The following is a 57,671-nucleotide window of genomic DNA, read 5'->3' on the forward strand; positions in this document are numbered from 1 at the left end:
GGGTCTCCACCGCCACCGAGGCCGCCCGTTCGGCCACCTCGGAGGCCACGTACTTCGCCATGGCGGTCAGCCGCATCAGCTCGACCGGGTCCGTGCCCCGGCCGTACAGGTCGACCGCCTGGTACAACAGCGCGCGGGCCGCCGCCAGATGGCTCGCCACATCGGCCAGCGGGAAGCGGACGCCCTGGTATTCGGCGATCCGGCTGCCGAACTGCTCGCGGGACCGGCTGTAGCCGACCGCCACGTCCAGGGCGCCCTGCGCGAGCCCGATCATCTGTGCGGCGATGCCGAGCCGGCCGAGGTCCAGCCCGGCCATCGCCACCGTCTGGCCGCCGCCGGGCGGGCCGATGCGCTGGGCGGCACGGACCGGGGTGCGGTCGAAGATCACGTCCGAGGTGGCCGCCGCTCGCACCCCCATCTGCTCGACCCGGTGGTCCAGGGAGACTCCGGGTGCGTCGGCGGGTACCACGAACGCCGTGGGTCCGCCGTCGTCGACCAGGGCGAAGACCAGCAGCAGATCGGCGTTGCGGGCGTTGCTGGTCCACCGCTTGCGGCCGCTCAGCACGTATCCCGCGTCCTCCTTGCGGGCGACGGTGGTCAGCGCGAACGCGTCGCTGCCCGCCTGTTCCTCGGACAGGGCGAAGGCGCCGACCCTCCCGGTGGCCAGCTGGGGAAGGTACTGCCTGCGCTGGTCGCCCGACGCCTGGCGCAGCAGCGTGCCCGCGACGAGGACGTTGTGCACATGAACCCCGACGGCGACGCCGGGATCCACCCGCGCCACCTCCTCGATGGTGAGGATCACCTGGCAGAGGGTGCCGCCCGTGCCGCCGTAGCCGCGCGGGATCTCCACCGCCATCAGGCCTTCCGCGAACAGGCGCTCGCGCAGGGTCGCGTCCAGTCCGGCCGTCCTGTCCATCTTCGCGGAGAGCGGGGCGATCTCCTCCTCGGCGAAGCGCCGGATCCGCTCCCGCCACCGCTGGTTCTCCGGGCTGTCGGGGTGATCCGTTGCGGGCCGTTCGGGCGTCGCGTTCACCGTGCTTCACCCGCCAGGGCCGGACGGGCGGCTTCCACCGCACGCGCCAACTCGGCGACCGTACGGGTGGCCGGCAGCTCGCTCACCGCCAGATCGACCGCGTACTCACTGCGCAGCCGAGCCGCCAGCCGCATCGCGCCGAGCGAGTGCAGGCCCAGATCGCCCAGCGCGTCGCCCACGCCCACGGCCGGGACCTGGAGGAGCTCGGACAGCAGACCGGCGAGCAGCCGCTCGGCCTCGGTCCTCGGGGCGATGAACCGAGCGGCCGTCACGGCTTCCGGTACGGGCAGGGCGGAGACGTCCACCTTGCCGCCCGGGGTGGTGGGGATCCGGTCGATCCAGTACACCGCGACCGGCACCATGTGTTCGGGCAGGCGGGTGCGCAGCAGCTCCCGTAGGGGTTCGGTGAGCCCGGGACCCGCGGCGGGCGACGCGGCCGGTTCCTCCGGTACCGCGTAGCCGACCAGCCGTTGCGCCCCGCCCGTGCCGTGGACCGCCACCGTCGCCGACCGTACGCCCGGCAGCGCGCGCAACGCCGCCTCGATCTCGCCCGGTTCGACGCGGAAGCCGCGCACCTTGAGCTGTGCGTCGGCACGGCCCAGGAAGTGGAACTCCCCCTCGGCGGTGCCGGTCGCGAGGTCGCCCGTGCGGTACATCGGGAGCGCGGCCTCGGAGGACGGGCCCGTCTGCGGGGCGGCCGCGAAGCGCTCCGCCGTGAGCCGGTCCCGGTCGTGGTAGCCCGAGGCGACCGCGGGCCCGGCCACGCACAACTGGCCGGTGGCGCCCACCGGTACCGGGCGGTCGTCCTCGCCGAGCAGGAGCACCCGCTGGTTGGGCAGCGCGCGGCCGATCGGGATCGGCCGGTCGGTGCGTACGTCCTCCTCGCGCACCAGGTGGTACGTGGAGACCACGGTGGCCTCGGTGACCCCGTAGAGGTTGTACAGCTCGACGTCCCGGCCGCCGAACCGGGCGAACCAGGGCCGCAGGATCGCGGGGTCCAGCCGGTCGCCGCCGAGGAACACCCTGCGCAGCGCCGTGTCATCGGCGAGTTCGGGCGCCAGGTGCTCGAAGAGCGAGGGGGTCTCGCTGAGCACCGTCACCCGCTCCTGGGCGATCAGCCGGGCCAGGGCGCGCGGATCGCGTCCGGTCTCCCGGTCCACCACGACCAGCGAGCCGCCGTTGCCCAGCGCGCCCCAGATCTCCCACACCGAGTAGTCGAAGGCGAAGGAGTGCGCGAAGGTCCACACGTCGTCGGCCGTGAAGCCGAAGACCTCGCGGCCGGCGGCCAGCAGGCTCTGTACGTTGCGATGGGTGATCGGGACGCCCTTCGGGCGGCCGGTCGAGCCCGAGGTGTGGAGGAGGTAGGCCGGTGTGTCGGGGGCGCTCGTGGGGGCGGGGTCGGATGGGCTGCTGTCGGCCGTCTGTGGGGTTCCTCGGCGGTCCGCCTGTCCGTCGCTCCGCGAGCCCGTCCGGCGGTCCGTCCGGTGGGCCACTTCCGCGAGCGTGACCGTCCTCGCCCCGTCCGCCTCGATCAGGCCGTCCGGTACGCCGTCGACGAGCACCAGCTCCGCGGCCGAGTCGGCCAGCACCTCGGCCAGCCGGTCCGCCGGATACTCCGGGTCCAGCGGGACATAGGCCGCGCCGGCCTTGAACACGCCGATCATGGCGGCCACCAGGTCGATGGACCGGGGCAGGCACAGGCCCACGCGCGTCACGCCCGGACACCGCTCGCGCAGAGTGGCGGCGATCCGGTCGGAGTACGCGTCCAGCTCCCCGTAGGTGAGCGTGCGGCTCCCGCAGCGTACGGCGACCGCCTCCGGGCGCAGCCGCGCGTGCCGCCGGAAGGTCTCGTGCAGGGTCTCGGCGACCGGCTCGGTGAGGGGTGCGGTCGCGGGTTCCGGGGTGCTGAGGAAGGTCAGCTCCCCCAGGGTCGCTTCCGGGCGTTCGACCATCTGCGTGAGCACCGAGACGACTTCGCCGGCGATACGTTCCGCCACCTCGTCGGAGACCTTCCGGCGGTCGTGGACGATCCGCAGCGGCATATCGGCGCCCGGCATGATCACCATGGTGATCGGGAAGTGGGGCCTGCCGTCGTAGACCAGTTCGGTCATCTCCGCCCCGACGTCCGCCAGGTCGAAGTCCGGCATCGGCACGTTCTCGTAGGACACGCTGCTGCGGAGGATCGGAATAGCGGAGTCCGTACCGAGCAGGGACTGCATCTCGGTCAGCGGCACGGCACTGTGCCCGCTCGCCTCGATGCCGTACTTGCCGAACTCCCGCAGCCAGGACCGCAGCGGCTTCGTGGGGTCCAGCTTCCTGCGCAGCGGCAGGGTGGCGATCATCGGCCCCAGGATGTCCTCGGAGCCGACCAGGTCGGCGGGCCGGTGCGCCATGGTGATCCCGCAGGTGAGATCCGTACGGCCGAGGAAGCGGCCCAGCACGACGAACCAGGCTCCCTGCGCCAGCGTGGCGAGTGTCAGCTGTTCGGCGCGGGCCAGCGCGGTCAGCCGGGGGGCCAGATCGCCCAGGATCCGCTCGAAGTGGGCGTGGGTGGGCTCGCCCTCGGGCACCTCGGTCCCGCCCAGGTGCAGGTGTTCCACCGGCCGGTAGCCCGCCAGCTCCTTGCGCCAGAACTCCCGCGCCTCCTCCGGGTCCCGCTCGCGCCACCAGGAGAGGTAGTCGCGGTAGGGGCGGCCCGGCGAGACGGCCGGCTGTCCGCCCCGGCACAGCACCCGGTAGTGGTCGATGAAGTCCTGGATGGCCAGGGTGAAGGACCAGCCGTCCATCAGCAGATGCGAGAACCGCCAGGAGAACGTCCACCGGTCGTCACCGCGCCGGATCAGCGTGATGCGCATCAGGGGAACGTCCGTCAGGTCGAACCCCTTCGCCCGCTCGGCGTCCAGGGCCGCCCGCAGCCGGTCCCGCTGGGTGTCCTCGTCGAGGTCGCGCCAGTCCAGCGTCTCCAGCGGCAGCGTGGCCGAACCGTGCACGACCTGCACCACGGTTCCGTTCTTCCGCCAGTGGAAGGAGCTGCGCAGGATCGGGTGCCGGTCGACGACCAGTTGCCACGCCCGCTCGAAGTGCTCGGGGTGCATCGTCCCGGTGAACTCCAGCCCCAGCTGTTCCACATAGATGCCGAGACCCGGCTGGGCGAGTTGCTCGTAGAGCAGGCCCTGCTGGATCGGTGAGAGTTCGTAGATGTCCGCGATATCGCGTACAGGTCGCTCGGTGGTGCCCTTGTCGGTCATCTCAGCCCCGTCCGCCGTTGTCACCGGTCACCGCAGTTCGTCGAGAAATTCGGCCAGCTCGTCCTCGGACAGGTCGGCCAGGGGGAAGTCGGACGGTTCGTAGGAGCCCTCCGCCGCCGCGCGGCAGTGCTCGGCGATCTCAGCGAGCGCCGCGCCGAACGCGTCGGCCAGGCGGGTCGCCTCGTCCTCGGCCACGGCTTCGCCGAGCTGCCAGCGCATCCGCAGGGCGCCGTCCACCACGGCGGTGCTGAGCTGCCCCGCCGCCCGGTCGTGCCGGCCCGCGAGGCCGCTGATCCCGGCGAAGTCCGCGGGAACGCCGATCGCGCCCTCGACGCGGTCCCAGGTCACCACCTCCCGGACCGTGACCGTCGCCCCCAGGACCGGGAGCGGCTGCGCGGTCCGGAGGCGGCTCTTCACCAGCAGCAGGGCGTCGTCGAGCGGTGTCCGCGCCGCCGTCGGCTCCACGGTCCGCAGCTCGGTCACCCGGCCCACCAGACGTCCGGCGGGTTCGTCGCTGGCTGCCAGATCGGCCCGGAGCGAACGCTCCACCAGGAGCTGCGGCGGTTCGGCCAGCGTCCTGCCCAGCGCCACGGACGCCGCCGCCACCAGCACCTCGGTCGGGTCGAGGTGGTGGCTGCCCGCGGCGGCGGCGAACAGCTCCGCGGTACGCGTGGCGTCCAGCTCGACCGTCCGCCGCCGGGGCAGCTCCCGCGCCGCCCCGGTGGTCTCGGCGAGCCCCGCCGGGTGCGCCGGCTCCCGCCGCAGCCCCCGGTTCCACGCCTGCGGCGAACCCGCGCCCGCGCTCCACACCACGGGCCGACCGGCGGCCAACCGGTGGTAGGTGTGGGCCAGTTCGCGGCAGAGCAGGAGAACGGAGGCGTCGTCCATCAGCCCCTGGGTCACCGTGCAGGCCAGCACGCTGCCGCGCTCGCCCAGCCGGAACACCGCGAGCTTCACGGTCGGCCCGGCTTCGATGTCGAGTTCCCCGGCCATCTCGCCGAGCATCTGTTCCATCGCCTCGGTTCGTACGTCGTCGGGCAGGGCGCCGAGGTCGATCTCCGGCACCTCGGGGTCCTCGCCCCGGTCGTGGCGTACGGCGAACCGCCGGCCGTCCTCGGCGCGCACCCGGGTGCGCAGGGCCGGGTGGCGGTCGACCAGCGCGCTCAGGGCGCGGCCGGCCGGCGCCGGGTCGAACGTGTCCGGTACGTCGAGCACCACCGAGCCCACCTGGGACCGGGCCAGTTCCTGGTGCGGGGTGAGCGCCACTGCCGTGCCCGCGTCGTCGGCGACCGCCTCGGCGGGTACGGCCAGGGCCAGTTCGCGGAAGTCGGTGCTCTCGAACAGGTTCTGCGGGCTGATCGGGATGCCCTCGGCGTTGGCCCGGCCGACGAACTGCACGCCCATGATGGAGTCGCCGCCGAGCTCGAAGAAGTTGTCCCGCGCCCCGGGGCGTTCGACGCCGAGCAGGTCGGCGGCCAGGATCAGCAGCGTGCGCAGCGCCCCGGTGGCCTCCTCCTCGTCGTCCCGCTGTGTCCTCGCGTCCGTGTCGCCGCCGCTGCCCGCCCGCCGGGGGTCGGGCAGTGCGGAGCGGTCGACCTTTCCGTTGTCGCTCAACGGCATCTCGTCGATGAGGACGACATCGGACGGAATCATGTAGGAGGGCAGGGTGGCGGCGAGGTGGGCCCGCAGCCGGTCGGCGAAGTCCGGATCGTCCCGCATGCCCGGGTCGGCCGGTACGACATGGGCGACCAGCCGTTGCTGGGTGCGCGCGCCCGGCGCGGACACCACGGCGTTGAGGAGTTCGGGGTGGCCGCCGAGGGCGTGCTCGATCTCGCCCAGTTCGATGCGGTAGCCGCCGACCTTGACCTGGAAGTCATCGCGGCCGAGGAACTCGATGGTGCCGTCGGGCAGATACCGCCCGAGGTCACCGGTGCGGTACAGCCGCTCCCCCGTCTCCGGGTGCACGATGAACGACTCGGCGGTGCGCCGCTCGTCCCGCCAGTACCCCTCGGCCAGACCGGCCCCCGCGATGTGCAGTTGGCCCGGCACCCACACCGGGGCGTGCCCCAGCCGGTCGTTGAGGACATGGAAGCGCTGGTTGCGCAGGGGGCGTCCGTACGGGATGGAGGGCCACTCGGGTGCGACCTCGCCGATCGGGTGGGCGATGGACCACACCGCGGCCTCGGTGGCGCCGCCGAGGCCGATCACCTCGGTCGAGGGCGCCACCGCCCGCAGCCGGTCCGGCAGCGAGAGCGGTATCCAGTCCCCGCTGAGCAGGGTCAGCCGCAGCGCGGGGAGATGGCCCCGGTCGCCGGCCGGCTCCCGGCTCTCCAGGTGCTCGACCAGCATCTGCATCAGGGCGGGCACCGAGTTCCACACCGTTACCCCGTGCCGGCGGCACAGCTCGGTCCAGCGGTCCGGGTTGCGGCGGTCCGCCGCCTCGGGCAGCACGATCGCCCCACCCGCCGCGAGCATCCCGAACACATCGAACACGGAGAGGTCGAAGTTGAGGGCGGACAGCCCCAGCACCCGGTCGCCCGGTCCGATGCCGAACCGCTCCTCGATGTCCACCAGGGTGTTCAGCGCCGCCCGGTGGCTGACCGCCACGCCCTTGGGCGTACCGGTGGAGCCGGAGGTGTAGATGACGTAGGCGGTGTCGTCCGGGCGGGCCGGGCAGTGCCAGGCCGGCACGTCCGCCGGGCTCCAGGGCGCGTCCTCGGGCACCGGCAGCACCCGCGGCGCGTTCGGCCAGTGCGCCGCCGTGTCCGGTTCGGCCAGCACACAGCCGATCCCGGCCTGTTCGACCAGCCAGCGGCGTCGGGCCTCCGGCAGGCCGGGATCCAGGGGTACGTACGTACAGCCGGCCGCCGAGGCCGCCAGCGCCGCCACGATCTGGCGCCACCCCTTGGCCGTTCCGATGCCGACGACGGCTCCCCGGCCGAAGCCGGCCTCGGTCAGCGTGTGGGCCAACGCGACGGCCCGGCCGGTGAGTTCGGCGTAGTCGAGCGTACGGTCCTCGGTGATGACCGCCGGTTCGGCGGAGTCGGCGCGGGCCAGCACCCGGGCGGGCAGGACGTCCTCGGGCAGCTCACCGGCGGTGTCGTTGGCGGCGGTCCGGGCTTCGAGCTGACCGGCGGGCAGGTCGAGCACCGGCGGGCGGTGCCAGCCCTCGGTCTCCGCCAGGCCCACCACGAAGTCCTGGTAGGCCTGGAACATCTCCGCCATCAGCCCTTCGGGGAAGAGCCCGTCGACGGCGTGCCAGGCCAGCTCCAGGTTGCCCCCGAACTCCAGCAGGAAGTGGTCGATGGTCACCTGCGGGGTCTGCGAGATGAAGTAGCTCTGCTCGCCGAGCCAGTCCACCGGGGACGGCGTGGGCCCGCCGTCCGTGTCGCCGCCGAGCGCGCTGGTGAAGACGACCGGCATGACATCGCCCGCGCCACCGCGCGCCCTGGCCCGCTCGCGCAGGATGCGTACGCCGCTGACGTAACGGTGGTCGAAGTCCGCCCAGCTCTGCCGTTGCAGCTCGCGCACCAGCCCGGCGAAGTCGGGCGCCGCCACCGCGTCCACCTCCAGCAGGTCGAAGGAGGCGAACTCGCCCACCAGGTCGTCGACTTCCTCGTGGACCGGCAGCCGGTTGACGGCCGTGAAGTTCAGGGTGAACCGCTGGGACTTGCTCCAGGTGCCGATGGTGACGGCGAACGCGGCGAGCATCGCGCTGGACGGGGTGACGCCGAACTCGCCCGCCTTCGCCTTGATCCGGCCCCACAGCTCGGCGTCGAGCCGGGCGTGCCTGCGGACGAACGCCTGCCGCTCGCCGGCCACGGCGGCCTGGGCGGTGGGCAGTTCGGGTGCGGCGGGCAGCTCGCGTACCCGCTTGCGCCAGTACTCCAGCGAACGTTCGTACCGCGCGGTCCTGCGCAGCTCCTCCTCCGCGAGCACGTAATCGCGGAAGGTGAGGGTCAGCGGAGCCGGGGCGGCTTCGGGGTCCTGGTAGAACGCGCGCCACTGCGGCAGGAGTTGGTAGAAGAACGAGGAGACGTCGGCGACCAGCAGATCGAAGCTGATGTGCACCCGGACCCGCTGGTCCGGCAGCAGGCTGACGCGTATCTCCCACAGCGGCCAGGCGTCCGCCGGACGCACCTCGGCACCCATCCGGTCGCGGATCTCGGTCAGTTGCCGCTCCGCCTTCCCCGTCTCCGTGGCGCGCAGGTCGAGCACCTCGAAGCGGTAGGGCTCCACCTCCGCGAGGACCTGCTGCCGGCCGTCGGGGAGGACGACCATACGGAGCATGTCGTGCCGTTCCACCACCCGCTGCCAGGCCCGCTGCAGCCGGTCGACCTCGATGGTGCCGCTGTCGAACTCGAAGTACAGATGAGGGGCGACGCCGCCCATGTCGAAGCTGGACAGCCGGCCGATCCACTGGGCCTGCTGCATCTCGTTGAGCGGGAACGGCTCGAACCGTCGCTCCGGCCGCGGGACGAGGGTGGCCAGGCGGTCCTCGGGCCCGGCGGCGCCGGCCGCGCGCAGTTGCTCGGCCATGCCGCCGATGGTGGGGGTGGCCAGCAGGCTGCCGAGCTCCACCGTGACGCCGGAGGTGGCCTGGAGTCGGTTGAGCACCTGGATGGCGAGGAGCGAGTGGCCGCCGAGTTCGAAGAAGTTGTCCTGGGCGCCGATCGGCGCGATGCCGAACATCTCCTCCCAGATCCCGGCGATGGTGCTCTCCAGCTCGTCCGCCGGTTCCACGTAGGCGGTCACCAGGGTGCTCGGCCGGGTCGCCCGGGTGAGCCGCTCAGGGGCCGGCTCCTCGTGCTCGGCGAACTCGGGCACGAGGGGCGCGCCCGTCGCCGAGCCGCGCGGTTCGATCCAGTGGCGGTCGCGCTGGAAGGGGTATCCGGGCAGTTCCACCCGGTCGCGCCGGCCCTCGTGCAGGGCGGGCCAGTCGACCGCGCCGCCGAACAGCCAGATGTCGCCGACCGCGGTGCGCAGCACCTGGCCGTCCTCGGCGGGCTCGTCCGGCCTGCGCATCGTGGTGACGGCCGCGGCACGGGGTCCGCCGGTCTCCGTGCCGGCCCGGGCCAGGGTGCTCAGGGTGTTGCCGGGGCCCACCTCCACGAGGACGGCGGGGCCGTCGCCGATCGCGGTGCGGACGGCGTCGGCGAAGAGCACGGGGCGGCGCATGTGCGTACCCCAGTACGCCGGGTCCGTGGCCAGCTCGGCGCTGATGGCTTCGCCGGTGACGCAGGAGACGAACGGCCGGCCGGGGGCGGCGAGGGGCGTTGCGGCCACGGCCCGGGTGAACGGCTCCACGGCCGGGTCCATCATGGCCGAGTGGAAGGCGTGCGAGGTGTGCAGCGGGCGCACCGTGATCCGCCGGTCCGCCAGCAGTGCGCGGAGCTCCGCCACCGCCTCGTGCGGCCCGGAGGCCACGCAGAGGGTGGGTGCGTTGACGGCGGCGATGGACACCCCGGCCGGCAGGAGCGGCTCGACGTCCGCCGCGGCGGCGGCGATGGAGACCATGGCCCCGGTCGGCCGGTCCCGCATGAGCTTGCCCCGTACGGCCACCAGGCGCGCCGCGTCCGCCGGGGACAGCACGCCGGACAGGGCCGCCGCGGTGAACTCGCCGATGCTGTGCCCGACCATGACGTCCGGTTCGACGCCCCAGGACAGCAGCAGCCTGGCCAGCGCGTACTCGGTGGCGAACAGGGCCGGCTGCGCGAGCGTCGTGTGGGTCAGCCCGTCCTCGGCGGGTACGTCGGGGTAGAGCACGGTCCGCAGGTCGAGGCCGAGCGGCTCGGCCAGCAGGCGCGCGCACTCGTCCATGGCCTCGGCGAACACCGGTTCGCTCTCGTACAGGCCCCGGCTCATCCCGGGGTACTGCGCGCCCTGGCCGGGGAAGAGGAACACCACCTTCGCCTGGCCGCCGCCCGCGTCCGCGGCGCGCACCCGGCCCGGGTCGGCCCCGGACAGCAGCGCCGCCGCCTCGGCGGTGTCGGCGGCCACCAGGGCCCTGCGGTAACGCATGGCCGCGCGACCGGTCTGCAGGGTGTGGGCGACATCGGCCAGCGGTCGGTCGCCGAGTGCGGTCAGCCTGTCCGCGAGCGCCTCGGTGGCCGCGTCCAGGGCGGCCGGGGACTTGGCCGAGACCACCACCAGCTCCGGCCGGTCGGAGGCCTGGGAGGGGAGCGGTTCCGGCGCCTGCTCCAGCACCACATGGGCGTTGGTGCCGCCGATGCCGAAGGAGCTGACCCCGATCCGGCGGGGCGAGTCCCCCTCCGGCCACTGACGCAGCTCCGTGTTGACGAAGAACGGGGTGGCCGCGAAGTCGATGCGCGGGTTGGGGCGTTCGTAGTGGAGGCTGGGCACCAGCGTCCGGTGCCGCAACTGCAGCACGGCCTTGATGAAGCTCGCGATGCCCGCCGCCGACTCCAGGTGGCCGATGTTCGACTTGACGGAGCCTACGGCGCAGAACTGCTTGTCCGTGGTGTGCTTTCCGAACGCCCTGCTGAGCGCCGTGATCTCGATGGGGTCGCCGACATGGGTGCCCGTGCCGTGCGCCTCGATCGCGGTGATCGACCGGGCGGACACCCCGCTGTCGGCGATGGCGGCGGCGACCACCGCCTCCTGCCCGCTCACGCTCGGCGAGGTGTAACCGACCTTGTCCGCACCGTCGTTGTTCACCGCGGAGCCCTTGAGCACGGCGAGGATCCGATCGCCGTCGCGCCGGGCGTCGGCCAGTCGCTTGAGCACGACCACGCCGGCCCCGTTGCCGAAGACCGTGCCCGCGCCGTCGGCGTCGAACGGCCGGCACCGCCCGTCCGGGGAGTAGATCAGGCCCTGTTCGTAGCGGTAGCCGACGCGGTGCGGCACCCGGACGCAGACCCCGCCGGCGAGGGCGAGTTCGCAGGCGCCGGAGCGCAGGGACGCGGCGGCCTGGTGCACCGCCACCAGCGAGGTGGAGCACGCCGTCTGCACGTTCACCGCGGGCCCGGTCAGACCGAGTTTGTGGGCGGTCCGGCTGGCCAGATAGTCCTTGTCGTTGTGGATCTGGAGCTCGAACATCGTCGAGTCGAGGACGATCCGGGCCCCGCCGAGCAGGTTGGACATCAGATAGGCGGGCATGTTGCCGCCCGCGAACACCGCGGTGGCTCCGCACCGGGCTGGGTCGATCCCGGCGTGCTCCATCGCGTGCCAGGCGCTCTCCAGGAAGAGCCTTTGCTGCGGGTCGAGCAGCGCCGCCTCCCGGGCCGTGAAGCCGAAGAACCCGGCGTCGAAGAGCTCGATCCCCTCCAGCGTCGGCGCGACCGGGACGTAGCCCGGTGCGTCGAAGAGCTCCCGGCCGATCCCCTCGGCGAGCAGGTCGTCCTCGGTCAGCCTCTCGATCGACTCGACGCCGGAGCGCAGGTTGTGCCAGTAGGCGTCGATGTCGGGGGCGCCGGGGAAGCGGCCCGCCATACCGACAACGGCGATATCGACGGGCGTGCCGCGGTGCTGGACACCATGCTGGGCACCCGAGGCAGGGACTTGGACACCCGAGGCAGGGACTTCGGAAACCACCGGGGAATCTCCTTTGCAGAGGAAGGGCCGGCCGCGTGTCGGCGGATCGTTCAGGGGGTGCGGGACGCGCCTACGGGTGGGTCGCGTCGGGGAGCGTCAGGCGGTCGACGCGGTAGTCGGTCGCGCCGTCCACGCACAGGTCGGCGCAGACCCTGCCCAGCAGCGGGACGAACTTGAAGCCCCAGCCGCCGGTGGCGATCACCACGTTCTCCCCACCGTGGAACCGGCCCTTGGCCGTGCCGAGGAAGAACTGCCGCTCGGGGTCGGCCGGCAGTACGGCGAGACAGGTCTCGCGCGCCAGCGGACGCGGGTCCACCACCGGCAGATGCCGCTCGACCCACGCGCACATCCTGGCCACATGGCGCGGGTCGGGGACACCGGTCGCCTGGCCGGGATCGGCCAGCGCGTTGACCTCGAAGACCGGGCCGACCCGGACCCGGTCGGTGTCCTGCCACGCGTTGGGCGGGAATCCGTAGAACAGGTTGGTGTCCTCCTCGGTCGGCTCCTGGAAGACGAACCAGAACGGGTAGCGCGCACCGGGATCGCGCTGCCGCAGGGTCACCAGCGCCATCTCGAACACATTGAGGTCGAGCCGGGTGCCCAGCGGTTCGAGCAGCTGGTTGGCCCAGGCGCCGTTGGCCAGCACGACCTTTCCGGCCCGGCACCAGCCGCGTGAGGTGCGCAGCCGTACGCCCTCGCCGTCGGGAACCAGCTCCAGCACCGGCTCCCCCGCCCGCAGCACGCACCCCGCGGCCTCGGTCAGCCGCAGCAGGCTCTCCACCGTGGCGCGCACATCGACGGCTCCGCCGTCGGGCTGGACGAACCCCTCGAAGTGCCCGGGCAGGCCGGTGAATCCGTAGCGGCGCTCGATGTCGGCCGCGGTGAGCCACTCGTACGGGATGGAGAGGTCGTCCATGGTCCGGGCGGTGGCCGAGATCTTGCCCTCGTTGGTGGCCACGTCGACGTCGCCGAACCAGAGACTGCCGAAGGCGTGCAGGAGTTGACGCCCGCCGGCCCGTTCGAGCTCGCGCCACAGCGGCAGGGCTTCTCCGGTCAGCCGGCACAGGTCCGGCTCGGTGTACTGCAGCCGCCAGTGCCGTTCCGCGCCGCTCGTGCCGCAGTGTTCGTTGCCGAACTCGAACCGCTCGAAGACCGCCACCCGCGCGCCGCGGCGGGCGGCGTGCCATGCGGAGGCGAGCCCGACCGGGCCGCCGCCGATGACGACGATGTCGTAGTGCTCCGCTTCGATCACCGGTCCCAGCCCTCCGTCTGCCGCGCCGTTCCCGCCGCGATCGGTATGCCTCGGACCTCCTGGCGGAGGACGGTCTCCAGTCGGGACACGACCTGGTCGACCTGCCGGTCGGGCATGCCCGGGTGGCAGGGCAGGTTGACCTGTTGCTCGAACCACAGGCGCTCGGCGACCGGGCACTCTCCGGCGTCGTGGCCCCTGGCCCGCCATTCGGCGAGCAGGTGCAGGGGGAAGTAGCGCAGCTGCATCTGCACCCCGAGGGCGTCGAGCCGGGAGACCAGCCGGTCCCGCAGGAAGCCCTCGGCCGGGTCGGCGAAGAACGTGTACAGATGGTGTCCGTGCCGGACCGGCTCGGGCCCCTCGTGCATCCGGACACCGGGGTACTGCTGGAGGACCTCGGTGTAGGCGCCCGCGATATCCGCCCGTCTGCCGATCAGTCGGTCCAGTTTGGCGAGCTGTACGGTGCCCACCGCCGCGTTCGGCTCCGCGAGTGTGGCGTTCGTGCCGCCGTAGCGGATCGCCGAGCAGTCGTGGGTGAAGGCGACGCCGGGGTGCATCATCCACGGGTGGGCGCTGGTGGTCTCCCCGATGGTCCGTGCCTGCTCGCGGTAGACCGCGTCGGCGTCGTTGGACCGGATACGGTCCGCCCGTTCGGCCAGCGTCCGGTCGAACAGCGTGATCATCCCGCCCTCGCCGAGGGTGGTGATGTTCTTGCTGGAGTGGAAGCTGAAGCAGCCGATGTCGGCCAGCGCGCCCGGCTTGCGCCCCCGGTATTCCGCGCCGAGCGCGTGTGCGCAGTCCTCGATCACCGTGATGCCGTGCCGGCGGGCGATCGCCATGATGGCGTCCATGTCGCAGGGCAGACCGCCGTAGTGCACCAGGATCACGGCTCTGGTACGGCTGGTGATCAGCGATGCGAAATGCTCGGGGTCGATGTTGAGCGTGGTCGGCTCGACATCGCAGAAACGCACCTTCACCGGGTAGTTCAACAGCGGTTGCACACTGGCCTTGTAGGTCTGCGGGGTCGCTATGACCTCGTCGCCCTCATTGAGGTCGAGCAGCCGTATCGCGATCTCCAGTGCCACGGTTCCACTGGTCACCGAAAGCGCGTGCGGCACACCGAGATACTCGCGAAAACATCGCTCGAACTCTTCGCGGAATCGCCCCCCTGACAGGTTCTCACCGGATTCGACCAACCTGGTGAGCACACTGATTTCCTGCTCTCCGAGTACGGACCCGAGTTCCGGATAGGGAATCTCGTACGGGTCGCCACTGCACACCGCAGACTTACGATATTCGTCCGGCATGGCGCAACACTCTCAAATCCAGTCTCCGGCGGAAATACACCGGTTGATGTAATGCCGTTCTACTACCTCGGTGCACCGCACCGGTTCCCGCAGCGTGCGGCTAGTACCGACGTATTAGTCCATTGTCATGGCCGACAGGCGTCGATTAGCCTCGCCCTGCGCCGCCGTAACGCCATCCGGAAATCAAGGAGCCGTTGTGTCCGTGGACGTACTCAAGCAGTTGTTGCTCGATATCGGTATCGCGGAGCAGACGCTGACCGAGATCGAACCGCATACCCGGCTCCGCGCCGATCTCGGCCTGAGCTCGGTCGAGACCACCGATCTGGAGATTCAGTTGCGCGAACGATTCGGCATCAGGGTGAATCTGTGGGACAAGGTGGACTACACGGTGGAACAGTTGGCGGGCGGCATACCGGGGACGCCTCGATGAGCCTTTCCGAGGTCCGGCCGCTGGATCCGGACGTACCCGTGATCGACCGGCGGCGGGCCGAGACCTACGTGCGTGCCGGACTGTGGCGCGAGGAGCGGATCGCCGATCTGCTGCGCGCCGCGCGCCTGCGCTCCCCGGACCGCTGCGCCGTGGTGAGCGGTACGGCACGGCTGACCCACGGCGAGCTGCACACGGCCGTCACCGTGGCCGGACAGCGCCTGGAGGGGCTCGGCGTGCGCGCCGGGGACCGTGTGGTGGTGCAGCTGCCGAACTGCGCCGAATTCGTGGTTCTGGTACTGGCGTTGCTCGACATCGGAGCGCCGCCGGTACTGGTCCTGCCCGGGTTCGGCGCGTACGAACTGGACCATGTGGTGCGCGCCGCCCGGCCGGTCGCCCTCGCCGTGAGTGCCGGCGGCAGGTCGGCCGGTGGTGTGGAAACGGCCCGGCGGCTGCGGAAGGAGCACGCGGGCCTCGGGCAGGTCCTCGCTCTCAGCGACGCCACGGACGGCGATGTCGACCTCGCCGCCCTGTGCGACCCGGGTGCGCCGTGGGACGGACCGGCCGGGCCGGTCACCGCGGCGGCCCCTCGGGGCCCTGCGGCCGCCATGACCGACGCCGCGGTGTTCCTGCTGTCCGGTGGCACCACCGGCCCGCCGAAGGTGATTCCGCGGGGCAACGCGGCGTACGCGTACATGATCCGGACGGCCTGTGGGATCGCGGAGGTCTCGCGCGACTCCGTCTATCTGGCCGTGATGCCGGCCGCCCATGGATTCGTCCTCAACTGCCCCGGCGTACTGGGCACGTTGGCCCAGGGCGGCACGGTCGTGCTCGGCGACACCACCGACCCTCGGCAGGCCCTGGAGCTGATCGGGCGCGAACGGGTGACGCACTGCGCGCTCGTGCCGACGGTGGCCATGCAGTGGCTGGCCGCCGCGGACGGGACGACCGCCGATCTCGGCAGTCTGCGGGTGCTCCAGACCGGTGGCGCCCGCCCCGCTCCGGAACTGGCGGGCCGCGTCCGCCCGGTCCTGGGAGCCACGCTCCAGCAGTGCTACGGCATGAGCGAGGGCCTGCTCAGCTATACGGGTCTCGACGACCGGGAGCAGGTGATCGTCGGAACCCAGGGCCGCCCCGCTTCGCCGATGGACGAGGTGCTCATCGTGGACGAACACGGCCGCCAGGTCCCGGACGGCACCACGGGGGAACTGCTCACCCGGGGCCCCTACACCGTCGCCGGGTACTACCGGGATCCGGCCGCGACCGCGAAGGCGTTCACACCGGACGGCTTCTACCGCACGGGCGACCTGGCGACCCGGACACCCGAGGGCGATCTCGTCGTCGACGGCCGGGTGCGCGACATCATCAACCGCGGCGGCGAGAAGATCCCCGCCGAGGATCTGGAGATGTCGGTCGCCCGGCATCCGGCCGTACGCGGCTGCGCCGCCGTCGGCGCGCCGCACGAACTGTACGGCGAGATCGTCTGCCTGTACGTCGTCCCGGAGCCGGGCCGGGAACCCACGCTGCTGGAGGTGCGCCGGTTCCTCCGCGGACTGGGGCTCGCCCCCTGGAAGCTTCCCGAACTGATGCGAATCGTCGAGGAGTTGCCGACCACCGCCATCGGGAAGATCGACAAAAAGGCGCTCCGCGCCGATATCGCGCGGCGTACGGCCGTGGAGGCATAGCCCATGACCTATCGCATCGACGCGGACCTGCTCATCCCCGGCGCCGGCGAGCCCATCGCACGCGGCAGCGTCGTCCACACGGACGGCCGGATCGAGTTCGCGGGCTCGACGGCCGAACTGAGCGACGTACACCGGACGTTGGAGCCGACGCGGGTCGCCGCCCTGCTGCCCGGGCTGTGGGACTGCCATGTGCACTTCGCCGGAATCCGGGGCCGGGTCAGCACCGAGGAACTGATGCTCACCCCCGAGGCGCTGGCCGTCGCCCGCAGCGTCAAGGACGCCGAGGCGGCGCTGCGCGCGGGGTTCACCAGCCTGCGCGACATGGGCGGGCATGGCTGCGTGCTCGCGGAGGCGGTCCGGGAGGGGACGTTCACCGGGCCGAACATCTACAGCGCGAACCAGGTCATCGGGCAGACCGGCGGGCACAGCGACGCACACCGTCTGCCCTACCGCTGGGTGACCGACCCCTGCCGCAGCGGCGGTACGCTGCGCATCGCCGACGGGGTGGACGAGTGTGTACGAGCCGTGCGCCTCCAACTCCGGGCGGGCGCCGAGCTGATCAAGATCTGCACTTCGGGCGGTGTGCTGAGCGAGGTCGACAATCCGGTGCACCAGCAGTACCGCAGCGAGGAGTTGAAGGCGATCGTCTCCGAGGCCGCCCGGGCCGACCGGATCGTCGCGGCGCACTGCCACGGGCGGGCCGGCATCCTGGCCGCGATCGACGCCGGATGCCACACGGTCGAGCACGGCACGGAGATCGACGAGGAGACCGCGGACCTGATGGCCGATCGGGGCATGACACTGGTGCCCACGCGCACCATCTACGAGGCCTTCCGGCAGAACCTCGCCGCGCTGCCGCCGGCCTGGCGGGACCGCTTCGACCTCATGGCCGAGCGGCATCTCGCGGCGATCGGCATCGCGCACCGGGCCGGCGTCACCATCGCGCTCGGCACCGATCTGGGCACCAGCGACCGCAACGGCCCGCTGTCCTGGGGCGGGCACGCGAGCGAGTTCGCCCATCTGACCGAGGCGGGGCTGAGTCCGCTGGAAGCCATCACGGCCGCCACCGCCCATGGCCCCGGCACGCTCGGGCCCCGTGCGCCCCGGTCCGGCCGGCTGGCCGCCGGTCACGACGCGGACCTCCTGGCGGTGGCCGGGGATCCGCTGTCCGACATCACCGTACTGGCCGATCCGGAGCGCATCACGCACGTCTGGAAGTCCGGGGAGCTCGTGCATCGGAACTCCGCCGTTGCCGGTGGGAGCACCGCCCGGTCCGCGTGAACGGGCCGGGCGAGCGACCCGGGTGAACGGCCCGGGTGGGGCACTTCTCAGCCGGTACCGGAAGTGCCCCACGCGGCGATGAACTCCGGCATCGGCGTCACGCCCGCGTTCACCTGGGCGAACGCGTCCATGGCCTTCTGGTTCCCGGCCATGCTCTCCAGAAGGGTCTCGAACTCCGGGGAGAGGGGTTCCAGCGTGGAGACCTGGAGCGTGAAATCGTAGACGGGCCGCGCGTGCCGGTCGCGGGCCGATTGGTAGTCGGCCATCGCCGCGTCGAACGCCGTACGCCCGGACAGCGCGTCGTCCAGCGATCGGGCGCACAGCTCGGCGGAGACGAACGCGTCGCTGATGCCCTGGGCGGTGAAGAAGTCCTTGCAGTAGCCGGCGTCGCCGACCAGCGCCCAGCCGGGGCCGAAGGGCTTGCGGAAGTAGTTCGGCAGGGCCGCTCCGACTATGCGGTCCTCACGGCGCGCGTCGCGTACGCGGTCCGCCCACGCAGGCGCCAGCTCGAAATTCTTGAAGTAGTTTCCCTCGATGTCCTTCTTGATGTCACTGAATTCCGCGAACGGCCAGCACCCGCCCACCAGGGTCAGTCCGTCATGTGTCGGCCAGGCGCCGAAACTCCGGTGGGGACGGGAATGCGCCTTGAAGACACCGTCCATCTCCAGCCCGCTGAAATAGCTGTAATAGCCGACCATCAATTTCGGATGTTCGTCGTACTGCCGCGCACCCACCGCACGCGCGACCAGCGAATGCAGACCGTCCGCGCCCAGCACCACACGCGCCCGCTCGGTCACCTCCGGGCCGCCGGTCTCCCGCCCGCGCACGCCCACCACCTGGCCGGCCTCGTCGAAGACGAGCCCGGAGACCGCGAAGCCCTCACGGAGCTCGGCGCCCGCCTCCACCGCCGCGTCCACCAGCAGCTTGTCCAGGACGGTCCGGCGGGGCGCGTACGCGTACGGTTCGGCCGCCGTGCCCGGAGCGCCCGGCAGGACGAGGGAGCCGAAGTCGAACTCGTAGGTGTGGATGGGCGGACAGCCGGTGGCGACCAGCCGGTCGAGCAGACCCCAGCCACGCAGCGCGGCGACGCCCGGCGGATGTACCAGATGGGTCGACAACGTGTCGCTGGGAAAGGCCGCCCGGTCCACGACCAGAACCCGATATCCCTTCCTCGCCAACAGCATCGCGGTCGGCGAACCCGCACACCGCGCACCCACGACAATCACGTCGTAGCGGCTCTCACCCATTTCCACTCCTGCCCGCACTCATGTGATGGTCCGTCGGATGGAGGCTGTTTCGCGCAGCAGACTACGCACACCCTCAGGCATGCGGCAATGAGACTAGATCCACGGTTGTAAAACCAGGTGGCCCATCGGACGAGAGGGCGGATCTAGCCGTAGGAGTATGCGGACTTGTAGCTTGTCGACCAGGCCGACCGTCGAAAGAGAAATTCCGAGGAGTCAGGCAATGACCTCACATGCCGCATCCGCACTCGACACTTCTTGGGACAGCCCGCCGGAGGCACAAAACCTCATTCAGGAAGCCATGGAATGGCATTTCGACCCGAAAACCGGCTCACCGTTCTGGCAGGAGCAGAGCAGGAAACTGTCCTTCGATCCGCGTAAGGACGTGCGGACCGTCGAAGATCTGTCGTTGTTCCCCAACGTCGTCGACGATCTGCGCGACGCCCGCATAGAGGACCTGGTCCCCAGGGGCTACGGATCCGTCGACAGGCTGCCCACACCACCGGTGGTGGGCGAGAGCGGCGGTACGACCGGGTCGCCGAAGCGGGTGTTCGTGCTGCCGGACGTCCGGGAGCAGTCCTGGGCCTGGTACTACAACAGGCTGCTGGAGCACGGGATCGCGGCGGGCGACAGCTGGCTCGGGATCATGCCGGCCGGCCCGCACATGGCCGGCATCCTGGCCCAGGACACCGCCCAGCGCTTCGGCTCCATCTTCTTCACCGTGGACTTCGACCCCCGTTGGGCGAAGCGCGTCATCGGCCGCGGCGCCGTCGACGAGGCGAAGGCCTACATCGCCCACCTGGTCGACCAGATCGAATGGATCCTGCGGAGCCAGGACATCCGCGTCATGGTCATCACGCCGCCGCTCCTGGAGGCGGTCTGCCGACGCGATCACCTGGTGGACCTCATCAACGCGAAGGTCAACACGGTCATCTACGGCGGTACGTCGATGGATGAGGACACCCGCCAGCTGTTCCGTACCGAACTCTTCCCGCAGATCGACTTCGTCAGCATCTTCGGCAGCACGATGATCTTCTGCGCGATGCCGGAACGGCCGGGTGCGCCCGCCGAGGAGTCTCCGGTCTTCGACCCGCCGTCGCCGTTCTCCATGTTCTCGGTGATCGATCCCGACACCCGGAAGAACGTGCCGTACGGGGAGCGCGGTCAGGTCCTCACCCATCACATCACCCGGAATCTGTTCCTGCCCAACAACCTGGACCGGGACACCGGGATCCGCCACCCGCACCGCCTGGGGTACCCGGGGGACGCGGTGTCGGAGTTCAGGCCGGTGCGGGAGTTCGGCGCGGCCGCGGTGGTCGAAGGGGTCTACTGACGTGCGGAGCACATCCTCCGCGCCGGCGGGACTCCCCGCGCTCGGTGCCGCGGGGCCGTACCGGAGCCGTAACCAGGAAGTCGTCCACGACGTCCGGGGCGAGCCGGTGGCCGAACTGAGCCTGGTGCCCTGGCTGTTCGCGCAGCGGAACATCCGGGCGCTGCGCAGGGCCACGCCACCGGACCCGGAACGGCGCAGGAAGCTCCTGACCCGAGCGGGCTGGCTCTTCGCGAGCGGCGCGGTCGACGGAGTCTCCCCCGACTCCTATCACCGGAACGTGGCCGAGGTGTCGGGCATACCGATCGCCACCGTACGGCTGTTGGCCCAGCAGGTCGGCGACTACGCCGCGACCGCGTACGAGAGTGTGAGCCAGGCCCGTCCGATCGGCGCGGCGGACAGCTGGCGCGATCCGCGGACCGGACACGGCTCCGGGGTGTGGACCCGCCGCGGTGAGGTGCTGATGGTGCACGCTCCGGCCAACTCCCCCGCCGTGCACACCGCGTGGCTCGACGCCCTGGCTCTCGGATACCGGGTGGCGGTCCGTCCGTCGCAACGGGAGCCGTTCACCGCGCACCGGCTGGTCTCGGCCCTGCGCCAGGTGGGCTACGACAACGACCAGGTCGTCCTGTTGCCCACGGACCACCCGACGGCCGACCGGCTGGTAGCCGAGGCTGACGTGGCCATCGCGTTCGGCGGCGACGAGGTGGCCCACAAGTACGGGTCCAGCACCCTGGTCATGCCGTTCGGGCCCGGCAGGTCGAAGATCCTCCTCACCTCCGGCGCGGATGCGGTGCGGCATCTGGACACCATCACGGAGTCCATCGCCGGTCACGCGGGCACCGGTTGTGTGAACGCGACCGCGGTGTTCGTCGAGGGCGATCCCGAGCCCGTCGCCGAGGCCATCGCCGAACGGCTCGGCAAGCTGCCATCGCTCCCACCGGGTGACGAGCGCGCCAGGCTGCCGGTCCGCCGGGCCGAGGCCGCGCACGCCATGGACGCCTATCTGCGGGCCCGGGCGGGCGACGCGCGGCCGCTGCTGGGCGCGGAGAGCGTCGTCGACGAACTCGGCGACGGATCGGCGGTGTTGCGCCCGGCGGTGTTCCTGCTCGACCGCCAGGACGCCCCGCAGGCCCGTATCGAGATGGGCTTCCCCTGCGTATGGGTGCTGCCGTGGCGGCGGGACGGCGACCGGATGGCGCCCTTGCGCGACACCCTGTCGCTCACCGCTTTCACCGACGACGCCGGGCTCATCGAATCGCTGGTCGCCGAGCCGTCCATCGACAAGATCCATATCGGGGACCATCCGACCACCTGGACGCGGCCCGGCCTTCCGCACGAGGGATATCTCGGCGCGTTCCTCATGCGGACCAAGGCGGTCATCGTCGGCTGACGACCGGCCGGCCGCTGTCGGCTCCGGTCGACTCCTGTCAGCTCCTGTCGGCTCCGGTCGACTCCTGTCAGCTCCTGTCGGCTCCGGTCGGGCCCCCGTCAGCTCCTGTCAGCCCTCGCGCCTAGGCTGTCGTGGAAACGCGATCAAGGAGTTCGGCCGTGCGAGTAGAGCGTCACCAGGTGGGCGGAGCCGTCGTGTCGGCGGCACGCGAGGACTTCGCCGTCCGCATCGGGGGCCAGGTGCGGACCCTGTCGAAGATCGGGCGGATCGCCACCGACGCGTGGCAGTCCATCGCCGAGGAGTTCCTCGACTATCTGGGGGCGCTCTCCGTCGAGACACCCGACCTCGGTACGGCGGAGGCCCGGGCCGCGCTGAAGGACGCCTCGGAGGCCGCGGCCGGCGCGGTCTCCTATGCGGCGTACCACCCGCACTGCGGTTTCCAGGTCTTCCTGGACTATGTGAACTTCGGCATGAGCTACGGCCCGGGTGACGACGGCCCCGCGGAGAGCGTCACGCCCGGGGAGTGGATCGACGCGCTGTGCCTGGCCGCCCTCAGGGACAGGGCCGCCTTCCACGGCGAGGCCTTCCGCTTCGCCCGGGAGAAGTTCGCCGCGCGGGCGCTGGGCACGCCCGTCGGGGAGCTCGCCACCGGACTGATGGCCGTCATCCTGAACGACACCGACGACGAGGCGGAGGCGTACCCGCCGAGCGCGCAGGCCAAGCTCTCCGCCGTCGACGCGGCCCTCGACCGCGTCCGTACCCGCGCGCGGGAGAGCGGCGAGCCCCTCCTGGACCGCCCGGACAGCGCCGCGCTGCGTACGCTGCGCGCCCTGGCCGCGGAGGACCGGGAAGGGTTCGACGTCGCGCTCGCCGACCTCCTGGCCGGTCACGCCGCCGCGCACGGGCCGACGTCCTCCCCCAAGTCGCTTCTGCCGCTCGTCCCCATCGCCCTTGCCTCGTTCGCGTACCGGACGCTGGGCTGGACGCCCGCCGTCCACACCGCGTACCTGCCGCACGCGCTGGTCACCGGCTTCGAGACGCGGGGCCCCCGGGTCGCGGGGTTCGGCCGGAACCGGCGGCCGGACGCGGTCGCGGCGCTCGCCGCCGGCCCGCTGGTGGTGGACCGGCCCGCCTGCGAGCGGATCGTGGACGCACGGGTCACGGCCATGTACGAGGAACACCTCCGGGAAGCGCTCGCCCCGGCCGACGGAGCGCCGCCCGCCGGCCGGCTGCTCGCCGGTGTCCTGGGGGATCAGGAGCGTCTCTTCAAGTGGCGCGCGGGCGACCCGGGCCGGGTCACCGACGCACAGCGCGCGACCCTCGGGCTGGCTTCCCGGGTGGGGGCGGCGCTGTTCCGTATCGGCCTCGCGGAGCCGGGCGCCCAGGTCGAGGTGAGCATCGACGGACGCACCCTCCGCTGTCCGGCCGAGCGGGGCGAGGAGATCGGCGCCGGCACCTGGCAGCGGGCCGTCGCCTTCGCGCTGATCGTCGGCGCACGCGAGGACCTCGCCCCTCTCGTCCTCACCGGGCCCGTCTTCGCCCGCCCGGACGGTTCCGCCTTCGGCGCGTACCGCGAGGCCCTGCACGCCTATCTGAAGGGCGACGACCCCGAAGCGGCCACGCGGCGGGCGCTGGAGCAGACGGAGCAGGCTGTGGACTGGGGCTTCGCGATGCCGCCGGCCGTGCTGCTGTCGCAATTGGTGGAGGGCGACGAGGAGAGCTTCAACCTCGCTCTCGCCGACGCCCTCGAAGCCCACCGCGGACACTACGAGGTCGCCGACCGCGCCGACGATCCGGACGCCTCCGTCAATCTCGACGTCCTCGCCCTGGCCTGCCACGCCCGTCGGCGCGGCTGGGCGATCCGCGTCGAGTCCCCCTACCTCCCGCAGGACCTCCTGCACGCCGCCGAACCCTTCTAGGCGGTGCTCGGCACGGAGACCGGCCCACGGCTACATCGGGACGGTGGCCTCGATCATGTGCAGCGAGGAGTCCACCGGGCGGACATTCCGCACGCTCAGACCGGCCCGCTCCGCGATCCTCAGCAGCCCGGCCCGGGTGTGCTTCTGTCCGCCGATGACCAGCAGCATGCGGAGATCCATCGCGGCGGCGAGCTTCCTTCCGGGACCGTCGTCGACGAAGTTCTCCACGATGATCATCCGGGCTCCCGGCCGCGCCGCCCGCACCGCGTTGCGCAGGATCAGGACCGAATCGTCGTCGTCCACGCCCAGGATGTTCTTGAAGAGGTACGTGTCGGCCTCGACCGGGATGTCCTTCAGGCAGTCGCCGGGCACCAGCTGCACGCGGTGGGCCAGCTCACCGCCCGGGTGCAGTCGCGCATCGGCGTTCGCCACCACGTCGGGAAGGTCGAGCAGGAATCCCCGCAGGGTCGGGTGGCGTTCCAACAGCGTACCGAGCACGAGTCCTTGGCCGCCGCCGACGTCGGCGATCGTGCCGGACCCGGTCATCGGGAGCATGTCGGCGATGATGTTCGCGGACCATCGGGTCTGCTCGGTCATGGCGCGTTCGAATGTCCGCGCGGAATCCGGCCATGCGGTGTGCAGGTGCTCGTAGAACTTCCGGCCGTGCGTCCCGGTGAAGACCTCGCCTCCGGTCCGTACCGACTCGTCGAGATTCCCCCACAGTTCCCAGAGCCACGGCTCGGTGCACCACAGCACCAGATATTTGACGCTGTTCGGGGAGTCCTCGCGCAGGGCGCGTGACTTCTCGGTGTGGACGAATGAGCCGGCCGTTTTCTCCGCGAAGACACCGTAGGACGTCAGCGACCGCAGGAGCCGCTGAAGTGCGGATGGATTCGCGCCGACCGCTGTCGCGAGTTCATCGGCCGTCGCCGGCGCTTCGCCGAGTGCCTCCGGCAGGCCCAGATTCACGGCCGCGCGCACCGAAGCCGCACAGGCCGCGCTGAGCGCGTGCTCCATCAGCCCCGATACCAGGGAATCGTTCGCCGTCGCCCTGCTCGTCATCGGACACCTCTCCGCCATCTCAAGGAAGCCTGCTCGTCCGCCGTTTCGGCGTCGCGCTCACCGACTCGCCGATGAGCGCGCTCCATTCACCCCGTCAGGGTGTGAGCCGGTGTCCTTCCTGATGGCGGAGCAGCGTGCAGACATCGCGCAGCGCGGACTCCGTGCGGGCGATGTCCGCGTCCGTGAGATGGATGGAGGGTTCGAACCGGACCGAACTCCCCGCGGGCCCGACCGGCAGCACCCGTATCCGGTGCTGCCGCAGCACGTATCCCGCGACGAAGTAGCCGAGCATGCCCGATCCGGCTTTCTCCCGCAGGAGTTCGCAGGACGCGTCCGTCTGGTCCGTGAACTCCATCGCGACCATGAGGCCGATGCCTTCGACGCCGTCCACGACATCCGGGAAGTCGGCCTGGACCGAGGTGAGCATTTCCATCAGCCTGTTCCCGCGCTCGGCGGCCACCCGGTACACCCGGCCGTCGTCGGCCTCCAGCATCTCCAGCACCTTGATGGCGATGGCGGCGGAGAACCCGTCCTTCGCGAAGGTCGAGCTGTGCATGACCTCGAACTCCGGGCGGAAGCGGTCCTGGTGGAAGAGTGCCACCGAGTTCTTGGCGATTCCTCCGCCGATGCTCTTGGCCAGTGTGTAGTAGTCGCCCTGCAGACCCATGTGCGAACTGGCGAGAAACGCACCGGTCCGCCCCATGCCGCTGTGTATCTCGTCGACGATCAAGGGGCATCCGACCGCGTCGCACACCGCCCTGATCTCGCGGGCCGCCGCCTCGGTCAGTGGACGCATGCCGTTCGCGCCCTGGACGGGCTCCACGAAGAAGGCGCCGACGACCGGGAAGTCCCGCTCCACCACCCGCACCACGCCGTCGTCCACCAGGACGTCCAGCAGGCTCTCGCGAAGATCCTCGACGGCCGCCTTCATCGCTTCCGGCCGGTCCGCCGGAAGAAAGCGGGTCGAGGAGGCCAGCGAAGTGAAGGGCGCCCGCCAGTGCGGATTCTGGGTGAGCTGGACACTGGCGACCAGCTTGCCGTGAAAGGCGTTCTCCAGCGCCAGATGGACGGGCCCCTTCTCGACCAGCTCCGCGTTCCTGCGCTCGACCTCGGCGATCAGGCGCTCGAACCTCTCGGTATCGCCGCCCACCTGCCCGACCTGAACATATGCGCTCTCGGAGAGAGTCGCCCGCCCGGTCCGGATCGCCTCGCGCGCTTCCTCGATATGCCGGCTGACGCCGTCCGTGAGTTTCGCTATCCGTGCGCGGCGCTCCAGCTCCGCGTGCTTCACACATATCTCGACGGCCTCGGCCCCGCTGTTGGCGAATATCGCCGCGTAGCGACCGTCCCGGTTCGGCGTCTCCCGTCGTAATATCGCGTTCAGCACCGTGGCTATGTCATTGGCGTGCGACTGCCGGGACAGCTGGACGAACACCGGAATCTGCTGGTCCAGCACGGACTTCGCGTGTTCTGTGATGTCCGGGTCGTTGTGGCCGAAGATCAACGATCCGAATCCACACACATGATCAAGTACCGGAATTTCCTGACCGTCCTCGTCCACGAAGTACAGCGTGTTGGCTTCGGCCCGGGAATACTCGACCCCGAGCCCCACACTGCTCAGCCAGTCGTTCAGCAGGCGGTCCGCAAAGATGGGTTCACTGACTGGGCTGCTCATAACCTGCCTCAATCGCTGGTCCGTTTCGGTGGTCCCGGACTTTACAGGCGAGCATCTCCACCGGCAACAGGTCTAAATCTCCGGGCTTAATCGACTCGAACTTTCGTTTACGTCACGCACTTCCGGCATCCACGCCGGGCTACGGTGATCCGACGACCGAGGCGCGTTCAGGGCGATCAGCCACGTCCCTTGCGGACCGGACAGCAGAGATGGCGGACGAGTTCATGAAACGTGACGACAGTAATGGCGCAGCGGAAAAAGAGCCGGCTTTCCTGACACCGGCTTCCGTTCTGGTCACGCCCGACGACATCCGCTACGAGAACCTGTGCCACGCCTACAACTACCGGTTCGTCGCGAAGCCGGACTATTTCCGTCTTGTTCACTCGCCCCGGCAGGTCGAGGAGGCGGTCCGTGAAGCGGTGGCGGCCGACAAGCGGATCACCGTGCGATCACGCGGGCACTGCGGCGAGGACTTCGTGGCCGCACCCGATGTGGAGGTCATTCTGGATCTCTCCCCCATGTCCCGCGTCGACTTCGACCGGGAACGCAACGCCTTCGTCATCGAGGCCGGCGCTCCCGTGGGAAAGATGATCCATACCCTGTTCCACCACTGGGGCGTCACCGTCCCCGTCGGCTTCTGCATGGGCGTGGGAGCGGGCGGGCACATCAGCGGAGGTGGTTACGGACCGCTGTCCCGGCTGCTCGGGCTCAGCGTCGACCATCTGTACGCGGTCGAAGTGGTGGTCGTGGACCGGGACCGGAACGTGTCGACGGTGGTGGCCACGCGGGAGGAGACCGACCCGAACCGCGACCTCTGGTGGGCCCATACCGGGGGCGGCGGCGGGAACTTCGGTGTGATCACCCGGTACTGGCTGCGTTCCCCGGAGGCGTCCGGCACCGATCCGGCCGGCCTGCTGCCCCGCCCGCCGAGCGCTCTGCACATCGCGGAGGTGAGCTGGCCGTGGCACCGGCTGACCGAGGCCGGCTTCGTCCGGCTGATCGGCAACTTCATGGACTGGCAGATGGCGAACAGCACGGTCGACTCGCCGAACACCGATCTGTACGCCCTGCTCAACTGCCTGCACCGCTCGGCGGGGAACATCGCCCTGCACGCCCATCTGCCCGTGGCCTCGCCGAATCCGCACGCCCGTATGCAGGCCTTCCTCGACGCGCTCGACGCCGGTGTCGGCGTCGCCCCGACCGTCCGGCGCACGTCCCTGCCCTGGCTGGCCGCCAGCCAGTATCTGGCGGTGCCCGACACCGGACCGACGGCCATCGGGCTGCGGTGCAAGGTCAAGTCGGCGGACCTGCGCGCTCCGCACAGCACGGACCAGCTCGCGACCCTCTACCGGCATCTCACCGGGGACGACTATCAAGGAACCTATTCGGCGGTGGAATACATAGCGTACGGCGGCAAGGTGAACACCGTGCCCTCCACCGCGACGGCCATTCCACGAGGCGCCCTGCTGAAGACGTTCTACATGGTCACCTGGCAGGATCCCGCCGAGGACGACAGGCACCTGCGCTGGATCCGCGAACTGTACCGCGATGTGCATGCCGCGACGGGCGGGGTGCCGGTGCCGAACGACATCAACACCGGCGCCTACATCAACTACGCGGACATCGATCTGGCCGACCCGGAATGGAACACCTCCGACGTTCCCTGGCATGCGCTGTATTACGGCGACAACTATCCGAGGCTGCAGGAAGTCAAGGCGAAGTGGGACGCGTTGAACATCTTCCGCCACGCCTTGTCGATTACCGGTACGTCCACCGAAGCAGAAGGAATGTGAGTTCATGAAGACCGAGGCCGACGCCCGCCGCACCGTGATATCGGCGATCTTCGGGACACTGGCCACCCAGGCCGTCGGCGCTGCCGCGCGGCTGGAGCTGGCCGACCGTATCGGCGACGGCGAGGCCGACACCGCCGAACTGGCCCTGGAGTGCGGTCTGCCCGCCGAACAACTGGGCAGGCTGCTGCGCGCCCTGGCCTCGCTCGGCCTGTGCGTCGAGCCCAGCCCCGGCCGGTTCGCGCTCACCGAGTCGGGGGCGCTGCTGCGCCGCGACACCCCGGCGTCGCTGCTGGCCTTCGCCGCCTTCCTGACCCACGACGTCTTCCAGCGCAATTGGCTGAATCTTGAGGAGTCGCTGGGCACCGGCCGACCCGCTTTCGACACGCAGTTCGGCGAGCCGGTGTACGACTATCTGTCGGGCAGGCCGGAGCTGGCCGCGCTGTTCCATTCGGCCATGAGCAAGCGTCATCTGCCGCTGGAGATGGCCGCGGCCATCTCCGCGGTCCACGACCTGGGCCGGTTCCGCACGGTCGTCGATGTCGGCGGCGGTGACGGCACGCTGCTCGCCGCGTTCCTGGCCCGGTATCCGCAGCTGACGGGCACCGTGTACGAGACCGAGGCCGGGGTGGCACGGGCGCGGGAGACCATCGCCGCCGCCGGACTGGAGGACCGGTACCGCGCGGTCGCGGGAGACTTCTTCGTCGACGTACCCGGGGGCGCCGACCTGTATCTCATCAAGAACGTGGTGCTCAACTGGGACGACGACCGCGCGGGGGCGATTCTGCGCCGGGTCCGGGCGGCCATGCCCGACCACGCGAAGCTGCTCATCGCCGAGCCGGTGCTGCCCGACACGGCCGATGTGGACTCCATCAACCACGCGGCCCTGGAGAACCCGTATCTGACCGATCTGCACATGCTGGTCACCATCGGCGGCCGGCAGCGCACCCGGGCGGAGTACACCGCTCTCTGCGCCGGGGCGGGGCTGCGCGTCACCGAGGTCGTGCCGCTGGCCCAGGAGCTGAACGCGTCGCTCATCGAGGCCGTACCCGACATCGCGGCCTGACGGCGTGCGGGTCGGCGGCAGTGGCACCGGCTCACCGCCCGCCACCGCCACTGCCGCCTCCAACCGCCTCCTGCCGCCTTCCGCGGCTGATCAGGAAGGCGGGTCCTCCCGGCGCTGATGCTGCACCAGCCCCTGGCGCAGGGCGATGACCACGGCCTCCGTACGGTCCGCGACGCCGAGCTTGTGGTAGACCATGTGCAGATGGGCCTTCACCGTCTGCTCGGTGATGTGCAGAGCACGGCCGATCCGGCGGTTGGACAGGCCCTGGGCCAGCAGATGGAGCACTTCCTTCTGGCGCCGGGTGAGCGGCAGGGGTTGCTGAGCGGCGTCGGGCCGGGTGTCCCGGGCGCCGGTTTCACCGGCCGGAGCGTCCTCGGTCCGCAGAGGAGTGCGTGGCGCTCCGGCGACCGCCGACTGAGCCGGGACACCACGGGCGCCCCGGTGTCGTGGGGCGACCAGATTCATACGCGCGCGGCGTGCGACATCGCCGAGCTCCTGCAGAAGTGTCAGCACTTCGTCGATCTGGATGATGGCCGCCTGGGCCTCGTCTTCATTCTGGCGTTCCGTTAACGGCATGACATTCACACGATCAATCACCGGGTGATTCGCCTTTCGTTTGGACGACGCGTTCGAAAGAGATCTGCGCACTTCGGGGATCGCTCCGCGATGCCATGGCACGACGAATTCCGGCGACGACCGAAGGTCAATATGGTGACAATCATCCAAATGTTAATCAGGAACCTGGAGGAGATTCTTACCACGGTGTCGGCCGCCGTCAACCGGCGAAACGATTTTGCGACAATCGCCGAGCACCTTCATTTAGTCACCCTCCGGACGGAACCTTTTGACGACCGTCACGGATGATGGACCGGGGCGACCTGCCGCGGTGAGAACGCGAGAAGCAGGCCGCCGGTGGCCGGATGGGTCAGATGCGTGCAGGTGACTCCGAAGACGGTCCTGACGCGTTCGGGGGTGAGTACCTCCGCGGGCGGGCCGCCCGCGACGATCCGCCCGCGGTGCAGGACGTAGAGCCGGTCGCAGTAGGTGGCCGCGAGATTGAGATCGTGCAGCACACACAGCGTCGCACGCCCGAGATCGCGTACGAGCTCCAGGAGTTCGAGCGCCGCGTACACGTCGAGATGGTTGGTCGGTTCGTCCAGGAGAAGCAGCGGGCTCTCCTGGGCGAGCGCGCGGGCCACCAGAGCCCGCTGCCGCTCACCACCGGACAGGGTGGAGAGCCTGCGGGTGCGGTGGTCCGCCAGCCGGACCCGCTCCAGTGCGGCGGTGATCGGCGCGTCCCCGCGACCGGTGGTCGACTCGAAGGTCCGGAGCCACGGTCCGCGCCCCATGGCCACGACTTCCTCCACGGTGAAGTCGAAGTCCGGAGTGCTGTCCTGGGCGACGAGCGCGGCACGCCGGGCGACCTCGCGCTGGCCGAGCGTCGTCACATCGTCGCCGGACAGCTCGACGCGGCCGGCGAACGGATCGAGCGCGCGGTAGATCGTACGGAGCAGCGAGGTCTTGCCGCTGCCGTTGGGGCCGACGAGGCCGACGCGTTCGCCGTCCTCGACGGTCAGATCGCAGTCCGCCACGATCGGGACGGAACCGATCCGGACGCTCACACCGGACAGGGAAAGTCTCATGACGCCTCCGAGCGTCGCAGCAGCCACAGGAAGACCGGCGCGCCGAGCACGGCGGTGACGATCCCGATGGGTAGTTCCTCGGGGCGGACGAGAACCCGGCAGAGCACATCGACGACGACCAGGTAGACCGCGCCGACCAGCATCGCGATGGGGAGCAGCCGGCGGTGGTCCGGGCCGACGACCAGGCGTACGAGATGGGGAACGATGAGTCCCACGAAGCCGATTCCGCCGGACACGGCGACCAGGACGCCGGTCAGGAGGGAGGCGGTGACCAGGAGGCGGATGCGGACGCGGTGCACGGATACGCCGAGCGAGAGCGCCGCGTCGTCACCGGCCGCGAGTGCGTTGAGGGTCCGGGTCCGCAGCATCAGATGGACGCCGACGACCAGCACGGCCGCCGCCGGCACCGCCAGGTTCGACCACGACGACTCCGACAGGGAGCCCAGCAGCCAGAACAGCACCGAGTGCGCCGCGTCGGCGTTGCCGCTCCGGAAGATGACGAAGCTGGTGGCTCCGCTGAACAGATAGGAGAGGGTCACCCCGGCGAGGATCAGCCGGCTCGGGACGACCCGGCCCGCGCGGCGCGACAGTCCGAGGACCGCGGCCATCGCCACGAGCGCTCCGGCGAAGGCCGCGGCCGACGTCGACAGGCCTGCCACCGCCGCCGATCCGAGGGTGATCGCGATGGAGGCCATCAGCCCGGCGCCCGCGGAGACGCCGAGCACATAGGGGTCGGCGAGCGGATTGCGGACGGTCGCCTGCAGCGTGACACCGACGACGGCGAGCCCGGCGCCGACGGCGGCGGCCAGCAGAACGCGCGGCAGCCGCAGGTTCCACACGATCTGGTCGTCCATGACACTCGCGGGCGTCCCGGCGCCGATCAGATGGCCGCCGATGACCTTGGTGACGGTCTCCAGCCGCACCCCGACGGATCCCACGGACACGGCCACGCAGACCGTGACGAGGAGGAGGACGAACAGCAGCGGTGCGACGACGGCCAGGGAGACATGCCGGCCGCCGCGCCGTGGAGTCGGCCGGCCGCCGCCCTGCGAGGGCCCTTCGTCACCGGTGACGGTGGTGGCGGGTGATTGCTTGTGCATCGCGGACCTTACTGGGAGCGGGACGTGCTCGGGTGCAGGAAGCTCGCTATCTCGGTGACGCCCGCCACCGGCCGCGTACTGCCGCGCGCCCCGGTCTTGGCCGCGTCGATGACGAGGACCCGGCCTTCCTTGACCGCGTCGACGGTGGGGAAGGTGCGGTTCAGGAACGCGACCGCGTCGTTCCGGCCCTTCGTCGTCGCCGTGAAGTTGTCCACGATGATGGCCCGGGGGTTGCGGGCGACGATCTGTTCGGCGCTGACCGGGGCGAACTGCCCTGGCAGATCGGCGAAGACGTTCTTGCCGCCCGCCCGTTCGAGCACGTCGTTCGCGAGGCCGCCCGTGGTCACATAGAGCTGGCCGGCGACCTGGGAGATCTCGGCGACCTCGCTCCTGGGCTGCTGGGCGGTCCGCCGGCGTACGTCGTCGAGGCTGCCGCGCAGCTTGTCCCGCAAGGCCTTCGCGCGAGCCTCCACGCCGAAGACCGTGCCGAGTTGGCCGATGTCGGCGTCGAGCGCGTCGAGCCCGGAGGTGTCCGCGCTCAGGTCCGCCGCGCAACCGCCGCCGACCACATAGGTGGCGATGCCCAGCTTCTTCAGTTCGGCGATGCTCGGACTGCCCAGTTTGCCGGAGACCTTCTCGACCTGATCGGTGATCAGGAGATCGGGCTTGGCCGCGATCAGCGCCTCGACGCTCGGATTACGCGTCCCGAGGCTCGGCAGATCCGCGAGGCGCTCCTTCAACTCGGGCGCGGGGGCGGACTCGCCGCGGGTCTTGGCGACGATCCGGTCGCCGACGTCCAACGCGAACAGGGTGTCGGCGATGGCGTCCGTGGTGATCGCCACGCGCTTCGGCACCCGGTCGAGCTCGACGGTGCGACTACAGGACTCGAAGGTGATCCCGCTCGCCGCGCTCTGTTGGCGCGGGCCCGTGTCGGCGCCTGAGCACCCGGTCGCTCCGAGAGCCGTGAGCGCGACGAGGGCGCCGAGCGCGGCCCGGGGCCGGTGCGGAGCAGCGCGTGGCCGGATGCTCGCTGACGGGTGGTCACCATGCGGCTGGAACATGAAGAGCGGTTCCCTTCGGTAGCGGTCGCGAGGGGTATCTCCGGGCGCTGCGCGCATTATTGAATGAGCCTCAGTCGCCATGTTAGGGTACCCTAATGAAACCATCAACATCGCAGACTCCGGGGCTGGCGGGACCCGGCGCCTTACTGCGCCTGCTCGCTCCGATCCGGACCCAACTCGTCATCTGCGCGGTCCTGTCGAGCCTGAGTGCGGCGGCGGGCATCGTGCCCTACATCGCCGTCGCCGAGATCGCCCGGCTCATGCTCGACAACCCCGCGGAGTCGCACACCGCGATCTGGACCTGGGTCGGCATCGGCGCCGCGGGCGGCGGCGCCTGGCTCGTCCTGTTCGTGCAGTCCTCCCGCGTGGGGCACTACGCGGACGCGGCGATCCTGCACGACGTGCGCGTGCAGATCGTGACCCACCTCGGCAAGCTGCCCCTCGGCTGGTTCCGCGCCGCGGGCTCGGGCAAGGTCAAGCGAGCGATGACGGGTGACCTGGAGGAGATGCACGAGGTCATCGCGCACGCCCTGGGGCAGTTGGTCGGGGCGACCACGGTGATGGTCGTCGCGACGGGCTATCTGCTCTTCGTCGATGTCCGCATGGCGTTCGTCGTGCTGGGCGTGCTGTTGCTGATGGGGATCTTCTTCCGTATCTCGATGCGATCCATGACGGCCCATATGAACCGGCTGGTCGCCGCCGACGCGCGCATCAGCGCCGCCAGCGTCGAGTACGCCGACGGGATCCAGGTGGTCAAGACGTTCGGCACCGGGGGCCGGGTCCTGCGCCGCTTCGACGACGCCGTGGACGAGCACACCCAGGCGTTCGCGGCCTGGGTCGCCGAGGTGCGCCACAGCTCGGCGGCTTCGCGGCTGTTCGGCTCGGAGATGGCCGTGCTCACCGCCGTGGCGGCCGTCGGCCTGTTCCTCGTCGACCGCGGCTCGCTGGGCGTCGCAGACCTGGTGGCGTTCCTGGTCGTCGCCATCGGACTGCCCAACTCCATTCTCCCCGCCGTGACCGCCGCCCAGGGAGTGCGCAAGGGCCGGATGGGCGCGGCCAACATCGAGCGGCTGCTGGCCCGTACGCCGCTGCCCGAGCCCGCGGAGCCGCAGCTGCCCGGTGGCCACGGCGTCGAGTTCGACCGGGTCTCCTTCTCCTACGACGGGGTGACCAACGCGGTCGAGGAGATCAGCGCCGTCTGTCCGCCCGGCCGGGTGACCGCGATCGTGGGCCCGTCGGGCGCCGGCAAGACGACCCTCGCCAGCCTGCTGCCGCGCTTCTACGAGGTGACGGAGGGCTCGCTCCGGATCGGCGGGGTGGACGTACGCGCCATCCCGTCCGCGAAGCTGCTGGCGTCGATGTCCCTGGTCTTCCAGGATGTCGCCCTGCTGCGCGACAGCGTGGCGGAGAACATCCGCATCGGCCGGCCCGGCGCGAGCGACGCCGAGGTCCGCGCGGCGGCGGAGGCGGCGCACATCCACGAGGTGATCGAGAGCATGCCCGACGGGTACGACACGCTGCTCGACGCGGGCGGCGGCAGTCTGTCCGGCGGTGAGCGGCAGCGGCTGACGATCGCGCGGGCGATCCTCTCCGGGGCGCCGATCGTCGTCCTGGACGAGGCGACGGCCGCGCTGGACGCCGACAGCGAGTCGGCGGTCCAGGAGGCGCTGGCCAACCTCGCGGTGGGCAAGACCGTGATCGTGATCGCCCACCGGCTGCACACCATCGCGGGCGCCGCCCAGATCCTCGTACTGGAGAACGGCCGGCTGGTCGAACAGGGCCGCCACGAAGAACTGCTCGCGCGCGACGGGCTGTACGCCCGGATGTGGGCCGCACAGGAAGGGGTGCTCGCGTGATCCGCCGCCTTTACCGGCTCTGGCCCAACCCGAAGCTGCTGGCCCGGCTGTGGCTGCTCACCGCGGGGCAGGCCGTCCTGCAGGGCCTGCTGCTGGCGCTGCTCATCCCGATCCTGGACGCCGTCGTGCGCCCCGAACCGGACGTCGGAGCGGCCACCCCGTGGCTGGTGCTCGGCGCGGTCGGCGCGGTGCTGTACGCGGTGCTGAGCATCGTCGCCACCCCGGTGGGCTTCGCGGCGGCGGGCGCGCTCGCGGCCCAGCTGCGGCGGCGGTTGATGCACCATGTGAGCACGCTGACGCTGGGCTGGTTCACCGCCGAGCACAAGGCCCGGCTCGCCCGCGGGGTGACCGCGGACGTGGGCAGCGCCGCGCATCTGGCCGTGACCATCGGCGGGCCCGTGATCACCTCGACCCTGCTGCCCGCGACGGTCGTGGTCGTGACGTTCACGGTCGACTGGCGGATGGCGCTGCTGCTGTGCGCGATCGCGCTGGTCGCCTACATCGCCCTGCAACGGGCCGCGCGGATCTCCGAGATCGCCGAGATCGAGCTGGAGCGAGCGGCGGCCGGGGTCGCCAGCCGGGCGATCGAGCTCGGCCAGGCCCAGCCGGTCCTGCGGGCGGCCGGCCACGCCGAGGGCACACCCCGGATGCGCGCCGCGCTGGAGGACCACCGCGAGACCTATCGGGAGGGCATGCGCCGCGCGCGGCAGCCGTTCTTCGTCTACACCGGTGTGATCATGGCCGGATTCGTCGCAGTGCTCGCACTGACCGCCGAGCTCATGCTCAGCGGGCGCATCGACGCCGCCAAGGCGATCGTGCTGCTCGTGCTGGCCGCCCGCTTCCTGGAGCCGCTCGGCAACCTCATCGAACTCATCGGCGCCCTGCGCGCGTTGCGCAACCAGATCGCGCGGATCGAGGAGCTGCTGTCCACTCCCGCGCTGCCGGTTCCGGCCGAGCCGGTGCGCCGGATCGCCGAGGCCGACGTCGAGTTCTCGAACGTCACCTTCACCTACCCGGGCGGCGACACCCCCGCCCTCAAGGAGGTGTCCCTGCACTGCCCGCCGGGCACCACCACCGCCCTGGTCGGGCCCTCGGGGTCCGGGAAGACGACGGCGACCCGGCTCATCGCCCGGTTCTTCGACATCGATTCGGGAGAGCTGCGCGTCGGTGGCGTCGACGTACGCGAACTCGACCCGGCCACCTTGCTCGACGAGATCGCCATCGTCTTCCAGGACGTCTATCTCTTCGACGACACCATCGAGGACAACCTGCGCCTGGCGCGCCCCGAGGCGACCTGGGAGGAGTTGCAGGAGGCGGCCACCGCGGCGCGGCTCGACGAGGTGATCGAGCGGCTGCCCGCCGGCTGGCAGACCCGGGTGGGCGAGGGCGGCGCGCAGTTGTCGGGCGGCGAACGCCAGCGCGTCGCGATCGCCCGGGCGATGCTCAAGCGGGCTCGTATCGTCCTCGTCGACGAGGCCAGCTCCGCTCTCGACCCGGAGAACGAGGCCGCGATCACCCGGGCCATCGCCAACCTCGGCGCCGACCCCGGCCGTACGGTGATCGTGATCGCCCATCGCCCCGCCACCCTGGCCGCCGCGGATCATGTGGTCGCGCTCGACGGGGGCCGGGTCGTGGAGACGGGCACGCGGGAGGAACTGCTGCTCACGGGTGGCACGTTCGCGCGCCTGAGCTCACAGTACGAGCAGGCACGTCACTGGCGGATCGCCGATGTGAGTTCCTGACCGGCGGTACCGGTACCGGTCACGGACCCGCTCCGCTGTCGGCGATCCGCACCCGAGGGTCGTCGGCAGCCCGGCTCGGGCCTCGTCGCTCAGGCCTCGGTGCTCGGGCCTCGTCGCTCAGGCCTCGGTGCGCAGATAGCGGTGTGCGAGGTCGGTGATGTCGGCGATGAGCTCGTCGGCCAGCCGGTCGATGTCCTCGGCTTCGTGATGCAGCAGCGTGTGGGTGGCCCCGTACCAGGCGCTGTAGATCAGATTCGCCGCCATCGCGGGGTTCGGGGCGTCCGCCGGCGGGTTCGGACGCTCGGTGATGAGGCGCCGGAACGCTTCGACATGCGCGTTCTCCGGGCTGACCTGAATCTCCGTCGTGGCGTTGATGGGAGTGTGGCCGTACAACACGTCGTGCAGTTCGGCGTGTTCCACATAGACGCGGACCGCGTCGCTGAGCCAGGCGTCCACGCGTCCGACCCAGTCGTCGGCGGGCAGTCTCCGCACCGCCTCGTCCTGTCGCTCGACCAGTCGGTCGATGAACCGGGCCTGTACGGCGAGCATGAGGTCGCGTTTGGAGCTGAAGTGCAGATAGAAGGTGCCGATCGCGACACCCGCGCGCTCCGTGATCTCATCGATCCGAGCAGCGTCGATCCCCCGCTCGGCGAACACCCTCTCGGCCGCGTCCATGAGGTCGGCGCGCCGCTCCTCGGCGGGTTTGGTTCGCGGGCGGCCAGGGGTAGCTCGGCGGCGCACACTCATTTCACGGATTCTACGTGGTGGGCATGGGCCGGACACCGGTGGGGTGACACCCCTCTTGTACTGTGCAATGTCACACCGTACATTGCGAGTTCCGGTCCACGATCGAGGAGGAACGAGCATGGCGGATGCGCATCAGGAGCCGGTCGTGGCCGATGAACCGGACGAGAACAGGGCGCGGAAGAACGGCCTGTACGGGGACGTGAGCGGCGAGCTCGCCGAGAACATGAAGCAGGGCTGGGCGGACACCGAGCGCCACGACCTCGAACCCGTCGCGCAGGCGGCGTACACCGCACGCCGCCGGGCTGCGCTCTCCGCCCGGTTCCCCGGTGAACTCCTGGTGATCCCCGCCGGAAACCCTAAGGTCCGCGCCAACGACACGAACTACCCGTTCCGGCCGTCCTCCGACTACGCCTATCTGACGGGCGACCGGTCGCAGGACTCCGTGCTGGTCCTGGAGCCCGGCCGGGGCGGCGAGCACAGGGCCATCGCCTATCTGCGTCCCCGGTCCGACCGCGAGAACGGCGAGTTCTGGCTCGACTACCACGGCGAGCTCTGGGACGGCCGCCGCAACAGCCTCACCGAGAGCGAGCGGCTGCTCGGCCTGCCCTGCCGTGATGTCCGCACCCTCACCGAGCGGCTCGCCGCGGCCTCCGGCCCGATCCGGCTGCTGCGCGGCTACGACGCGGGCGTCGACGCCGCCCTCGCCGACAGGGTGACCGCCGAGCGGGACGCCGAGTTCCGCGCCGCGCTGTCCGAACTGCGCCTGATCAAAGACGCGTTCGAGATCGCCGACCTGCGTGACGCCTGTCGGGCGACCGCCCGTGGCTTCGAGGACGTGGTGCGCGTCCTCGGCACGGACACGCCGACGCCGGAGCGGGTCATCGAGGGCACTTTCTGGATGCGCGCGCGGATCGAGGGCAACGACGTCGGCTACGCGTCGGTCTGCGCGGCGGGACCGCACGCCACGACCCTGCACTGGGTCCGCAACGACGGCGAGACCCGCCCGGGCGAACTGCTGCTGATCGACGCCGGAGTGGAGAGCCGCAACCTCTACACCGCCGACGTCACCCGCACCCTGCCGGTCGACGGCCGTTTCACACCGGTCCAGCGCACGGTGTACGACGCGGTGTACGAGGCGCAGTCGGCCGGTATCGCCGCGGTCAGGCCCGGCGCCGAATACCGGGACTTCCACCATGCCGCCCAGCGGGTGCTGGCCGAACACCTGGCCTCCTGGGGCCTGTTCGGCGGGAGGTCGGTGGACGAGGCGTACGAACTGGGGCTGCACCGCCGCTGGACGCTGGCCGGCACGGGGCACATGCTCGGCCTGGACGTCCACGACTGCGCGAAGGCCCGCACCGAGCTGTACGTGGACGGGACGCTGGCGGCGGGCATGGTGCTCACCGTCGAGCCGGGCCTGTACTTCCAGTCGGACGACCTGACCGTGCCCGAGGAGCTCCGCGGCATCGGTGTGCGGATCGAGGACGACTTCCTGGTCACCGAGGAGGGCAACGAGAACCTCTCGGCCGACCTTCCGCGGGCCGCCGCCGAGGTGGAGGCGTGGATGGCCCGGCTGCGGGGCTGACGACGGGAACAGGCACATGACCCGGACACCTGATGACACGGGTGCCGGATGACGGGAAGGCGTGCGATGGAACAGCGGGACGGCTCGCGCGGGGCCAGGAACCACGACCGTCGGACACCGGCCGCGGTGGCCGAGGTCTTTCGGCAGGGGTGGGCGGACACGGACAGAAGGCTTCCGCCCGTCTCCGGAGCCGCGAGCGCGGCCAAACGGCGTGCGGCGGTGTCCGAGCGGTTCCCCGGCGAGCGGATCGTCGTCCCGTCGGGCGGGCTCAGGACCCGCAGCAACGACTTCGACTACGCCTTCCGGCCGCATTCCGCGTTCATCCACCTCACCTCCGAGCAGGGGACATCGGCGGTGCCGGACAGTGTGCTCGTCCTCGAACCCACCGGCAGCGGGCACGAGGTCACCCTGTTCACCCGGCCGCGGTCACCGCGCGACGCCGGTCCGTCCGGGGCGGAGTTCTACAGCGACCGGCAGCACGGCGAGTTCTGGGTCGGCCGGCGCCGGACGCTCCGGGAGACCGCCGACGCCCTCGGCGTCGACGCGGCCGCCCGGGACGGCGTGGAGCGGGCGCTCGGCGGCGGCGTACCGACCCGGGTGGTGCGCGGCGTGGACGCGCTCGTCGACGCGCTGGTCCCGGCGTCCGGCCCCGCCGACGCCGAACTGCTCTCCTTGCTCTCGGAGTTGCGGCTGGTCAAGGACGAGTGGGAGATCGAGCAGCTGCGCGCCGCCGTGGGGCACACGGTCGCCGGCTTCCACGACGTCGTCGGTGAACTGCCCCACGCCACCCGCCTCGCGCGGGGCGAGCGGTGGGTCGAAGGCACCTTCAACCGGCGGGCCCGGCTGGAGGGTTACGGCCTGGGGTTCGAGACCATCGCGGCGGCCGGCGCGCACGCGTGCGTGCTGCACTGGATGCACAACGACGGGCCGGTACGGGAAGGGGAGCTGCTCCTGCTGGACGCGGGTGTCGAGGCCGACTCGCTCTACACCGGGGACGTCACCCGGACGCTGCCGGTCGGCGGCCGCTTCACGGATGTCCAACGCCGCGTCTACGAGCTGGTGTTCACCGCCCAGTCGGCCGGCATCGCGGCGCTGCGGCCCGGTGCGCCGTACGGCGCGTTCCACGACGCGGCGACACACGTCATCGCCGAGGGGCTCGACTCCTGGGGGCTGCGGCCCGGTGGCGGGTCGATCCCTCACGAGCCCGACCTGTACCGCCGCTACACCGTCTGCGGTACGGGCCACATGCTCGGCCTGGACTGCCACGACTGCGCGGCCGCCCGCAGCGAGACGTACCTGGGCGGCGTGCTGGAGGAGGGCCATGTGCTCACCGTCGAGCCCGGGTTGTACTTCCAGCCCGACGACCTGACGATTCCCGAGGAGCTGCGCGGCATCGGCGTACGGATCGAGGACGACTTCGTGATCACGTCCGACGGTGCGCTGTGCCTGTCGTCGGGGCTGCCGCGCGGTGCGGACGAGGTCGAGGCGTGGATGGCCGCGTCGCGGTGACGGAACCGAGGCCCCAGGCGGTGCCCGGACACGCCGCATTGGCTCAATAGCCTTCTTTTTTCGCACACTTGTGATCGAGGTCAGGCCACCTTTGTGCGGTCGGTGCGCAGATTTTTCAGAGATTCACCCGTCCGAAGGAGCGCACTACGGCATAGGATCATGCCGCGCGCCCCTGGGGCCTCTCCTGTCCCACCAGCATCGTTGACCCCATCTGCACGCCCTCACCGACACCCCCCACAACCCGTTAACAGGTATCTGCGTGTCACCGATATTCGAGCCCGGCTCCGGCGACGGAGCCGCGCAGTGAAAATCAATCGTCGCCTCGTACTTCTCGTCACCGCACCGCTCACCGTGGCCGTCGCCTTCGCGGTTCTCGCCCTCGCACCCGCGACGAACCAGGCGCTCCAGGCCGACCGGCTGACCTCGATGGTCGATGCCGCCGACGGAGCGAGCGAGTTGGCCCACCGGTTGCAGCGTGAGCGGGCGGCGGCCACCGCTCTGATCTCCGAACAGGGGGACGCGGAAGCGTTCCGGTTGCGTGCGAACGCGACCGACGAGAGCATCGCCGCGTTCCGCGACCGGACCAGGGGACTCTCCTCGGTACCCGGCAGCGCACAGGGCGCCCTGGACCGTATCGAGCGCTTCATCGAGGAGATGCCCGGGCTCCGCGCCCAGGTGCGCTCGGGCAGCAGTACCGTCTCCGCGCTCGCCTTCGGCTATCGGATTGTGATCGCCGACCTCAACAGCTACCGCGACGGCATCGCGCAGGCGGACGGCGTCGACGCCGACATCGCGGACCGGATCCGTGCCGCGGCCGCCCTGTCCGAGGCCGCCGAGCACACCGCCCAGCAGCAGGTCACCGTGGCGAGGGCCCAGGCCGCGGGGGGTTTCACCACCGCCTCGCAGCGGACCTTCGACGCCGGCCGGATGGGCTACACCGAGTCGATCGGCGTCATGTTCGACCTCGGTCCGGGCGAATGGCGGACCTGGCTGGAGCGCACCCTGTCCGGGGCGAAGGCGCTGGAGGCCCGGCGGCTGGAGGACGAGATCGGGCGCACGGGCGCCGGCAAGGACATCACGGTCACCCCGAAGGAGTGGCAGAAGGCCGCGGGCGACCGTCAGGAGCTGCTGCGTTCGGTGGAGAAGCGGGTCGACGCCGCCGTCCTCGCCCAGGTCTCCGACGTACGCACCAGGCTCGTCTGGACGGCCGGCGCGGAGGTCGCCCTGGTGGTCCTGACCCTGGTCGGCGTCGTCGTCGTCGCGATCCGCCTGGGTCGCGTCATGATCCGGCGGCTGCGCGATCTGCGCAACGCCGCGCACGAGGTGGCCCACTCCGGGCTGCCCGCCGTGATGAACGAGCTGTCCCGGCCCGGCGCGCTGCGCGGGGCGACGCCCGAGGAGGTGGCCCGGCGGACCGGCGACCCGGTCAGGACCACGGGCCAGGACGAGATCGGCGAAGTCGGTGAGGCGTTCAACGCCGTCCACCACGAGGCCGTCCGCCTCGCCGCACAACAGGCGCAGGCGCACGAGCAGTTGGCCGAGACTCTGGTCGGAGTCGCGCGCCGGGGAGCCCGGTTGACCGCGGTCATGGTGTCCGAGCTGGACACCGTGCAGCGCGACGAGGCCGACCCCGTACGGATGAAGACCCTCTTCGCCCTCGACCACCTCGCGGTCCGCATGGAGCGCAACACCAACAACCTGCTGGTACTGGGCGGTTACGGCAACGCCCGGGTGCGCTCGGCCGATGTCGGGTGCTCCACCGTCATCGTGGCCGCCGCCCAGCAGATCGAGCGGTTCGACCGTGTCTCGCTCGGCGTGATCGAGTCGGGGATCGGCATCACCGCCCGCGCCGTGCACGACGTGGCGCACATCCTGGCGGAGCTGCTCGACAACGCGACCCGCTATTCGCCCCCGGACAAGCAGGTCGGGGTCGCCGTCTGGCGGCTGTGGGACCGGGCCGTCGTGCAGATCGTCGACGAGGGCGTGGGCATCACGGCGGAGCGCCGCGCGGTCCACAACGCCGCGCTGCGCGAACCGCAGGCGGGCATCGGCGACGTACGGTCCATGGGTCTGCATGTGGTGGCACGGCTCGCCGCGCGCCACGGCATCGTTGTCGAACTGCGCGACTCCTCGGGCCCCGGCACCATCGCCGAGGTCACGCTGCCCGCGAAGGTGCTGGCCCTGGACTTCAAGGAGGCCCAGGGGCCGTCGCGGGGCGGGCCCGGCAACGATGTCGGCTACGAGGCGCCGCGCCCGATCACACCGCCGGGGCCGACCGGTCGCCGGCAGCCCGCCGCGGCGGACACCTGGCCCGCCCACGGGGGCACCCCGGTCGGGGCGGGGGTCGGCGCCCGCGAGCGGGGGCAGGACAGCGCTCCCGGGGCCGTACCCACGCGTGAGCACGGGCGCGACACGGAGCCCGTACCCGCATCCGCCACCACGGGTGAGCGGGGGCACGAGACCACTCCCGCGCCGCATCCCGTGCACGACGAGCCGGTGTCGCGTGTCGCCGGGGTCAGTTCCTCGGGGCTGCCCCTGCGGCAGCGCCGAACACCTCAGCAGTGGCCCACCGCCGGCAAACGGGGCGGTGCCGAACAGCGGCCCGGCGCCAGTGCTCCGCGGCCGTCGCCCCGCCGCCGGGACTCCCGGCAAGTCTCCGACGTGCTGGCGGCCTACGCCCAGGGGATCAACCGGAGCACGAACCACCGGGGGCGTTCCGCCCCGGACGACAACACCGAACGGACCGAGAAATGACCACCTCCTCCGACCTGAGCTGGATCCTGAGCGATTTCGCCGGGCGTCTCCCGGAAGTCACCCAGGCGATAGCGGTGTCCGTGGACGGACTCGCGCTGGCGTACACCGGCGTGGAACGCGACGACGCCGAGCGGCTGGCCGCCATCGCGTCCGGCGTCGTCAACCTGCTCTCCGCGGCAGCCCAGTTGACCAATACCGACCCCGTGGAGCACAGTCTCACCGCGATGGAGGGCGGCTACATGTTCTCGATGGCCGTCTCCAGCGGGGCCTCGCTGCTCGTGACCACCACCAGGGACGCGGACATCGGTGAGGTCAGCTACATGATGTCCGAACTGATCAACCAGGTCGGCGACTCGCTGTCCCCCCAGGTCCGCGACCCGAGCCTGCCGCCCGCGCGCTGACCTCCGGCCCGGCCTCCCCCGGCCGCGCCCGGTCCCGACCGGGACACCTCGATCCTGCCGCCCCCCGCCACGCCCGCTGTCCCTCCACCCCTGATGAGAGCCCTCATGTTCCCCTTCACGCCATCGAGTCCCCGCCACCGCAGATTCCGTCCCGTCGGCGCCGCCGCCCTCGCCCTCGGCCTCGCGGCCGTCACCGGGTGCAGCGGCGACAGCGGCTCCTCCGACGACACCGTGAAGGTCGGCCTGGTGGCCTCCCTGTCGGGCACGTACGAGCCGGTCGGCACGGAGCTGCGGGACGGCTTCAAGCTGTATCTGGACACCCACGGCAACAAGCTGGGCGGCCGCAAGGTCGAGCTCATCGTGGCGGACGAGGGCGACGGGCCGCCGACCGCCGTGCCCGCGGCCACCAAGCTGGTCAAGAAGGACAAGGTCGACGTGTTGACGGGCCTCGTCGGCGGCGGCTCGGTCAACGCGGTGCTGCCCCTGACCCAGCAGGCCAAGATCCCCTTCCTGGGGTCGAACGCCCGGCCGCCGGTCAAGGACATCGAGTACGTGTGGACGACGAGCTTCCTGTCCGACGAGCCGGGCAAGGCCATCGCGCCGTACATCAAGGAGAAGGTCGACGGTCCGGTCTACGCGATCGGCCCGGACTACCAGGGCGGTTACGACGAACTCCGCGGCTTCACCGATGAGTTCAAGCGGGTGAAGGGGAAGCTCGCCAACCCGGACGGCAAGACCACCTGGACGCCGTTCCCGAAGACGACCAACTTCATGCCGTACTTCGCGGAGATCGCCAAGACGGACGCCAAGGCCGTCTACTGCTTCTACGCCGGCAAGGCCGCGATCGACTTCGCCAAGCAGTACGCCCAGTCGGACATCGCCGATCTGCCGCTGTACACGGCGTTCGTCACCGAGGGCAGCGTGCTCCAGGCCCAGGGGCCCGCGGCGAAGGACATCTACTCCGTCCTGAACTACGCGGCCGACCTCGACAACGAGGCGAACCGCAAGTTCGCCGCCGACTGGACCGCGGAGCACGACACCCAGCCCACCACCTACGCGATGTCGTCGTACGACGCGGCCGCCGTGCTGGACAAGGCGATCGCCGACGCGGCGAAGGACGGCGACGTGACGCCGCAGACCATCAACAAGGCCATCGCGGGTCTCGGCCAGATCGACAGTCCGCGCGGCGCCTGGGAGTTCGGCGACAAGGCGCACTCGCCGGTGCAGACGTGGTACCTGCGCCAGGTGCGGCCGGACGGCGCCCAGTTGGCCAACGTCATGGTCCAGGACCTGGCGACGCTCGGCAGCTGACATGGATCTCCTGGACGCCCACCTCGTACCGGCGGTGGACGGAGTGGCCTTCGGGCTGCTGCTGTTCGTGGTCGCCGCCGGACTGAGCCTCGCCTTCGGCACGGCGGGCGTGCTGAACCTGTCCCACGGCACGCTGTACGCGATCGGCGCCTACACCGGGGCCGAGCTGAGCGACGGGACCTGGGGCGGGCTCGCCCTCGGCCTGGCCGCCGGAACCGCCGCGGCGTGCGTCGCCGGGGCGGGGCTGTCCGCCGCGACGGCTCCGCTCGCCCGGCGTGGGCATCTCGCGCAGGCACTGCTGACGTTCGGGCTCGCCCTGATCGGCGGTGATCTGCTCGTCCAGTTCTTCGGGGCGGACGAACTGCCCGTACGCGTACCCGAGGCGCTCGACTCCTCGGTGACGCTGCTGGGGCACCGCTACCCCGCCTACCGGCTCTGCTTCATCGTGATGGCCGTGCTGCTCGCGGCGTTCGGGACCTGGGTGCTGACCCGGACCCGGATGGGTGCGGCGGTACGGGCCGCCGCCGACGATCCGCAGATGCTCGCGGCCACCGGGCACAGCCCCCGGGCGGTGCACACCGGCGTTCTCGCGGCGGCGGGTGCGCTGGCCGGGGCGGCGGGCGTGCTCGGGGCGCCGATCATCGGCCCCGGGCCCGGCACGTCGGAAACGGTGCTGATGCTGTCCCTCGTGGTGGTCGTGCTCGGCGGGCTGCGCTCGCTGTGGGCGACCTTCTTCGCGGCGGTCGCCGTGGGCGAGGTGCAGACGCTGGGCGTCTCGTTGGCGCCCGAGCTGGCGCCGTATCTGCTCTTCGCCGCGATGGCGGCGGTCCTGGTGCTGCGCTCCCGCTTCGCGGAACCGGCGACGGCACACGGCCCCGAGGGGCCCGCCCCGGACCCGGTCGCCCGGCTGCGGGGCGCTCTCGCGACCCGGCTGCGACGACCGTCGGGCGGTGCGGCATGGTCGGCGAAGGAAGAGGCGAAGGCGTCGGAGCAGGCGGCGGAGACTCCAGACGTGGTGAAGGCCTCGGAACGGGCGGCGGAGGCTCCAGGAGCGGTGAAGGCCTCGGAGGCGGACCGGGACGTGACGAACCGTGGCCCGTCGTGGGTCGGCCGACTGCCGGGCCGGGCCGCGTGGTGGCAGGCGGCTCCGCTGCTCGTGCTGCTCGTGGTGCTGATCGCCCTGCCGGCCCTGCTCGACGCGTACAGCATCTCGCTGGCCGGTTCCGCGCTGGCCCTGGGGCTGCTCGCGGTCAGCGTCACCATCCTCACCGGTTACGCCGGACTCCCCACCCTCGGGCAGACCGCGCCGTTCGCCGTGGGCGCGTACGCCACCGCGAATCTCGCGGACGCCGGGTGGACCGCGGGCCCCGTCCAGATCGTCCTCTCGGCGCTCGCCGCCGCCGTCTTCTCGGCGGTGGTGGGGCCGGCGGTGATCCGGGCCCGCGGCACCACCGTCCTGATGATCACGCTGGCCATCGGCGAGCTGACCGGTGCGGTCGTCAACCAGCTCAAGTCCGTGACCGGCGGCGCCGACGGACTCGTCGGCTTCCCGGCCACGCAGGCGCTCTGGGGCGGGGAGGGGATGCTGGAGGAGAGCGAGCTGTACAACTACGCGCTCGTCGTCGCCGTCGTCGCCGTCGCCCTCACCCTGCTCGTGCTGCGCTCCCCGGCGGGGAAGCTGCTGACGGGCACCCGGGGCGCCGAGGCGCGGATGCGCGCGTCCGGGCATCCGGTGGGGCGCTACCTGCTGGTGGCCCACATCTGCGCGGGCGCGCTGGCCGGCGTGGGCGGTTCGCTGATGGTGACCGTCCAGCAGTACCTCTCCCCCGCCGACGTCGGATTCGAGATCGCCGCGTTCGCCCTGCTGGCGGTGGTCATCGGCGGTACGACGTCCGTGATCGGCGCGCTGCTGGGCGCCGGGCTGATCGTCGCCACCCGGGACTGGGTCGCCGGTTCCTGGCCCGGCCACGGGCCGCTGCTGCTCGGCGTGCTCTTCGTCGCCACCGTGTACGTGCTGCCGCGCGGTCTTGCGGGTCTGCGCGGCGGATCCGGCGGCGGCAGCGGGCCGTCCTCCGACGCTCCCCGGCCCCAGGATCAGCCGTCGCCCGCTCCCACCTCGGCCCCCGCCGGGAAGGTCTCCCCATGACACCCGCACCCACCACCGGGACCACGGCACCGGCGCCGACACCCCCCGTCCTGGACCTCACCCGGCTCACCCGCCGATACGGCACGCTCACCGCCGTCGACGACGTCAGCCTGCGGCTCCCGGCGGGTGCCCGGCACGCCGTCATCGGCCCCAACGGCGCGGGCAAGACCACCCTGCTCAACCTCATCGCGGGCACGGACCGGCCCGACCACGGCACGATCGCCCTCGACGGCTCCGACATCACCCGGGCGCCCACCGCCAGGCGCAGCCGCCTCGGCATCGCCCGTAGCTTCCAACAGCCTTCGGTGATAGCGGAGTTGTCGGTGCTGGACAATGTCGTCCTGGCCGGATGGCCGCACCACCCGAAGCGCCGCGGGGCCTGGCGGAGCCCGTCCCGCTACCGGCTGCACACCGAGTCCGCGGGCCGCCATCTGGAGACCGTCGGCCTCGCGGACCTAGCCCACCGGCCGGCCTCCACACTCTCGCACGGGCAGCGCCGCATGCTCGACCTCGCCGCCGCGCTGGCGGGCAACCCCCGGCTGCTGCTCCTGGACGAGCCCGCGGCCGGACTGACCGACGGCGACATCGGCCGGCTGCTCGGCATCCTCGGCGGTCTGCCGGCGAGTGTGGCGGTCATCCTGGTCGAGCACCATGTCGAGGTGGTCGCCCAAATCGCCTCCACCGTGACCGTGTTGGCCGCCGGGAAGGTGCTCGTCACCGGCGAGACCCAGGAGGTGCTGGCGCATCCCGAGGTCCGCGACGCGTACCACGGCACGGGCTCGCCGGCGGCCGTCAGCGAAGCGACGCCCGCCACCGAAGCGGATCCCGTCACCGAAGCGGCGTCCGCAACCGAATCAGCGTCCGCAACCGAAGCGAGAGGATGACCGGCCCCCGATGCTCGAACTCACCGGCCTGACCGCGGGCTACCACGGCGGCACCGTCCTCCACGCGCTCGACCTGTCGGTGCCCGCCGGCACGGTCCATGCCGTCGTCGGCCACAACGGCGCAGGCAAGACCACCCTCGTCCACACCGTCGCCGGGCTGATGCGCCCGAGCGCCGGAACCGTCACCCTGGACGGCCGCGAGGTGACGGGCCGGCCCGCGCACCGGATCGCCCGTGCCGGGATCGGGCTCGTACCGCAGGGCCGCCGGGTGTTCGCCGGGCTCACCGTCGACGAGCACCTGCGGCTGTCCTACCGTCCGCCGCGCCGCGGCGACACGACGCGCCCCAGCGTGTGGACCCCCGCACGCGTCCTGGAACTGCTGCCCCGGCTGGGCGAGCGCCGGGGCAACCGGGGTACGGATCTGTCCGGCGGCGAGCAGCAGATGCTGGCGCTGGCCCGCGCGTTGCTCGGCTCGCCGCGGGTACTGCTGCTCGACGAGCCGACCGAGGGCCTCGCGCCGGTCCTCGTCCGGCAGGTCCACGAGCTGGTGACGACGCTGGCGGCCGAGGGCATCGCCGTACTGCTGGTGTCCCCCAGCCCCGCCCAGGCCGCCGAGTGCGCCCGTACGCTCACGGTCCTCACCTCGGGGCGGGTGACGCTGCGCATGGCCGGTGCGGACGCCCGCGCCGACGCCACCGCGCTGCACGCGGCGCTGGAGCTGGCGCCGACGGCGGCGGCCTGAGACGCGACCGCGGTACGGGCACGGGTGCGACGGCCCACGCAGGGTCGCCGCACCCGTGCCGCGCACTCGTACCGCTTCGTACTCCGCGCCTACCCGCCTTGTGCTGCCTACCCGGCCTTGATGCTGTGGCCGCCGAAGCCGCTGCGCCGGTCGGAGCCCTTGTTCTGGTCCTGCCACCACGCGTCGAACTCGGCCTGGCCCATGGCGGACCAGTCCGGTGTGTTCTCGACCTGCGCGTCACCCATCCGGCGGGCGAGCGCGACCATGGCGGACCCGACGGGCCCGCGCCCGGCGTCGTAACTCTCCAGGACCTCCTTCCAACTGCCCCCGGCCTTCCAGGCGGCCTCCAACGCGGTGGCGTCCTGGAGCGCCTTCACGCTGCCGCCGCCGATGTGCGGGCGGGCGACGCTGGCGGCGTCACCGACGAGGACCATCCGGCCCGAGGTGTAGTGCGGCACCTCCAGGTCGTAGATGGGCTGGATGAAGGTGGTGTCGGCGGGGGTGCGGAGCACTCTGGAGGCCCAGTACGGCGGGAAGTTGTCGGCGACCAGGGCGCGCAGACGCGCGGTGAGCTCGGAGTTGAGCCGGCCCGGCGGCAGTGAGGTGGGGGTCCGCAGGTCGGGGTGGAGGCCGTCGGCCTGCGGAGGCGCGGTGTAGAGCACCCAGTTGAGCCGGTGGCCGCCGACGCCGTCCGGGATGCGGTAGATCATGCAATGGCCACCGGGGAAGACGATGTTGTGCGCGTCGTCGCCGTCCGACGGAAGGTCCGCGACATCCGACGAGGTGCCGCGCCAGCCGATGTATCCGGCGTACGTGGCGTCCGCGCCGGGGAACATGGCCTCGCGCACGACGGAACGGTATCCGTCGGCCCCGATCACCACGTCGAAGTGCTCCTCGTGCCCGTCCGCGAGCCGCAGCGTCACACCGTCGGCGTCCGGCTCCACCCCGGTGACCACCGCACCGGACCGGTAGGCGACCTCCTCGGGCACCCGGCGGCGCAGCTCGCTCCACAACGAGCCCCAGCTGTAGGCCCGGAAGGGGAACGGCTGCTCGCCGACGGCCCGGCCGTGGTCGGCCTCGCCGTCCCGCACGCTCCACACCCGCCGGGTCAGCGGCGCCCAGGGCATCTCCGGCGCGACGTACCCGGCCTCCCGCAGCTCCTCGTACCGGTCGCTCTGGAGCGCGATGCCCACCCCTCTGTCACGGAGCCGGTCATCGGCGCGCTCCAGGACGGTGACCCTCTCCGCTCCGCCGCGCGACGCGGCCAGGGCCGCGGCACACCCCGCTATGCTGCCGCCGACCACGGCGACACTGCCTCCACGCATGACTGGCGCTCCACTCACTCGGTGCTTCCGGCTGTTCCGGCTGTTCCGGCCGCCCGGCCGGACTCGGATCTCGTGGCGGCGCGGCCGGGCGTAAATCGCCCTGTTCCAGGGACTGTTGACCGACCCATGGCCTGAGGTCAGGGGCCGGACCGGATCCTATCGGGCGAGGAGTGCCCGACCCCGGGCGGTGCGCGCCCGGTCGGCGGGCCGGCGGGGGCGCATGCTCCGTACGGCCCCCTCCGCGCTGCGCGTCCACCCGGCCCCCCTTACTGTCTGTGCTGACGTCGTCACCCGGGGAGCCGGGCGTCACCGTGGCCCGCACCCGGCGGGGCGCCCGTCCCGCCCCCGTACAGGAGGAGCCCATGCCGGAGCTGTTCATCGATGGCCAGTGGACCGCGGCCGCCGAGGGGCGGACGCGGGAGATCCGCTGTCCGGCCGACGGCACGCTGGTGGCCGAGGTCGACGAGGGTGGGGTCGAGGACGCCGCCGCGGCCGTCGCCGCGGCCCGGCGCGCCTTCGACCAGGGGGGCTGGCCGGGGACGCCCGCAGCCGAGCGCGGGCGGCTGCTGCTGCGGGTGGCGGAGCTGCTGGAGCGGGACAAGGACGTCTTCGCGCGGGCCGAGTCGCTGGACACGGGGAAGCGGCTGGTCGAGAGCGCCTACGACATGGACGACATCGCGAACTGCTTCCGGTACTTCGGCAACCTCGTCGCGGCCGGGGACGCGGGCCGGGTCGTCGACACCGGGCTCGCGGACGTCGACAGCCGGATCGTGTACGAGCCCGTCGGGGTCTGCACGCTCATCACGCCGTGGAACTATCCGCTGCTCCAGACCGCCTGGAAGGTCGCTCCGGCGCTCGCGGCCGGCAATACGTTCGTGCTCAAGCCGAGTGAGCTGACCCCGCACACCGCCGTCCTGCTCATGCGGCTGCTGGCCGAGGCCGGGCTGCCGGACGGGGTGGCCAATCTGGTACTCGGGGCGGGGGCGGTGGTGGGGGCTCCGCTCACCGAGGATCCGCGGGTCGACATGGTGTCGTTCACCGGCGGGCTCGTCACCGGGCGGCGGATCATGGCGGCCGCCGCGCCCACCGTGAAGAAGGTCGCCCTGGAGCTGGGCGGCAAGAACCCCAACATCGTCTTCGCCGACGCCGACTTCGACACCGCCGTCGACCACGCGCTGATGGCGGTCTTCCTGCACTCGGGGCAGGTCTGCTCCGCCGGGGCGCGGCTCCTCGTCCAGGACGAGCTGCACGACCGGTTCACCGACGAGCTGGTGGCGCGGGCGGGCCGGATCAGGCTCGGCGGGCCGTTCGACGAGGACGCCCGCAGCGGGCCGCTGATCTCGGCCGCGCACCGGGACAAGGTCGAGGCGTACGTGGCCGAGGGCATCGCCGAGGGCGCGGTGCTGCGCTGCGGGGGCGCGCGGCCCGAGGATCCGGCGCTGGCGGGCGGCTTCTACTACCCGCCCACCGTGCTGGACGAGTGCGCCACCTCGATGTCCGTGGTGCAGGACGAGTCGTTCGGTCCGGTGCTCACGGTCGAGCGGTTCCGGGACGAGGACGACGCGGTCCGGCTGGCCAACGACACCGTGTACGGGCTGGCGGGCGCCGTCTGGACGCAGGACGGCGGGCGCGCCCACCGGGTCGCCTCGCGGCTGCGGGCGGGCACCGTGTGGATCAACGACTTCCACCCCTACGTACCGCAGGCGGAGTGGGGCGGGATGAAGCAGTCCGGCTTCGGCCGCGAGCTGGGTCCGGCCGGTCTCGCCGAGTACCAGGAGGCCAAGCACATCTGGCGCAATGTCGCGGCGGTCCCCCAGCGGTGGTTCGAGTGAGCACGGACGGCGGTACGGGGCGGGGTCCGGCCGCGCCGCCGCCCGCTCGCGGGCGGAGCCAGGACGACGACGACGCGCTCGGCGAGCTGGGCTACAAGCCCGAACTCCGGCGCACGCTCGGCAACTTCCACACCTTCGCCGCCGGGATCAGCTACATCTCGATCCTGACCGGCACCTTCCAGCTGTTCTACTTCGGCGTCAGTTTCGGCGGCCCCGCCTACTGGTGGTCCTGGCCGATGGTCTTCTGCGGGCAGCTGATGGTGGCCCTGTGCTTCTGCGAGCTGGCCGCCCGCTATCCGGTGGCCGGTTCGGTCTACAACTGGGCCAAGAAGATGGGCGGTCCGCACGTCGGCTGGCTCGGCGGCTGGATGATGATGACGGCCACCATGGTCACCCTGTCGGCGGTGGCGCTGGCGTACCAGATCACGCTGCCGCAGATCGACGACTGGTTCCAGTTCGTGGGCGACGGCAGCGGCAAGAACGACCAGGCGGCCAACGCCGTCCTGCTGGGCACGGTGCTCATCCTGTTCTCCACGCTGGTGAACGCGTTCGGCGTGAAGCTCATGGCCCGGATCAACTCCGCGGGCGTCTTCATCGAGCTGATCGCCGCCGTGGCCCTGATCGTCTTCCTGGCCGCCCACATCACCCGTGGCCCCAGCACCGCGCTGACGGAGACGTACGGTCTGGGCAGCGGCCAGTCGCTGGGCTACTTCGGCGCGTTCCTCACCGCGTCGCTGGCCTCGGCCTATGTGATGTACGGCTTCGACACCGCGTCCTCGCTCGGCGAGGAGTCGCACAACCCGGGCCGCAACGCGCCCCGCGCCATTCTGCGGGCGCTCATCGCGTCCTTCCTGATCGGCGCGTTCATCCTGCTCTTCGCGCTGCTCTCGGTGCCGGACCTCAAGGCCGAGGAGCTCTCCACCGGCGGACTCCAGTACGTGGTGCTGGCGACGCTCGGCGACACGATCGGGGAGGTCTTCCTCTGGGCGGTGGTCGTCGCGATCACGGTCTGTGTGCTGGCCGTGCAGGCGGCCGGGATCCGGCTGATGTTCGCCATGGCACGGGACAACAACCTGCCCGCCGGATCGAAGCTGGCCAAGGTCAGCCCCCGCTTCCAGACGCCCGTGGTGCCCGCCGTGCTGATCGGGGTGGTGGGCGTCGTCATCCTGGTCGTGAACATCAACCAGCCGCAGATCTTCTCGGTGATCACCAGCATCGCGATCATCATGATCTACGTGGCCTATCTGCTGGTCACCGTGCCCATGCTGCTGCGTCGGCTGCGCGGCGACTGGCAGCCGCGCGAGGGCGCGTTCTCGCTGGGCCGCTGGGGGCTGCCGATCAATGTGCTCGCGGTGCTCTGGGGCACGGCGATGTCGCTCAACCTGGCCTGGCCGCGCGCCGAGGTGTACAACGCGACCGGCCCGCAGCACTGGTATCTGCGATGGGGCGCGTTCCTGTTCATCGGCGTCGTCGCGCTCGGCGGCTTCGCCTACTACTGGTTCGTCCAGCGGCACCGTACCGGCGTGCTCGCCGAGCACCGGTTCGAGGCCCAGGACGACCCCGCCGCCCCCACCGCTCCTCCCCCGCCCCCGCCGGCCGGCTGACGTCCGCGCAGGCCGGCCCGATCCTGGAGACCCGATGCCCGAAGCAAGCCCTGTACCCGCGTTCGATTACGTCGTCGTCGGCGGCGGTACGGCCGGCGCCGTCATCGCCGCCCGGCTCACCGAGGACCCGGCCGTCACCGTCTGTGTGCTGGAGGCGGGCCCCTCGGACGTCGGGGACGACAGCGTCCTGCGGCTGGAGCGGTGGATGGCGCTGCTGGAGTCCGGTTACGACTGGGACTATCCGGTGGAGCCGCAGGAGATGGGCAACAGCTTCATGCGGCATGCCCGCGCCAAGGTGCTCGGCGGCTGTTCCTCGCACAACTCGTGCATCGCCTTCTGGGCCCCGGCCGAGGATCTCGACGAGTGGGGCGCGCTGGGCTGCACCGGCTGGAGCGCGGCGGACTGCTTCCCGCTCTACCGGCGTCTTGAGACGAACGACGCGCCCGGCGACCACCACGGCCGCTCCGGTCCGGTCACCATCCGGACCGTGCCGCCCCGCGACCCGTGCGGTACGGCTCTGCTGGAGGCCTGCGCGGAGGCGGGCATTCCCACCGTGCCGTTCAACACGGGCTCCACGGTGATCCGGGGCGCGCACTGGTTCCAGATCAACGCCCGCGAGGACGGCACCCGTTCCTCGGCCTCGGTGTCGTATCTGCACCCGGTGCTGGGGAAGCGGCCGAACCTGGAGGTACGGACCGGCCTCCAGGCGAAGCGGCTGCTGTTCGACGGCGACCGGTGCTCCGGGGTGGAGTACCTGGAGCCCGACACCGTCCACAGCGGGGCGGTGCACGCCCGGCGCGAGGTGATCGTCTCCTGCGGGGCGATCGACTCCCCGAAGCTGCTGATGCTGTCCGGCATCGGCCCGGCCGGACATCTGCGGGACACCGGGGTGGACGTACGGGTGGACTCCCCCGGCGTCGGCTCGCACCTCCAGGACCACCCGGAGGGCGTGATCATGTGGGAGGCGAAGCGGCCCATGGTCACCACCTCGACCCAGTGGTGGGAGATCGGGATCTTCGCCGACACCGAGCCGGGCCTCGACCGGCCGGACCTGATGTTCCACTACGGCTCGGTGCCGTTCGACATGAACACCTACCGGCGCGGCTACCCGACCTCGGACAACGCCTTCTGCCTGACCCCCAACGTCACCCGCGCCCGGTCGCGGGGCACGGTACGGCTGCGGACCCGGGACTTCCGGGACAAGCCCCGGGTCGATCCGCGCTACTTCACCGACGAGCACGACGTACGGGTGATGACGTACGGGCTGCGGCTGGCGCGGGAGATCGTCGCGCAGCCCCAGATGGCCGACTGGGCGGGCACGGAACTGGCTCCGGGGCCGGGCGCCACCACGGACGCCGAGCTGCTCGACTACATCCGCGAGACGCACAACACCGTGTACCACCCGGCCGGGACCGTCCGCATGGGCCCGGTGGAGGACGTGGACTCGCCGCTCGACCCGCAGCTGCGGGTCAAGGGGGTGCGGGGGCTGCGGGTGGCCGACGCGTCCGTCATGCCGTTCCTGCCGACGGTCAATCCGTGCATCACCACGATGATGATCGGCGAGAAGTGCGCCGATCTGATCAAGGAAGGCGGCCTTCCCGTCACCGCTTGAGTATGCGCCGCCACCGCCCGACTATTCGCACACATGCTCGAATAACGTTACGCTCTCCCCATGGCCGTACACCTGCAAAGCTCACTTTTCGACCAGGAGGCCGAGATCGGCACCCGCCCCCTGAGCGGGCTGCGGCGTACCGATCTGGGGCACGGGGCCTGGATCGACGTGCTGCCGCAATGGCTCCAGGGCGCGGACACGCTGTTCGAGACGCTGGTACGCGATGTCGCCTGGCGGGCCGAGCAGCGTGTCATGTACGAGCGCGTAGTGGCGGTCCCCCGGCTGCTGGCCTTCTTCGGCCGCCGCGACCCTCTTCCGCATCCGGCCCTGGAGGCCGCCCGCACCGAGCTGGGCAGGCATTACGCGGCCGAGCTCGGCGAACCGTTCACCACGGCGGGGCTGTGCTTCTACCGGGACGGGCGGGACGGGGTCGCCTGGCACGGGGACACCGTCGGGCGGGGAGGCACCGAGGACACCATGGTCGCGATCCTCTCGCTGGGCGCCCCCCGGCACCTCGCCCTGCGGCCTCGCCGCCCGGGCCCCGCCCCTGTGCGCAGGCCGCTCGGCCACGGCGACCTGATCGTCATGGGCGGCAGTTGCCAGCGCACCTGGGAGCACGCGATACCCAAGACCGCGCGGGCCGTCGGACCGCGCGTCAGTGTGCAGTTCCGGCCCGACGGAGTGCGCTGACGCCGGTGCCCTGCCCGCCCGGCCCGGGTCACCGCGGTTGTGCCGGTCCCGGGCAGGGCGGATTCTGAGGGTAATGAAACGTGCCGGGGTCGCGCCGTGAGCGCGGCGAACACGGCGGAGAGCGCCGATTTCCGTGGCCCCCTGGACATCACCAGGGCGGCCACGATGGTTCTGGACGCCGAGAACACCGTCATCGGCTGGAGCCCCGCGGCCGCCGAGCTCCTCGGCTACGAGCCCTCCGAGGTCCTGGGGCGGCCCCTGAGCGCGTTCCTCTCGGCGCACCCGGTCGGCAGTACTTCCCCGGACGGCAGCCCTCCCCCGGACGAGCCGCCCGAGCCGCCTGAACTGCTGGAACCGTCCGCGACGTCCGGGCCGCTCGCATCGTCCGAGCCGCCTGAACCGCTCGAACCGCTCGAACAGGCCGGAGCCTCCGGAACGGCCGGTCCCGGCCTCGGGCCGTCGTCCCTGGTCGGCAACGAGATCCATGTGGCACGCACCCGCGACGGCCATGAGCTGCTGGTGGCGACGGCGACCTGCCCGCTGCCGGGCGGCACCGCGGGCGGCGGGACGCCGGGCGCACCGGACCGGATCATGGTGGCGGCCGAGGTCGGGGCGCTGCGGCACTGGGAGTCGCGGATCGCCCTGCTCCAGGGGCTGGCCACCCAGTCGCCCGTCGGGCTGGCGATCTACGACACCGATCTGCGGCTGACCTGGTGCAACACCGCCTACGAACGGGAGATCGGGCAGCCGCTGGCCGCGTTCCGGGGCAAGCGGGCCGACGAGCTGTACTCCAGCGGCTTCTTCGTGAGCCCGGGCTATCCGCAGACGCTCGACGGCGTCATGCACCAGGTGATCGACACCGGTGAGCCGATCCTCGACCTGAACTTCCGGGGGCAGCCGCCCAGCGATCCGGGGAGGGACCACCTGTGGTCCTGCGCCTACTACCGGCTGGAGGACGCCCACGGGCATGTGTTCGGCGTGTGCGAGGACGCCTTCGACATCACCGACCGCTACCGGGTCCAGGAACGGCTGACCCTCCTCGTCGAGGCCGGCCGCCGGATCGGCACGGTCCTGGACGTGGCCACCACCGCCGAGGAGATCGCCGAGGTGGCCGTGCCGGACTTCGCCGCCACCGTACGGGTCGATGTCACCCGGGCCGCGGTGACCGGGGAGACGGCGGCGGTGGGCAGTGCGGCGGACATGTCCCTGCTGCGGGTCGCGGAACGGTCGGAGCCGGGCGCCGGCGCACCGGACCCCGGCCTCCCGGAGACGAGCCCGCCGGAAGCCGCACAGGCCCCCGCCGTCCCCGGCGCGCCCCGGGCGCCGTATCCGCCGGTCGGCTATCCGCCCGGTTCGCCGCAGCACCGCAGCCTGTCCTCCGGTGGGCTCGTGCTCGACGAGGGCACCCTCGTCGTCCCGTTGCGGGCCGGGGGCGGGATCCTGGGGCTCGTCACCTTCGAGCGGGGCGTGGGCCCCGACGCCCCCGACCGGGCGACCACGTTCGACAACGGCGAGGTCGCCCTGGCCGACGAGCTGGCCGCCCGGACCGCCGTCTGCATCGACAACGCGCGCCGCTACACCCGCGAACGCACCGCCTCCCTCGCCCTCCAGCGGCAGTTGCTGCCCCATCACCTGCCGCCGCGGTCCGCGGTGGAGACCGCCTACCGCTATCTACCGGCGGACGATGTGACCGGCGTCGGCGGGGACTGGTTCGACGTGATCCCGCTGTCCGGGACCCGGGTCGGCCTCGTGGTGGGGGACGTGGTCGGGCACGGGCTCCAGGCGGCCGCCACCATGGGCCGGCTCCGCACCTCCGTACGGGCCTTCGCGCAGCTCGACATGGCCCCCGACGAGCTGCTGACCCGGC

Annotated in this window: 37 protein-coding genes (2 of these 37 cut by a window edge); 23 read left to right on the plus strand and 14 right to left on the minus strand. The window is 71.4% G+C overall.

Annotated features, from left to right (window positions below):
• The 5 genes from G3I54_RS40040 to G3I54_RS27395 form a co-directional block, all read right to left on the minus strand.
• A protein-coding gene (locus G3I54_RS40040) for an acyl-CoA dehydrogenase family protein (protein ID WP_164618138.1) crosses the window boundary here: on the minus strand, window positions 1-1,033 show its 5' portion. The gene continues 143 nt to the left of window position 1, outside the view; only the first 1,033 of its 1,176 coding nucleotides appear in the window; it begins with the start codon at window positions 1,031-1,033; its stop codon lies off the left edge, out of view.
• The gene (locus G3I54_RS27380; RefSeq protein WP_164618140.1) at window positions 1,030-4,281 is read right to left on the minus strand and encodes a non-ribosomal peptide synthetase; all 3,252 of its coding nucleotides are present in this window, start codon (window positions 4,279-4,281) and stop codon (window positions 1,030-1,032) included. The genes G3I54_RS40040 and G3I54_RS27380 overlap by 4 nt, the downstream gene beginning before the upstream one ends.
• 27 nt (window positions 4,282-4,308) lie before the next feature.
• Complete coding sequence (locus G3I54_RS27385) at window positions 4,309-11,748, minus strand: amino acid adenylation domain-containing protein (RefSeq protein ID WP_343240436.1); 7,440 nt, start codon at window positions 11,746-11,748, stop codon at window positions 4,309-4,311.
• Window positions 11,749-11,905: 157 nt separating this feature from the next.
• Window positions 11,906-13,087 (minus strand): FAD-dependent oxidoreductase, encoded by a 1,182-nt coding sequence (locus tag G3I54_RS27390; RefSeq protein WP_164618143.1) that lies wholly within the window; start codon window positions 13,085-13,087, stop codon window positions 11,906-11,908.
• Window positions 13,084-14,391, minus strand: coding sequence for a DegT/DnrJ/EryC1/StrS family aminotransferase (locus G3I54_RS27395; RefSeq protein ID WP_164618145.1), 1,308 nt, complete (start codon window positions 14,389-14,391; stop codon window positions 13,084-13,086). The genes G3I54_RS27390 and G3I54_RS27395 overlap by 4 nt, the downstream gene beginning before the upstream one ends.
• A 202-nt stretch (window positions 14,392-14,593) precedes the next feature.
• Here G3I54_RS27395 and G3I54_RS27400 point away from each other — a divergent pair, with 202 nt between their 5' ends.
• The 3 genes from G3I54_RS27400 to G3I54_RS27410 are packed head-to-tail and all read left to right on the plus strand — an operon-like array spanning window position 14,594 to window position 17,784.
• Window positions 14,594-14,821 carry a phosphopantetheine-binding protein gene (locus tag G3I54_RS27400; RefSeq protein ID WP_343240431.1) on the plus strand — a complete coding sequence of 76 codons (228 nt, stop codon included), beginning with the start codon at window positions 14,594-14,596 and terminating at the stop codon, window positions 14,819-14,821.
• Window positions 14,818-16,503 carry an AMP-binding protein gene (locus G3I54_RS27405; RefSeq protein WP_164618149.1) on the plus strand — a complete coding sequence of 562 codons (1,686 nt, stop codon included), beginning with the start codon at window positions 14,818-14,820 and terminating at the stop codon, window positions 16,501-16,503. Before G3I54_RS27400 ends, G3I54_RS27405 begins: the two co-directional genes overlap by 4 nt.
• A gap of 3 nt (window positions 16,504-16,506) precedes the next feature.
• On the plus strand, window positions 16,507-17,784 hold the full coding sequence (locus G3I54_RS27410; protein ID WP_164618151.1) for an amidohydrolase family protein: 1,278 nt from the start codon (window positions 16,507-16,509) through the stop codon (window positions 17,782-17,784).
• A 47-nt stretch (window positions 17,785-17,831) separates the two neighbouring features.
• Here G3I54_RS27410 and G3I54_RS27415 read toward each other — a convergent pair whose 3' ends face one another.
• Window positions 17,832-19,031 (minus strand): NAD(P)/FAD-dependent oxidoreductase, encoded by a 1,200-nt coding sequence (locus G3I54_RS27415; RefSeq protein WP_164618153.1) that lies wholly within the window; start codon window positions 19,029-19,031, stop codon window positions 17,832-17,834.
• A gap of 298 nt (window positions 19,032-19,329) precedes the next feature.
• On the opposite strand from G3I54_RS27415, the gene G3I54_RS27420 reads away from it, so the two are divergent.
• The 3 genes from G3I54_RS27420 (at window position 19,330) to G3I54_RS27430 (ending at window position 23,670) form a co-directional block, all read left to right on the plus strand.
• Window positions 19,330-20,361: a phenazine antibiotic biosynthesis protein gene (locus G3I54_RS27420; protein ID WP_239144592.1), complete on the plus strand. Its 1,032-nt coding sequence runs from the start codon at window positions 19,330-19,332 to the stop codon at window positions 20,359-20,361.
• 1 nt (window position 20,362) lies between these two features.
• The gene (locus G3I54_RS27425; RefSeq protein WP_164618157.1) at window positions 20,363-21,751 is read left to right on the plus strand and encodes an aldehyde dehydrogenase family protein; all 1,389 of its coding nucleotides are present in this window, start codon (window positions 20,363-20,365) and stop codon (window positions 21,749-21,751) included.
• Between the two features lie 158 nt (window positions 21,752-21,909).
• On the plus strand, window positions 21,910-23,670 hold the full coding sequence (locus tag G3I54_RS27430; RefSeq protein WP_343240432.1) for an Imm49 family immunity protein: 1,761 nt from the start codon (window positions 21,910-21,912) through the stop codon (window positions 23,668-23,670).
• Between the two features lie 30 nt (window positions 23,671-23,700).
• On the opposite strand, the gene G3I54_RS27435 is transcribed toward G3I54_RS27430, so the two are convergent.
• Window positions 23,701-24,732, minus strand: a complete 1,032-nt coding sequence (locus G3I54_RS27435) for a methyltransferase (RefSeq protein ID WP_164618159.1) — start codon at window positions 24,730-24,732, stop codon at window positions 23,701-23,703.
• Window positions 24,733-24,826: 94 nt separating this feature from the next.
• Window positions 24,827-26,407 carry an aminotransferase class III-fold pyridoxal phosphate-dependent enzyme gene (locus G3I54_RS27440; RefSeq protein ID WP_164618161.1) on the minus strand — a complete coding sequence of 527 codons (1,581 nt, stop codon included), beginning with the start codon at window positions 26,405-26,407 and terminating at the stop codon, window positions 24,827-24,829.
• 224 nt (window positions 26,408-26,631) lie between these two features.
• Between G3I54_RS27440 and G3I54_RS27445 the strand changes: the two genes are divergently transcribed.
• Window positions 26,632-28,200 carry a BBE domain-containing protein gene (locus G3I54_RS27445; protein WP_164618163.1) on the plus strand — a complete coding sequence of 523 codons (1,569 nt, stop codon included), beginning with the start codon at window positions 26,632-26,634 and terminating at the stop codon, window positions 28,198-28,200.
• Between the two features lie 4 nt (window positions 28,201-28,204).
• Window positions 28,205-29,263, plus strand: coding sequence for a methyltransferase (locus G3I54_RS27450; RefSeq protein WP_164618165.1), 1,059 nt, complete (start codon window positions 28,205-28,207; stop codon window positions 29,261-29,263).
• 90 nt (window positions 29,264-29,353) lie between these two features.
• Here G3I54_RS27450 and G3I54_RS27455 read toward each other — a convergent pair whose 3' ends face one another.
• From G3I54_RS27455 to G3I54_RS27470, 4 genes are all read right to left on the minus strand, one after another.
• The gene (locus G3I54_RS27455) at window positions 29,354-29,911 is read right to left on the minus strand and encodes a response regulator transcription factor (protein ID WP_343240433.1); all 558 of its coding nucleotides are present in this window, start codon (window positions 29,909-29,911) and stop codon (window positions 29,354-29,356) included.
• 206 nt (window positions 29,912-30,117) lie between these two features.
• On the minus strand, window positions 30,118-30,906 hold the full coding sequence (locus G3I54_RS27460) for an ABC transporter ATP-binding protein (RefSeq protein ID WP_164618167.1): 789 nt from the start codon (window positions 30,904-30,906) through the stop codon (window positions 30,118-30,120).
• Window positions 30,903-32,006, minus strand: a complete 1,104-nt coding sequence (locus G3I54_RS27465; RefSeq protein WP_164618171.1) for an iron ABC transporter permease — start codon at window positions 32,004-32,006, stop codon at window positions 30,903-30,905. Before G3I54_RS27465 ends, G3I54_RS27460 begins: the two co-directional genes overlap by 4 nt.
• Before the next feature lie 8 nt (window positions 32,007-32,014).
• Window positions 32,015-33,067, minus strand: coding sequence for an ABC transporter substrate-binding protein (locus G3I54_RS27470; protein ID WP_164618173.1), 1,053 nt, complete (start codon window positions 33,065-33,067; stop codon window positions 32,015-32,017).
• A 95-nt stretch (window positions 33,068-33,162) separates the two neighbouring features.
• On the opposite strand from G3I54_RS27470, the gene G3I54_RS27475 reads away from it, so the two are divergent.
• Entirely contained in the window at window positions 33,163-34,923 is a 1,761-nt protein-coding gene (locus G3I54_RS27475; RefSeq protein WP_164618176.1) for an ABC transporter ATP-binding protein, read from the plus strand.
• On the plus strand, window positions 34,920-36,665 hold the full coding sequence (locus G3I54_RS27480; RefSeq protein WP_164618178.1) for an ABC transporter ATP-binding protein: 1,746 nt from the start codon (window positions 34,920-34,922) through the stop codon (window positions 36,663-36,665). Before G3I54_RS27475 ends, G3I54_RS27480 begins: the two co-directional genes overlap by 4 nt.
• Before the next feature lie 117 nt (window positions 36,666-36,782).
• Here the strand turns inward: G3I54_RS27480 and G3I54_RS27485 are convergent, their stop codons facing one another.
• Window positions 36,783-37,412: a TetR/AcrR family transcriptional regulator gene (locus G3I54_RS27485; RefSeq protein ID WP_164618180.1), complete on the minus strand. Its 630-nt coding sequence runs from the start codon at window positions 37,410-37,412 to the stop codon at window positions 36,783-36,785.
• Window positions 37,413-37,530: 118 nt separating this feature from the next.
• Here G3I54_RS27485 and G3I54_RS27490 point away from each other — a divergent pair, with 118 nt between their 5' ends.
• From G3I54_RS27490 to G3I54_RS27525, 8 genes are all read left to right on the plus strand, one after another.
• On the plus strand, window positions 37,531-38,994 hold the full coding sequence (locus tag G3I54_RS27490) for an aminopeptidase P family protein (protein ID WP_164618181.1): 1,464 nt from the start codon (window positions 37,531-37,533) through the stop codon (window positions 38,992-38,994).
• Between the two features lie 66 nt (window positions 38,995-39,060).
• Window positions 39,061-40,503 (plus strand): aminopeptidase P family protein, encoded by a 1,443-nt coding sequence (locus G3I54_RS27495; protein ID WP_164618184.1) that lies wholly within the window; start codon window positions 39,061-39,063, stop codon window positions 40,501-40,503.
• Between the two features lie 303 nt (window positions 40,504-40,806).
• Entirely contained in the window at window positions 40,807-43,257 is a 2,451-nt protein-coding gene (locus G3I54_RS27500) for a nitrate- and nitrite sensing domain-containing protein (RefSeq protein WP_164618186.1), read from the plus strand.
• Entirely contained in the window at window positions 43,254-43,658 is a 405-nt protein-coding gene (locus G3I54_RS27505) for a roadblock/LC7 domain-containing protein (RefSeq protein ID WP_164618188.1), read from the plus strand. Before G3I54_RS27500 ends, G3I54_RS27505 begins: the two co-directional genes overlap by 4 nt.
• 105 nt (window positions 43,659-43,763) lie before the next feature.
• Window positions 43,764-44,969, plus strand: coding sequence for an ABC transporter substrate-binding protein (locus G3I54_RS27510; RefSeq protein WP_164618190.1), 1,206 nt, complete (start codon window positions 43,764-43,766; stop codon window positions 44,967-44,969).
• A 1-nt stretch (window position 44,970) separates the two neighbouring features.
• Entirely contained in the window at window positions 44,971-47,115 is a 2,145-nt protein-coding gene (locus G3I54_RS27515; protein WP_164618192.1) for an ABC transporter permease, read from the plus strand.
• A complete protein-coding gene (locus G3I54_RS27520) occupies window positions 47,112-47,999 on the plus strand; it encodes an ABC transporter ATP-binding protein (protein ID WP_239144593.1) in 888 nt (295 codons plus the stop codon). The genes G3I54_RS27515 and G3I54_RS27520 overlap by 4 nt, the downstream gene beginning before the upstream one ends.
• Before the next feature lie 10 nt (window positions 48,000-48,009).
• Window positions 48,010-48,741 (plus strand): ABC transporter ATP-binding protein, encoded by a 732-nt coding sequence (locus tag G3I54_RS27525; protein ID WP_164618194.1) that lies wholly within the window; start codon window positions 48,010-48,012, stop codon window positions 48,739-48,741.
• Window positions 48,742-48,848: 107 nt separating this feature from the next.
• Here G3I54_RS27525 and G3I54_RS27530 read toward each other — a convergent pair whose 3' ends face one another.
• Window positions 48,849-50,066, minus strand: a complete 1,218-nt coding sequence (locus G3I54_RS27530) for an FAD-dependent monooxygenase (RefSeq protein WP_164618196.1) — start codon at window positions 50,064-50,066, stop codon at window positions 48,849-48,851.
• 362 nt (window positions 50,067-50,428) lie between these two features.
• Between G3I54_RS27530 and G3I54_RS27535 the strand changes: the two genes are divergently transcribed.
• From G3I54_RS27535 to G3I54_RS27555, 5 genes are all read left to right on the plus strand, one after another.
• Complete coding sequence (locus G3I54_RS27535; RefSeq protein WP_164618198.1) at window positions 50,429-51,898, plus strand: aldehyde dehydrogenase family protein; 1,470 nt, start codon at window positions 50,429-50,431, stop codon at window positions 51,896-51,898.
• Window positions 51,895-53,502: an APC family permease gene (locus G3I54_RS27540; RefSeq protein ID WP_343240434.1), complete on the plus strand. Its 1,608-nt coding sequence runs from the start codon at window positions 51,895-51,897 to the stop codon at window positions 53,500-53,502. The genes G3I54_RS27535 and G3I54_RS27540 overlap by 4 nt, the downstream gene beginning before the upstream one ends.
• Window positions 53,503-53,536: 34 nt before the next feature.
• Entirely contained in the window at window positions 53,537-55,114 is a 1,578-nt protein-coding gene (locus G3I54_RS27545; RefSeq protein WP_164618202.1) for a GMC family oxidoreductase N-terminal domain-containing protein, read from the plus strand.
• A gap of 60 nt (window positions 55,115-55,174) precedes the next feature.
• Window positions 55,175-55,804 (plus strand): alpha-ketoglutarate-dependent dioxygenase AlkB, encoded by a 630-nt coding sequence (locus tag G3I54_RS27550; protein WP_164618204.1) that lies wholly within the window; start codon window positions 55,175-55,177, stop codon window positions 55,802-55,804.
• Window positions 55,805-55,900: 96 nt separating this feature from the next.
• A protein-coding gene (locus G3I54_RS27555) for a SpoIIE family protein phosphatase (protein WP_164618206.1) crosses the window boundary here: on the plus strand, window positions 55,901-57,671 show its 5' portion. The gene runs 860 nt beyond the window's last position; only the first 1,771 of its 2,631 coding nucleotides appear in the window; it begins with the start codon at window positions 55,901-55,903; the stop codon falls past the right edge of the window.

Origin of the sequence: Streptomyces sp. SID14515 (assembly GCF_010548505.1) — a bacterium.
Classification (GTDB): Bacteria; Actinomycetota; Actinomycetes; order Streptomycetales; family Streptomycetaceae; genus Streptomyces; species Streptomyces caviscabies.

Excerpts from the sequence above, each read along its gene's own strand:
- G3I54_RS27380 (WP_164618140.1), bottom strand. The coding sequence starts at position 4,281 with ATGACCGACAAGGGCACCACCGAGCGACCTGTACGCGATATCGCGGAC.
- G3I54_RS27395 (WP_164618145.1), bottom strand. The coding sequence starts at position 14,391 with ATGCCGGACGAATATCGTAAGTCTGCGGTGTGCAGTGGCGACCCGTAC.
- G3I54_RS27405 (WP_164618149.1), top strand. The coding sequence starts at position 14,818 with ATGAGCCTTTCCGAGGTCCGGCCGCTGGATCCGGACGTACCCGTGATC.
- G3I54_RS27410 (WP_164618151.1), top strand. The coding sequence starts at position 16,507 with ATGACCTATCGCATCGACGCGGACCTGCTCATCCCCGGCGCCGGCGAG.
- G3I54_RS27415 (WP_164618153.1), bottom strand. The coding sequence starts at position 19,031 with ATGGGTGAGAGCCGCTACGACGTGATTGTCGTGGGTGCGCGGTGTGCG.
- G3I54_RS27420 (WP_239144592.1), top strand. The coding sequence starts at position 19,330 with ATGGAATGGCATTTCGACCCGAAAACCGGCTCACCGTTCTGGCAGGAG.
- G3I54_RS27435 (WP_164618159.1), bottom strand. The coding sequence starts at position 24,732 with ATGACGAGCAGGGCGACGGCGAACGATTCCCTGGTATCGGGGCTGATG.
- G3I54_RS27440 (WP_164618161.1), bottom strand. The coding sequence starts at position 26,407 with ATGAGCAGCCCAGTCAGTGAACCCATCTTTGCGGACCGCCTGCTGAAC.
- G3I54_RS27445 (WP_164618163.1), top strand. The coding sequence starts at position 26,632 with ATGAAACGTGACGACAGTAATGGCGCAGCGGAAAAAGAGCCGGCTTTC.
- G3I54_RS27450 (WP_164618165.1), top strand. The coding sequence starts at position 28,205 with ATGAAGACCGAGGCCGACGCCCGCCGCACCGTGATATCGGCGATCTTC.
- G3I54_RS27460 (WP_164618167.1), bottom strand. The coding sequence starts at position 30,906 with ATGAGACTTTCCCTGTCCGGTGTGAGCGTCCGGATCGGTTCCGTCCCG.
- G3I54_RS27465 (WP_164618171.1), bottom strand. The coding sequence starts at position 32,006 with ATGCACAAGCAATCACCCGCCACCACCGTCACCGGTGACGAAGGGCCC.
- G3I54_RS27470 (WP_164618173.1), bottom strand. The coding sequence starts at position 33,067 with ATGTTCCAGCCGCATGGTGACCACCCGTCAGCGAGCATCCGGCCACGC.
- G3I54_RS27475 (WP_164618176.1), top strand. The coding sequence starts at position 33,163 with ATGAAACCATCAACATCGCAGACTCCGGGGCTGGCGGGACCCGGCGCC.
- G3I54_RS27485 (WP_164618180.1), bottom strand. The coding sequence starts at position 37,412 with ATGAGTGTGCGCCGCCGAGCTACCCCTGGCCGCCCGCGAACCAAACCC.
- G3I54_RS27490 (WP_164618181.1), top strand. The coding sequence starts at position 37,531 with ATGGCGGATGCGCATCAGGAGCCGGTCGTGGCCGATGAACCGGACGAG.
- G3I54_RS27495 (WP_164618184.1), top strand. The coding sequence starts at position 39,061 with ATGGAACAGCGGGACGGCTCGCGCGGGGCCAGGAACCACGACCGTCGG.
- G3I54_RS27505 (WP_164618188.1), top strand. The coding sequence starts at position 43,254 with ATGACCACCTCCTCCGACCTGAGCTGGATCCTGAGCGATTTCGCCGGG.
- G3I54_RS27510 (WP_164618190.1), top strand. The coding sequence starts at position 43,764 with ATGTTCCCCTTCACGCCATCGAGTCCCCGCCACCGCAGATTCCGTCCC.
- G3I54_RS27515 (WP_164618192.1), top strand. The coding sequence starts at position 44,971 with ATGGATCTCCTGGACGCCCACCTCGTACCGGCGGTGGACGGAGTGGCC.
- G3I54_RS27520 (WP_239144593.1), top strand. The coding sequence starts at position 47,112 with ATGACACCCGCACCCACCACCGGGACCACGGCACCGGCGCCGACACCC.
- G3I54_RS27525 (WP_164618194.1), top strand. The coding sequence starts at position 48,010 with ATGCTCGAACTCACCGGCCTGACCGCGGGCTACCACGGCGGCACCGTC.
- G3I54_RS27530 (WP_164618196.1), bottom strand. The coding sequence starts at position 50,066 with ATGCGTGGAGGCAGTGTCGCCGTGGTCGGCGGCAGCATAGCGGGGTGT.
- G3I54_RS27535 (WP_164618198.1), top strand. The coding sequence starts at position 50,429 with ATGCCGGAGCTGTTCATCGATGGCCAGTGGACCGCGGCCGCCGAGGGG.
- G3I54_RS27545 (WP_164618202.1), top strand. The coding sequence starts at position 53,537 with ATGCCCGAAGCAAGCCCTGTACCCGCGTTCGATTACGTCGTCGTCGGC.
- G3I54_RS27550 (WP_164618204.1), top strand. The coding sequence starts at position 55,175 with ATGGCCGTACACCTGCAAAGCTCACTTTTCGACCAGGAGGCCGAGATC.